This window comes from Aerococcus vaginalis (assembly GCF_053762225.1).
On the sequence record NZ_JBSMYC010000003.1, the window covers coordinates 1 to 57671 of the forward strand.

A 57671-nucleotide genomic window follows, 5' to 3' on the forward strand; every position below is an offset into this window, starting at 1 on the left:
GTGCAAGCACCATGATTGTTCGCACGACTTGCATGTATTAGGCATGCCGCCAGCGTTCGTCCTGAGCCAGGATCAAACTCTCATGAAAGATTAATTTCACGAGTTATCGTATCTGACTCGTAAAGTTCGCTGACAGTTTATAGTCCGTCAAGACTTTTTGAATTATTTGGGAGAATCTTACGATTCATTCCCTGCACATTTTGGTTCGTCTACTTTATTCAGTTTTCAAAGATCTATCGTGTCGTCGTTTTTTTGCGACAACTTCTATATCATACAACAGATTGTTGTATGTGTCAACAACTTTTTTGAATTATTTTTGAAAAAGTTTTGTTAGCGTTGCACTGAGAGGTGTCTCTCAAAAACAACGTGAGTACAATTATACATGGTCTATGGTCGCTGTCAACAACTTTTTGAAAGTTTTTTGAAAAAAGTTCATTCTTTCTTGAAAACAAATCATATATTCAATTGATAATTCACCCCTAAAAGTGTTACACTGACCTGTTAGAAAACGCTTTACAAGGAGGAAGTTGTATGACTCTAACGAATCAAGAAATTGCGAAGAAAATTGATCATACGTTATTAAAGGCGGACGCAACCGCTGACGCGATTAAGAAAGTTTGCCAAGAAGCAATAGACTTCAACACCGCATCCGTCTGTGTCAACAGTGCGCGCGTGAAACTTGCTGCTGATTACTTAAAAGACTCGCCCGTTAACCCTATTGCTGTCGTCGGTTTTCCATTAGGGGCATCGAATACTGAGAGCAAAGTAACTGAAACCGAACAGGCAATCGCAGATGGCGCAGAAGAAATCGATATGGTGATTAACATTGGTGCGCTGATCGATGGTGAAGATGCCATTGTCGAAGCGGATATTAAATCTGTCGCTGATGCTACTCACAAACATGACAAGTTGCTAAAAGTGATTATCGAAGCTTGTTACCTCACTGATGAACAAAAAGTTAAGGCTTGCCAGCTTGCTGAAGCTGCCGGCACTGACTTCGTGAAGACCTCAACCGGTTTCGGTACGGGCGGCGCGACACGCCATGATGTCAAACTCATGCGCGATGCAGTGAGCGACCATATAGGCGTGAAAGCAGCTGGTGGCATTCATACAAAAGAAGAAGCGATCGCAATGATTGAAGCGGGAGCCGACCGCCTCGGTATGAGTGCGACTGTCCAAGCACTCTCGTAAGAAAATGGAGGTCTAATGATGAAACAAATTACAGTTGTCGGCAGCATGTCCGTCGACCATGTGGCAACTGCTGATCATTTTCCTAAAGTTGGCGAAACGTTAATTGGTGATAAAATGACCGACCAATTCGGTGGTAAAGGTGCCAATCAAGCAGTCACTGCTGCTCGTCTTGGTACGTCAGTTAACATGATCGGTGCGCTCGGCGATGATACTATCGGTGAACGTATTCGCGAAAACTTTGAGGCAAACCATGTCAATATTGATGGTATGGCGACCATCGAAGGTGCGACATCCGGTCAGACCTTAATTACTGTCGCCAATGGAGATAATAGTATTATTGTCATTCCGGGAACAAACCACGAGCTAACGATTGATCATGTCAAAGCCTATGAAGACATGTTGTTAGCGAGCGAATTCGTCATTTTACAAAATGAAATTCAATCGGACGTTATCAAATACGTGATTGGTTTTTGTGATAAAAATGATGTCAAAGTGATCTATAATCCCGCGCCGGCTATGCCACTCGAGGATGAATGGATTGCGAAAATCGACTACCTCACCCCAAATGAAACAGAATTCTCTACGATTTTTGGGTCGGATACACCAGAGAATATTCTCAAACAGTATCCCAATCATTTAATGATCACAGTCGGTGAGGAAGGTGTCATCTATCATAATGGTGAAGAACTCGTACGCTGTGAGGCGTTCACTGTCGATCATGTCGTTGATACGACTGGTGCTGGCGACACGTTCAACGGCGCTTTCGCAGTCGGTCTTCTCAGAGGACTCCCATTCGGCGAAGCGATCGCTTTCGGACAATTAGCGTCCTCCCTCTCTATTCAAAAAGAAGGCGCACAGGGCGGTATTCCGACGCTCGACGAACTCAAAGCGAGCCCACACTTCAAAGACGAATGGCGCGATAAATTCTAAGCAAACAAAAAAGCAATGCGTGCTTGCGCATTGCTTTTATTATGCTCTATTTTAATGATCGAGATGCCAAATATCTTCGTTATACTCTGCAATGACACGGTCTGAAGAGAAGAAGCCGGCATTCGCAATATTTAGGAGTGACTTCTTATCCCATGCACCGCGATCTTCGTAGTCCTCATAGACACGTTCCTTAATGTCAATGAACGATTCGAGATCGAGCAAGCCCATGAAATAATCGTGGGATTTAATATCTTGGTATAGGCGTTCGAGACGTTCCCGTACACCATACGCTAATAGTTCATCGCTCACGATAAAGTCAACGAGCGGTTTAATGCTGTCCTTCGCATAATATTCTTCTGGATGGTACGCATCTTCTTGATAGAGACGTTCAACCGTCTCGCTCGATTCGCCAAACGTATAGATGTTTTCACGTCCCACTTGATCGGCAATCTCAATATTCGCACCGTCGAACGTACAGATCGTCAGCGCCCCATTCAACATGAATTTCATATTTCCCGTACCACTCGCTTCTTTTGATGCGAGCGAAATCTGTTCTGAAATATCCGCTGCTGGAATAAGATACTCTGCTTCTGTGACATTATAGTTCTCGACAAAAACGACTTTCAAGTGTGAGCTCACCTCAGGATCATTCGCAATCAATTCTGAGAGTGATAACAGTAAATGAATAATATCCTGCGCGATGATGTATGCAGGCGCCGCTTTACCACCGAAAACAATCGTGATCGGACGTTTCGGAATATGCCCAGCTTTGATCATCATGTATTTCTTAATAATATATAGCGCCAGCATCTGTTGGCGTTTATATTCATGCATGCGTTTGATCTGCACATCGATGATACTGTTTGGATCGATAGCGACACCTTTCGTCGTGCGCAAATGCTCAGCCAAACGCAGTTTCGCCGATTGTTTAATGTCAAAGAGATGTCCAGTCACCGCTTCATCATTTTGATAATCGGCAAGTGGTGTCAAATCACCCGTTGTTTGCCATTCGGTGCCGATCAATTCGTTAAGATAATCGTTCAAGGCCGGGTTGGCAGACATGAGCCAACGTCTGAACGTAATCCCGTTCGTTTTATTATTGAATTTTTCTGGATAGATGGCGTAAAACGGCTGCAATTCCGTACGTCTAAGAATATTTGTGTGTAATTCCGAAACGCCGTTAATACTGAACCCGTAATGAATAGCAAGATGTGCCATGTGCACTGTCTGATTCTCATCGATCACCGCAACTGCAGGATCATCATATTTTGCAGCCACACGCTCTGCCAATTGTTCGATAATCACTGCCAATTTCGGTGCAATCGTACGAATATCTTCGAGTGGCCATTTCTCCAATGCTTCCGCCAAAATCGTATGGTTCGTAAACGCCACGATGTTTGATGTAATCTCGACCGCTTCATCAAATGCAAGATCATATTTCTCCGTCAATAAACGGATCAACTCTGGAATCACCATCGTTGGGTGCGTATCGTTAATCTGAACGACCACATAATCCGCTAAGTCGTGTAAGTTACTGCCACGCTCGATCGCTTCTTCAATCATCAACTGTGCCGCATTTGATACCATGAAATACTGTTGGTACACGCGCAACAAACGTCCGTTATGATCAGAATCATCCGGATAAAGGAAGAGCGTCAAGTTCTTCGCAATTTCAGTCTTATCGAAATCAATTCCACCAGCTTCGATAATGCTTTCGTCGACACTGTCAATATCGAATAGACGAATACGGTTGTGTGACGCCTGTTTGTAGCCAGGTACATCAATCTCGTAAAGCGTCGAGTTCACCGAAAAGTCACCGAAATCAACGGTATAGTGCGTATCAGTTGGACGCAACCAACTATTATCTGACAACCATGCGTCCGGTTTGGTATGTTGTTGATTGGCTTCAAAGCATTGTTGGAATAGGCCAAAGTGATAGTTCAACCCCACACCATCACCGTTCAAGCCGAGTGCGGCGATAGAATCCATGAAGCAAGCAGCGAGGCGTCCGAGTCCCCCATTACCGAGCGACGGTTCATTCTCAACCGCTTCAATTTCGGCTAGCGTTTTACCGTACGCGGCGAGTTCAGCTTCGACTTCTGCTTTAATACCTAAATTAATCAGATTGCTGTCTAACAATTTTCCGAGTAAGAATTCAGCAGAAATGTAGTATAGCTTCTTCTTGCCTTGGTTCAACGGCTGTTCGTTAATGATTTCCTGTGTGGCACCGAGCAATAATGCATAAAGCTGTTCATTCGATAAATCATCTAGATTTTTATTATATGTTTGATTGGCACGTTCATTTAATTTAATCATGAGCCACTCCTTTTTATTCGTGATCTAGTGCTTGGTTCTCGCGGCTGTATATCGTTGTCATATCCAACAGATGATCCGTCAACGTCTCTGTATACTCTGCATCAAGCATACGCCACTGCCAATTACCGCCGATCGTTCCCGGGATATTCATGCGACTTTCCGTCCCTAAATTCAATAAGTTCTGCATGGTATGAATCGCTAAGTCACTGTGTGATGCCGCAATGCCACGATTCAATGCGAGTGCTGGCGCTTCATCGTCACCACGACGCAAATAATGATCCATCCGTTTTTGTTTTTTCAGTTCGAGTGCCTCATACCAACCACGTGCGGTTTCATTGTCGTGGGTACCGACGTATGCGACAGAATTAGCTGGATAGTTATGCGGTAGATCTTCACTATCTGCATCCCCATCGAAACCGAAAATTTCTACTTTCATACCTGGGAAGCCGGTAAATTCACGCAAAGCGATCACCTGGTCATTCATGAAACCGAGGTCCTCTGCAATAATTGCCGTATCGCCTAACTGATCAAAAATCGCTTGGAATAGTGCTTTGCCAGGACCTTTTTGCCAGTGACCGTATGACGCATCCGGCGAACCGAACGGAATTTCCCAGTAGGATTCAAAGCCTTTGAAATGATCGATACGAAGCACGTCGTAGAGCGAGAGATTATATTGTACGCGGTCTACCCACCAGTGATAGTGGTCGTCCGCCATTGCCTGCCAGTCATAGATCGGGTTCCCCCAGTATTGGCCGGTCGCACTGAAATTATCTGGCGGCGTCCCTGCAACAAGTTCAGGATCACCGTTACTATTCACCTTGAACAACTCTGGGAACATCCACATCTCGACACTGTCTCTCGCCACATAGATCGGAATGTCACCGATAATCTGAATGTGGTGGTCGTTCGCATACTGCTTCAATGCCTGCCATTGTTGGGCAAAGAAGAACTGTGTCACGAGATGATAATGATAGGTCTCGCGATGCTCATCGCAGAATTCACGGACGGTTGTTTCATTATATGTGCGATATTCTGTTGGCCATTCGTACCAAGCACGGTGTTCGAACGATTCTTTGACCGTCATGTACTGGCAGAACGGGTCGAGCCAGGCTTTCTGTGTATGATAGAAACGAGTGAACGCCTCAGAATCCATGCCTCCCTGCGCGATAAAGCGCGTGACCGCCTGATCGAGGAGTGCTCGGCGAACGATGAATAAGCGTCCGAAGTCCACATTGCGTGGATCGTCCCCAAATGATTGTTGGTCGAGTGTTGACTGCTCTAATAAACCTTCTGATACCAAAAGATCAAAATCAATTAAATTTGTATTACCCGCATACGCTGAAAATGACTGGTACGGGGAATCCCCATAACTCGTCGTCGTCAGCGGCAGTACCTGCCAATAGGTCTGCTTCGTTTCGACAAGAAAATCGACGAAACGATAGGCTTCTGCTCCCAATGTGCCAATACCGTAAGGACTTGGGAGTGATGTTATGTGCATTAACACGCCACTTGCGCGTTCCATAATCACACCTTCTCTCCATTTGTTACCGCTATTATAGCGTGAATCGCGCGCTTTACGCAAGCGGTTGCGTTAAATTTGCATCTTTTTTTATAAATTCTTTATAATAGGCTTTATACCAGCAAAGGAGGTCACACGATGACCGTAACGATTAAACAAGTTGCTGAGCAAGCAGGGGTGGCGACGTCTACTGTTTCGCGCGTAATTGCTGACCACCCTTCTATCAGCGACAAAACCAAACAAAAAGTACGTCAGGTGATGGCTGACTTGCACTATATTCCGAATTCAAGCGCTCAGAGTCTCGCGCGCAGCCATGCGGAAGCGATCGGCATTATTCTTCCCGAAGCGTCAGATGCTTTTTATCAGAATCCGTTCTTCCCAACGGTGTTGCGCGGTATTAATGAAGCGATCACCGAACATAACTATGCGATGCAGCTCTCTTCCGGCCACGATACCGAGGCGCGTAGGGCGAATCTGCAGAAGATGATTCTCGGTCATCAAGTTGACGGGTTAATCTTTCTCTATGCCAAAGAGGATGACCCACTATTAGATTTCACGATTAAACAAAACTTCCCGGTGGTCGTTATCGGCTCACCGAGCGATATCTCAATTCCAAACGTCGACAATGACAACCGTCAAATTGCTAAGGAATTGACAGAATATCTCATCCAAAACGGCAGTCAGCGTCCGCTCTACATCGGAGGCGACCAGACCCAGCAATTCGTCAAACAGCGTCTCCAAGGATTCAAGGAGGCGTTACTGGAACAGCAACTTGATTTTTCAGATGATCAAGTTTCCTTAGACAATGCCTTCCTACCATCTGCCGGCTATGCACTTGCGGAACATTTACTTCAGACTGAGGCTAATTTTGATAGTTTTATCGTCATCGACCAGTTGATCGCCCGCGGAATGCGCACCTACTACCTGAAGCAACATCACGCCCTGCCACCACTTGCTACTTTCAAAGCGTATGATTCTTCCGATACATTGATGGGATCGAATGAATGCTATATTAATCTTGACAGCCAATCCCTCGGCAGTGAGAGCGTCAATCTGCTCTTCGATATCTTGAACTGTCCAGATAATCAAACGATCGAAAACATTCACCGTATCTTACCGGCGACGCTCATTACACCGGGTACATAACTAAAAACAGCACGTACTAACGTTTGCGATTTTCTCGCTTACGCTGACGTGCTGTTTTTTGTTGTTTTTGTAAATGTTAGCTGTTAATTAGGAGACCGAAATGATCACTTGCGACCGCGTGCTTATTGCCGTCGAAAATCACTTCGTGCGATTGTAGTTGATCGAATCCGCGCGTCCAGACGTAGTCGATACGTTTGCTGTCGGATTGTTTTTCCCACCCATCGATCTGACCTGGGACAGTGAATTGACCACGGACTTCTGCTGCGTGATGATAACTGTCTAGTAGTTCAGGCATGGTGTCCTTAATGTACTGATAGCCTTCACCATCAATATCAGCAAGCTGATTGAAGTCGCCCGCAATCATTAATTTGCCTGCGCTGAACTGTTGCTTGATAGTCTCAACGAGTGTATCCCATTCATAGACAAAGCCTGTACCGTCCGCTTTGTACCAGTCGAAATGCCCGTTCAATACTGCGACATCCTCAAACTGTGCGGCGAGCACGACACGACGGCGATAGTCGCTGTACGGAATCTCTGGGTCACTCACTAAAAATTCTGACGCTCTGAACGGTTGGCGACTCAAAATCGCTAACCCTTCATCATAGACACGATACCCCGTGTGTGCCGGCATCCAGTACCAGTGATAATCCTCACCGAGCAGATGCAACGCTTCAACGAGCAGACGCGCGTAATTGTCGAGCGTCGGCGACATGGCTTCTGTTTCTGGAATCAATACACGTGTCGGTGCGAAATGATCGTCCGCGTAGGTATCATCGATCATCTCTTCAAGTATTAACTCAGCTTCCCCCTCCGACTTACCGCGATAGTTGATCAACCAGTCTGCGAAAAATTCAGCGGGTGAATGCAGAAGTTCTGTTCCATCGTGTGTCTGATTTACCTCTTGTAAAGCAATCGTATCGACACGTTCCGCCATTATTGCACGAACAATCGTATCGAATTTTTGCACCATATGTTCTTCCTGCCACGAATGGGTATTGAGCGTCAAAAGTTTCATCCTGTCATCCTTTACTGTTGGCGTACCACGCCGATAAAGTCACCCTTACCGATATGGTTCGGGTTAGCTAATGTTAATTTTAACTGATTATCGCGCTGATTGGTAATCACAACGATGACGGTTGCTTCTTTCCCGGCAGCTTTCACTGCATCGATATCCATATCAACAATCGGATCACCGATATCGAGGACGTCGCCTTCTTTGACGTGCATGGTGAATGGTTTACCGTCGAGTTCTACCGTATCGATTCCTAAGTGAACGAGTACTTCTACACCGGTATCTGATTTCAAACCGATCGCATGTTTTGTTGGGAAGACGGCTGTGACTTCACCTTTGACTGGTGACACGATATGGCCATCACTCGGTTCAACCGCGTAACCGTCACCCATTGTCTTCTGACTGAAGAGGTCATCGTTCACCTGATCGATCGTGAGATACTGACCGTCAACTGGCAATGCTAATTCTTCATCCATCGCTGCCGCTGCTGTCACATTAGCTGTTTCAGTCGCTGCGTCAGCTTCTTCCTTATCAAAGTTTGCTTCTGGGATGGCTTGTCCGGAATCAATCACGTCTAAGATATCTGATTTCAATACGTCGGCTTTTGGTCCGTAAACAGCTTGGATACCGTTCTGTTTGATCATGAGACGCATAGCACCTGTTTTCTTCCAGAGAGCTTCACTGCCGACTTTGCCTGGATCTGCCACTGTTACACGCAAACGCGTCATACATGCATCAACGTCCTGGATGTTATCCAAACCACCGAGTAAGTGAATCACATTGAAGACGGTTTGATCACCATCTGCCGTTGTTTGTTCACCCTGTTTGCCATTTTCTGGTTTAACCTGTGCTTCTTCGTAGTTACCGTTACGTCCTGGTGTTGCGTAGTTGAACTTCTTGATCATGAAGTTCGCAACGAAGTAACCGACTAATCCGAAGACTAAGCAGGCGATGAAGAAGTTGAAGAGATCACCGATAATACCACCGCTCGCGATCAATGGTATACGCGCACCGAGTTCGATCAGACCGAAGGAGTGAACACGTAAGTTAAAGATGTCAGCGATCCCAAACGCGATCCCTTGCAGTACGGCGTAGACAACGTACAACGGAATGGCTAGGAACATAAACATAAATTCAATCGGTTCGGTTACCCCGGTAAGGAGCACGGATACACCTGTAGAGAGAAACATCCCTTTGTAGAATGCTTTCTTGTCCTGATCAACATTCTTGTACATTGCCACAGCAATACCGATTAATAGCCCCGCAGCACCGATCATCTGTCCGACTTTGAAACGTGCAGGCGTTACCGTAGCGAGTAAGTTTTCATAAGCGGCAGCGTCCGTCCCACGCAAGTTGACTAAGTCCTGAATCCAGGCTAACCAGAGCGGATCCTGTCCTTGAACGATTTGACCGGCTTGCGCGCCTGTCAAGATGGTGTACGTCCCACCGAGTGACGTGTAGTTCATCGGAATCGTCAACATGTGGTGTAACCCAAATGGTAATAAGAGACGTTCCAATGTCCCGTAAAGGAATGGTGCGAGGAATGGCGCACTGTCCTGTGAGGAGGCTAACCAAACCCCAAAGCTGTTGATACCACCCTGAATCACTGGCCATACAACCGATAATACAATGGCTGCAATTACTGAACGCACAATGACTACGAACGGCACAAAACGTTTTCCGTTAAAGAATGACAATACGTCTGGTAAACCGCGATAGTTGTAGTACTTGTTGAAAGCAGTCGCTCCGATAAATCCGGCAATAATACCAACGAACACACCCATGTTAAGGGCTGGTGCTTCCAATACTGAAATAAAGTAACCGTTGACTGGAATAGATTGTCCAAACCATGTCTGTGTCATGGCATTTGGATCAGCGAGCATACCTGCGTTTACACCGAAGAATGCCCCGGTCAAACGGTTAATCAATAGAAAGGCGATCACAGCTGCGAAGGCACCACCTGCACGTTCCTTTGCCCAGCTACCACCGATAGCTACGGCAAATAACAAGTGCAAGTTACCAATAATTGCCCAGCCGATTTCGGCCATGGCGGTTCCAACCGCATTCAGCCAATCCCAATCCGCGATCATCGGAATGGCGTTACCGATACTTAACATTAATCCGGCAGCAGGCATGACGGCAACGACTACCATCAACGCTTTACCGAATTTTTGCCAAAAATCAAAATTAAATATTTTCTTTATGGCACTCATCATTTCCACCTCTTTTTATTGTTATCGTTTTCATAGATTATAACGCAAACGGTTGCATTGTCAATAGCTGATTTTAATATTTGAGTTCTGTCCATTGAATTTCTATATTTCGTCACGCATAATGAATGAGAAATAATGAAATGGGATGTGTGATATGGCGTTTATTGAAGCGAAAAATGTATCAAAAACTTATCAAGCAGCAGAACAGGCCATCGAAGCGAATAAAGGACTAACATTTAACATCGACTCTGGCGAATTAGTGGTGATTACGGGGGCTTCCGGTGCGGGGAAAACGACACTGTTGAATCTGATCGGTGGGATGGATGTTTTAACGGACGGAACACTCATCGTTGACGGCGAACCCGTCTCTGATTTCGATTCCAAACAGCGTACCGATTACCGCCGTCAGTCGATCGGTTTTATTTTCCAATCTTATAATCTCATGCCAAAACTAACGGCGAAGGAGAATGTTGAATTAGCTTCCGATCTGGTGGAAAACCCTATTCCCTCCGATGAGGTACTCGAACGTGTCGGACTGAGAGACCGCGCGAAGAACTATCCGCGCCAGCTCTCTGGTGGTGAACAGCAACGTGTCGCTATCGCGCGTGCCATCTCCAAACGACCGAAACTATTGCTGGCGGATGAACCGACCGGCGCACTCGATGATGAAACGGGTAAAACAGTACTTCGCCTGCTCCAAGAACTGAGTCGTTCAGAAAATATGACCGTCATTTTGGTGACGCATAACGAAGCACTCACGGCTATTGCTGATCGCGTGATTACTCTGGAAGATGGGCAACTCGCAGCATCTGAAACAAACTCTTCGCCAGCTGACATCGATGAGATTCACTGGTAATCAAACAAATAAGGGTATCGCTTAAAATTAAGCGATACCCTTTTGTGATGGTGCTATTTTTTTAATACAGATAATGTTAATTTAACACTCGCTTCATCGAGTTCAAAATGACGTTCAATATCTGGTAGCAGCGTGTAGCCTCGGTCATAACCGAAGATGACGAGACCGAGCTGATGTCCTTTTGGAATGACGGTATCTATTCCAACAAAATCTAATGCGTAATCGTGCTTGTGATCAGTATCGAAGTCGGTTTCCAGTGTGATGCGATGATCCTTGGTATTCAAGAGGTTCATCCAACTGCGTGTCACGATGCGATACGATGTCGTCGTCTGCATCTGATTGAAGCGCGTCTGCTTGATCTCACGCTGCCAAGCCACACGTTCCGTTTCAGATAACGTCTCCATCTTCTGATCAACTGTTATCCCCTCTCCGAAATCGACCAACCAAGCGGATAATGCGCCTGGTGCATGATCGGTTTTGAGATTGAGTTCAAGCGTGCTGATACCGTGAATATGGAGTGCTTCATTCAATGGTTCGCTGAGGTACACTGCTGAAGTATCACTCTCTGGATCCACGATCTCAGCTTCCCATGCGTTGACCGTTGGATAGTCCAATTTATCTTGGAACGATACGATTTCCTGACTTTGATCGCTGTCAGCTGTCGTCAAACGCTGAGCTGCTGCAATCTGCCAGTCGATATTTTTAGTTTGTGTAGTATCAACAAGCGACCAATCGTCCGCGTCCCACTGACTCTGAACGATTCCCTGACCGTCTTGCCAGTCCCACGTGCCGACATTAAGCAACCAGTGATCGAACCAACGATCGAGCACTGCGAGGTAGTCGTAGTTCAATAGACTGTGCAGTGAGATATGTTCGCCGCGATGAATGATAAAGTGACGGTGTGTGTTCGTTCCAGCCGTTGCCTCTAATAACTTGAATGGATGCGATGGTTTCACATTCCAATCGTTCGTCCCGTGCACGAGAAGGTAAGGCACTGTGAGATTAGCGGCATCTTTCAAGTAATTACCACCATCCCAAAAGGCATTGTACTGTCCACTACCGCGATCCATGTCGTGTGTAATATTGTTTAATACCGTCTGCCAGGCTGCTTTGCGTGCTTTCGGTGCATTGGTTGGATTCAACAAGAAACTCTCACAGAACCAGGATAATAGATCGATATCTTCACCGATGAACCCTTCAGGTGCGACCACCAAACCGTTGTAGCGGTAGTAATCATACCAGGAGGCGATTGCCGCTTCCGGCACGATAGTCTTGAGCGCCGGACTCTTTGTCTGTGTGGCCACCCCAATCTGGAGCGTGCCCAAATATGAACGACCAGTCATACCGACTGCACCATTACTCCAATCGCAGGCTACTGCCGTTTCCCCTTCCAAATCGTAAAAGGCGTGCGCATCACCATTCACCCAACGAAGCACGCTATCCACCGCTTCAACTTCAAGTTGTGTCCCTGTTACATTGAACCCTTCAGAATAGTAGGCACCGCGTCCCGCATAGATCACGATCGCATAACCGCGAGATACATAATGTTCATAAAACGTCATACGCTTCGCATCATTCGGCCACTCTGCGGTTTGCGTGGCAGTCGCTGTTTCCTTAATCGGGCGATGTTTTGCCGGTTTTAGCTCAAGCGTTAACTTCACATCGTTGATCGGCTCGCTGTAATCTTCCTTGTTCGGATGCAAATGCTTCGTGAAGGATTCTTCGTTCGCCCCCATCATATAAGGATCGGCAACAAAAACAATCGGTACGCCTTCGCCTTTTGTGATTTCTTTGGGACGGCGGATGTACACTTCCGTCAGATCCCCGTATTCCGCATCCGTCGTCGCATAATCACTCTCGACAAAGATGCGTTCTGTGATCGATTGTCGTTCATCATAAGCCGTAATAGCGCAATCATGAAACACGAGTGGGCCTTCTGGACGATAATTAGCCAAGAATTGCGGCAAGTGTGCGGAATGAATCAGTTCTTCCAATACATTGAACCGACGCGTCACCGTCATGGCAAGAATTTCTTCGAGTAAATCGGTCGGTGTCGTATACTGCTGTGGTAATAAACGTTTGAGTTGATCGTGAACATTTTGTGGAAAGCGCACGCTGTTGAAGTAACCGAGCACCATTTCTGTCGTGTAATCCGCCGTGGCGAATAGTTCTTGACCAATTTCATGAATCAGTTGCTTATCAATAATCTTCATCGTTTTCTCCTTTACGCCTGATTAGGCAGATTGGTGATTTTTGCGGTAGGACAAATATAAACTGGCAGCCGTGTAGATGACGACAATCAAAACGATCCACTGCAAACTATCCGCAGACAGTGAGCTGACAAACAGTGTGCCTGCCAACGCAGCAGGGATACCAAACGCCGTAATTGCGAGAGAGGCTTTGCGGTTGTAGGCACCACTCTTAATAATAGGAAAGCAGGAAACTGCCTGAATGATGGTCGTCCCACAGAACATAATCGGGAAAACGGCTTCCGGATGCATGCCGAGACTGTAGAGGAGGATCATACACGGCGCAAACAAGCCGACACCGAAGTTCACGATGAAACCGAGTGCGGTCATCATAATCATCCCGAAAATTAACGGTCCGCCGCTCAATTCGAACGCTTCACCACCGATAGGAATCAAGTTGAGCTGTCCAAGTAAGACCAATAACGCGACGAAACTCAGTGCGATCGACATCGCGAGTTGGATCATACTTTCCGAAATTTTGGTCAGGAAGGAAGCGCCGATGAACGAGCCAATCCCTGCTGGTATCACCAACAACAATAGCGTTGTCGGCGAAACGTTGATCGTGGTCACATAAACCATCGATACGAGCGGTGCAATCGAGGCCGTGCTGACCATCAAGGTACCTGGAATATCGCGATCACGTACTAAATTAAAACCTTTCATCATGGCCGATAAAGTATTAAAACTGCCGATCCCCATCGCATCGAGAAAAACAGCCAGTGCGCCGGCCAGACCATTCTTCGTTAAATGTGTATCTGTCTGAGATTGGATACTGTGCCAATGTTTGCGGTAATCAGCGATCTCAACCGCAAGCGTCAGCAGAAACGCAATCAATAAACTGCCGAGTACGGGCCATTTGAACATACGCATCCCTCCATTTCATGAGTTATAACCTAAGATATTGTAAGGTAAATTCTGTCAATTCACAACAACAATCTTATTACTTCTCTATAATTATTCTGCTAATGCAGAAACCACGGCATCTAAATTCTCTGCGAGCGTCAGACGTCGAACATCTGTTTCTTGGATAAAGCCTTCTGTCACCATGTGCTGAATCATTCCGTAAAGCGCGTCGTAGTAATGTTTTACGTTGTAGAGAATGCATGGTGCATCGTAGATTCCAACACGCACCCATGAGATGATATCGGCAATTTCTTCAAGCGTCCCCGGACCACCTGGCAAGGCAATAAAGGCATCGCCCATATCTGCCATTTTAGTTTTACGTGTCGCGAAGTCGGGTACTACTTGAAAATCCGTAATTTCTCGGTTTTGCACCTCACGATCCAACAGTACTTCTGGCATAATGCCGACCACTTCACCACCACTCGCCATCACGGCACGGGATACGACGCCCATTAAACCGACATCGCCACCACCGTAAATCAAGCAGTGTCCATGTGAACCGATCCATTCACCGAGCGCCTGTGCAGCTTGTTCATAAACTGGTGAATCCCCGCTATTTGAGCCACAATAAACTGTAATATTCATTGTCCTACCTCCATCTTCTCGTCTTCTGCTCTATTTTAACAGACTGTGTGCGTTTTTTCGGTGATCACATATCTTTAATGTTTTACTAAGATTTATCGGTTGCACTGTTTTTCGATACATTATTCGTTATTATTGATTCAAAGATACAATTTAGGAGGCAATTATGGCAAATTATGAATACAAAGTGATGCAAGTCACGCTAAAAGAAAAACTATTCGGCACGGGCTCTCGCAACTTGAATGGTTTAGAGAATTTATTGAACAAACAGGCAAAGAAAGGCTACCGTCTTCACACCATGTCAACGAGCGAAAGCGAGAGTGAAGGCGTCGGTGGCGGTGACCGCGTGCAGGCGACACTTGTTTTTGAACGTTTAGTCGATTAATACAAAAAACCACCACTTGACCCCCAAGTAGTGGCTCCTAGCAGATCTTAGTGATCTGCTTTTTTATTTGGTTTTATCGAGTGTTTCTGCAAAAGTGACGTGGTCGCTGAGTGCCGCCCAATGATTGACTGGTCCGTGACCGTAGCCGACATGAATACCGTCTTCAATTGCACCTTGAATGAACTGCTTTGCCACTTTAATCGCGGTTTCAACCGTTTCCCCTTTGGAGAGCTCAGCCGCAATCGCACTGGCAAACGTATCACCTGTCCCGTGCGTATTTTCCGTATCGACACGCTGTCCCTGCATCCAGAAGTCCGTCCCATCTTCTAACAGCACGTAATCCGGCGCTTTTTGATCGCCTTTCAAGTGTCCACCTTTGATGACCACATTTTTGGCACCGAGCGCTTGGATCTGTTGACCTGCCGTCTGCATATCGGCTGGCGTTTCGATAGTCATTTCCGTAATTGTTTTAGCTTCTGGCAAATTCGGGGTCACGATCGTCGCCAATGGGATCAATTCTGTTTTGACCGTTTCGACCGCATCCACTTCAAGCAAGGGATGCCCACCTTTTGCGATCATGACGGGATCGACAACGAGTGGCCCGAAGTCGACGTTTTTGAGATTTTCAGCGACGCAGTGGACGTGTTCGGCATCCGCTAACATGCCCGTTTTCGCAGCGGTCAGATGATAATCCTCGGAGAGGGATTGGAACTGCTGGTCGATAAAGTCAGTCGGTACAGGCAAGGCCGCTTGTACGTCAAGGGTATTCTGTGCGGTCAGCGCGACAACGATATTCATGCCGAACGCCTGACGCGCTTGAAATGTTTTCAAATCGGCTTGAATCCCGGCACAACCCCCGGAATCCACACCTGCGATGGTGACGACTTGCGGTGTGCTGTTCGTTTCAGTCATCTAATCCTCTCCCTTCAAGAGTGTGTCTAACTTCTGATCGAATGATTGCACTTTCGCTGTCACGTCATCGGCCAGCATAATGTCACTGATAATGGCGACGCCGGCGATACCCGTATTAGCTAATTCCAGTACATTGTCGTCCTTCACACCACCGATTGCGACAGACGGTATCGCTGTCGCTGCATTAATGGTGGTGAGGGTCGCTTTAGAGACATCATCGGCGTCAGCTTTCGTCGCGGTTGGGAAAATAGCACCGATACCGAAGTAATCTGCACCATCCGACGCCGCCTGCTCAGCCTGTTCGATGGATTTTACGGAGACGCCGACAATTTTATTGGGACCGACGAGCTGACGCGTTACAGCGACTGGCAACTCATCATCACCGATATGCACACCGTCCGCATCGAGCGCGAGACAGAGATCAGCGCGATCATCGATCACTAACGGGACGTGATATTTATCGGTCAATTGTTTTACTTGTTGCCCAAGCGTATAAAATTCCCGTGTCGAAGCGGTCTTTTCCCGCAACTGGACCATCGTGACACCAGCTTTGAGTGCTGATTCGATACGTTCGAGAAATTCAGCATCACTGAAATCGAAGCGATCGGTCACAAGATAGAGTTTCAGATCTTCCTTATGAAATAGTTTTGACATATCATCCCTCCTAGACGTCTCAGCGTGCCAAATAAACAAAAAAAGACCGCCTCTGATGAGACAGCCTACTCAAGACAATGTGCGCCAACACTATTGTTCCATTTCCTACGGCAGCATTGTCTGCATCAGGTTTGCGGGTATCATCTCAGCCTATTACAGCACCCCGAGAACGATTCGTATGTCTAATGGCAGTATAGCATATTTCTGATGATCACGCGTATGAAAAGGGTTCAGAAGTTGTCGATGATATTTATTACCTTTTTGTTAAAAGCGTTTGCAATTTCTTTCGAGTTATATTAGACTAGTAAACAACTCAATAACATGTATATACAGGAAAGGAGATATACATATGGGCAAGTATGAACAAGATGCCAAGACGCTGTTTGAAGCGATCGGTGGCGAAGCGAATATTCACTCCGTCACCCACTGTGCGACACGTATGCGTTTTGTGCTAAATGATGACGACGCTGCGGAGCGCGATACGATCGATGATATTCCGAGCGTTAAAGGGATGTTCACGAACGCCGGACAGTTCCAGGTCATTATCGGAAACGATGTCGCTAATTTCTATAACGATTTCGTTGCGGTGACTGGTATCGACGGTGTCTCTGAAGGCGAAAGTAAACGCCAAGCCGCCAAAAATCAAAACTGGTTACAAAAGATCGTCGGCGTTCTCGCTGAAATCTTCACCCCTATTATTCCAGCGATTATTGTCGGTGGTTTGATTCTCGGTTTTAGAAATATTCTCGGCGAAGTTCAGTTCGGCGGTGCAACGATCGCTGAACAATCCGTCTTCTGGAAAGGTGTCTACGATTTCCTCTGGCTACCGGGTGAAGCGATTTTCCACTTCTTACCGGTCGGCATCACCTGGAGTGTGACGAAGAAGATGGGTACCACCCAGATCTTGGGGATTATCTTGGGGATCACGCTCGTCTCACCTCAGCTATTGAATGCGTATGACGTGGTGAAGGTCGCCGCTTCCGATATTCCAGTTTGGGACTTTGGTTTCGCGCAAGTCTCCATGGTCGGTTACCAAGCGCAGGTTATTCCCGCTATGATGGCCGGTTTCCTGCTCGCCTATCTCGAAAAAGGTTGGCGTAAGGTCATTCCAGAATCCGTGTCGATGATTTTCGTGCCGTTATTCTCACTACTGCCGACATTGATTATCGCACATGCTTTCCTCGGTCCGATCGGATGGACAATCGGGACTTGGATTTCTAAGATCGTTAACCTCGGTCTCACTTCCTCCATCTCCTGGTTGTTCGGTGGTCTCTTCGGCTTCGCCTACGCACCACTCGTGGTGACCGGATTACACCATACGACCCTTGCGATCGACACCCAATTGATCGCCGACTTCCAATCGACCAATCTCTGGCCAATCATCGCCCTCTCTAACATTGCACAAGGCGCGGCCGTGCTCGGGGTTATCGTCGCACATCGCGACAACAAAAAAGAACAATCCGTCGCCGTCCCATCATTCATCTCTGCATGGCTTGGGGTCACCGAACCGGCCATGTTTGGGATTAACTTGAAATTCCTCTACCCATTCGTTGCTGGGATGATCGGTGGTGGTGCTGCCGGAACCATCAGCACCATCCTCGGTGTCCGCGCCCTCAGTATCGGTGTCGGTGGTATCCCAGGGATCTTAGCGATTCGTCCTGGCGATTACATCAGTTTCATTATCAGTACCGCTGTTGCGATTGTTGTTCCGTTCATCCTCACGCTCGTGATGGAAAAACGCGGCATCATGGTCAAAGAAGGTGCCAAAGTGGCTGACATTGAAAAAGCCGATGAACCTGAAGCAGAAACTTTAGCTGTTGCTGCGGCGACACCAGAAACCGCGGATGAACTCGTTGAAGAAGTGATCTTTGCACCCGTTAACGGTGAATTCATTCCGATCACTGACGTCGATGATCCGGTTTTCTCCCAGAAATTAATGGGTGACGGTTTTGCGGTGAAACCTACCGATGGAGAGGTCTATGCGCCCGTCTTCGGTAAGGTGACCAACATCTTTGACACCAAACACGCGATCGGCCTACTAACAGAAGGCGGCGTTGAAGTCCTCGTTCATATGGGACTCGATACCGTCGCGCTCAATGGTGAATCGTTCGATATTAAGATTAAGGAAGGCGACGAGATCACACCAGATACACTTATCGCTGAGGTGGATCTCGATCAGATCAAAGCGAGTGATAAAGCGACCGACATTATCGTTGCCTTTACTAATATGAGAGAGACCTCTGAATGGGCAATCACTGCTGATAATGAGGTGACTGCCAAAGCCACAGTTGGTGACTTGAAATTCTAAACTAACAACGACTAAACACCATATAACAACTAAACCACTCAAAAAGACCGACAGCATGTAAACTGTCGGTCTTTGTTTTGCTTATTTTTTGATACGCCTCGCGAAATCTGTAAAGCGGAATTTGTCCATGCGATGCGCGGATTCAGAGTACTGGAAGCAGCGATTGTCATCGAGATAGACGAGACTCTTCACCAGCACGACATGTTTATCGCCGGGATTAAAGTCGATGAGATCTTGGAAGTTCGCAGAGATTGCCTCGACGGTGACATCCTTCTGCGCATAGGCAATATTCAAACCGAGAATATCTTCAAGATAGTGATAAATTGAATTTTCCGCATGTTCTATCGGCATATCTTCGACAACACTCGCTAATAGATAGTCGATATCCAAAATCACGAATTCACCATCGATCTGGCGTTGACGCACGACTTTCCAGGCGAGCGCGCCGGCTTCCCAACCTGTAATCTGACTGAGTTCATCGGAGACGGTGATCTTGTCGCAATAATGCACGACGGTATGCTCATCGAGTCCAAGCTCGCTCTGTAATTCACGGAAACTCGTTAAGTGTGAGAGTGGAAAGTTGAAACGTTCGAGGTCAACCACGATCGAGCCTTTGCCCTGCTTCTTCGTGATATATCCCGTTTCCTGCAAGAGATTGAGCGCTTTTCGGATCGTTTCTCTCGAGGTTTCATAACTCTTGGCGAGTGCGTTCTCACTCGGCAACAGTGAATCGGCTGGATATTCCTTATTCAAAATTTGCTGTTTCAAATCCGCGTAAATCGCCTTGAATTTGTTCATGATATACGTTCTCCTCTTAGTAAGTCCGGTACACAGTATATCGAACTCTCGGCGATTCGACTACAAAAATCACCGATTAAATGTGTTCAAGTAGCGCTTTGGGGGATATTTCTGACCAATCATGCACCGTAAGATCTGCTTTTGGTAGTGGATGGTTCGATTCAAACCCAACCGCAAACATGCTGGCAGCTTTGATCCCCTCGATCCCCGCTTCCGCATCTTCAAAACCGATCGCATGCGCTGGTTCGGTATCGACACTTGCTGCCGCCTTTAAGAAAATTTCAGGATCCGGTTTCCCTTTCGTCAATGTGGCTGGATCCACAATGCCATCGAAATAATCCGCAATCTCTAATTTTTCTAAAATGAGCGGCGCATTCTTCGATGCGGAGGCGATCACACAGTGAATACCGAGTGCTTTCGCTTCAGTGAGAAAATCAATCAAACCATCGAAAACATCGACTGGCGTGAGCTGCTGCAGTAGGGCAACATATTCCGTGTTCTTCTCAGCAGCGAGCTTCTCTTTCTCTTCGTCAGATAATTTATCCGCCATGTCACCGTGCACGAGGATACGTTCCAGTGATTCCATACGGCTGATTCCTTTGAGACGTTCGTTAAATTTGCGATCGATACTGATCCCGATGCGGTCGGCGAGATTTTTCCAAGCGACGTAGTGGAATTCGGCGGTATCGACAATGACACCATCTAAGTCAAAAATAAATGCTTTTTCAGTCATAAAATGCTCCTTATTTGATTGCAATCGTCTGTGTTTGGTCTGCAGTGAGGCTAACGGTCTGATCGCCAATCACGACATCACTGTCCTGATCAGCGGTAATCGTCACTGCGTCGTGTGCTAGCGTGATATCGTAATTGACCTGTTGTTTCTGAATATTGAATGAGACGGCACGCCACTGTTCAGGGAGTTCTGGGTTCAGAACGAGTTGTTCATTCATTAATTCGATCCCTGCGAATACAGTCAGTGGGAACGTGACGGTCGTCGCCATGACACCGAGGTGAATCCCTTCCGCGGTGGTGCCTCCTTGGATATCATCATAATCGGAACCGAGCGCTTCTCGATAGAGTGTCCACATCTGATCCACATCATCTAAGCGACCCGCGAGCGCGGCGTAAACGACACGCGATAATGTCGAACCGTGCGATGTGTGATTAATGTAGTAGTCGAAGTTCTTCGCCATGTAGTCTTCTGGCATTTCATAACCCATTTCCGTCAATAGCGTCGTGACTTGTGACGTAGCAAAATTAAAGAACAACATCATCGTATCCGCCTGTTTTGCGACCTTGTAGGCGTTGATATCCTTACCTTCCGCCGACAAAATGCGATCCATACGTTGAATGTTCTGATATTTCTCACGGTAAGCATCCAAGTCAATATCTGCGAGGTCAAAGAAGCCTTTGTACTGCGCTAAAAGTCCGTCCGTTGTCAGTTCGAGATTGAGATGTGTGCGAATGTCAGCGAGCTGTTGAAGCATTGCCTCACCATCTGATGTGAGTTCATCAAACGTGTCTGGGAAAATTTTCGCCATTTTTGCCATCGTATCGAACAACCAGGAAACCATCACATTGGTATATGTATTGTTGGTGAGTCCCGGTGTCTTGCCATCTGGGTATTCTTCGTGGAATTCATCCGGCCCCATCACGCCTTTAATGTCGTAACGCTCGCCTGTTTCGTCACGAGACGTCGTACTCTGCCAGAATTTCGTAATTTCGACTAGGAGTTCGAGCCCTTCTGCCTGCATATAGTCCTCATCGTGCGTATTCGTCCAGTACAACCACACATTATAGGCAATCGCTAATGACACGTGGCGTTGCAGGCGACTGTTGTCCGGCGTCCACTCTTGGCTGAGCGGATTGAGATGGCTCGACTGTGATTGTTCGGAACCATCCTCACCTGACTGCCATGGGAACATCGCCCCAGCATAGCGAGCTTCCTCGGCAGCTTTTTTCGATTCGTCGAGACGTAAATAGCGGTAGCGCAAGAGTTCGCGTGCGGTTTCTGGGAAATGCGCGATGTAAAACGGCAAGATGAATAATTCATCCCAGAACACATGGCCGCGGTACGCTTCCCCATGTAAACCACGCGCGGTTAAGCCGTGACCTGGCGATTCCTGATAAGCGTTTGGAGATGCCGAAACGAGCACGTGGAACGTATTCAAGTTCATCAAGCGTTGCGCGTAATCATCACCGACAATTTGTACATGGCTCTCTTTCCAGAGTTCCTGCCAAGCTTCTTCTGATTGTTGATAACTCGTCTCAAAATCAGGCAATATCTCCGGTACTTGCGCTTCATCATCCATACTCGTGGAAACGTGAACCGTCTTTTCGAAGGTGTAGGTGTCCCCTTCTCTGGCATCGAAGGTTAATTGCTGGGTGATCGTTTCATCACCGAATACCGTCTCTAGTGCCGAGTCATCGATACGTTCTGGGAAAAACAACTGCGCTGTCTGTGAGACTTGAATCTTCGACGTCAATGTTTCCGCAACCAAGGTCATTCGTGACTGATCAGCGCTCAAATCAACGACGTGCAAGTGCTTCTGATTGAGATCGCGATAGCGTGCGACATTGTAATTGAAAACATCACCGCACGCCTCACTCATTAACGTCATTTCACCAGAGAAATTTTTCGGCGTGACACTGTATTGAATGCTGTATTCGTGCACGTTTTGCATATTCGCGATACGCTTCGATGCTAAAGTGAGTTGCTTACCATCTGTCAGCTGAACCGTCGCTGCTGAGCGAAATAATCCTGTTTTCAGATCGAGGGATCGCGAAAAATCGATAATCTTCTGTGTCGTTAAATCGACCACTTCGTCACCATTCTTGACGTACATGCGCTGCATATTCGGTGCATTCACGAAGTCCTCATTCGTAATCGCATTGCCATTAATATCAGACGTCGCTTCGTCATATAATCCTGCAAGGTATAAGGCGGGATAGGTATCGTCTGAGATCGTCATTTCAGGTGTCGCCCCGCGCAAACCGAGATAACCATTCCCTACTGTCAACAGGGATTCACTCGCATAAGCGTCGTTGCCTGATTTCAAGTATTCATCCCTGATGGTCCACAACCAATCCGCCTTATCTGCCATATAATTATCGAGCGTACTGTAGATGAATGGTTGTTGGTGCTTTTTGGAGAGATAATCGGCGAAATCTACCGTTTTATCCTCTAACGCAACCATTGTAGGTGTCGTGATCGCACCACCTGTGATGTGATATTCATCGATGAACTGGTCAATCGCTGCTAGACGTTCTACATCACTTCCAGCCACTGTCGCTTCCTCACCGTGGATTCCACGAATCGTCCATTCCGTGTCGTTTGGTCTGATTTCAATAACTGTCATGTCGCCCTCCTATTTAGGTGCATGTTTGATGTTTTATTTTCTCGTTTTCTTGTATATACATGTTCATCTATAAGTGTAATCAAAAAAGCGGTTTAGTTCAAGGAAAAATCAATAGTCTTTTTGATTCCCTTTTGTGATTGTTTTAGGATAAAATTTTTGATACTTAGTAGAAAGCAGGTCACTATCATAGACGAAACCACACTAACGATGGAATTGGACGAAGCGCTCAAAGCTGAAGCTACGAAAGTATTCAATGAATATGGCATGGACTTTGAAGACGGCATTTTAGTATTTCTAGAATCTGTCGTTAAAAATCAGGGATTGCCTTTCAATCAATAACCACACATAAAAAACGGACTCCCCCAATACAACTGAGGCAGTCCGTTTTCTCTTTATTCTTTATTATTTAATTTCTTCAATTTTAGCTTTTTCATCGAGTAATTCCGGTGTCATGTTGAAAACTGCGTCGATGATCGCCGTGCGGTATGAGGCGTTACCTGCATAGTCTGGCAGATGTGTTTTACCAATTTCACCAGCGACACCCATCATGTTGACGGCTGCTGCAGCGGCTTTGAGCGGTTCGTCTTGGTTGGCTGCGATAAAGGTTGAAACGAGCGCGCTTAGTTGGCACCCCGTTCCCGTAATGGTGGACATCATCGCGTCCCCATTTCGGATCGCGTAGGCGGTATTCGCATCAGCGACAATATCGATCGCTCCAGTAACCGCAATGACCGCATCAATTTCCTTAGCGTAGTCTTTGATAAACGCAGCTGTCTCAGCTAAATTCTCATCCGTAACCACGTCGGATTCTAAAGCATCGACACCGCTCGCCCCACTCTGATTGCCGGCGAGTGATTTAATCTCTGATATATTACCGCGAATCGCAGTCAGGTGAATATCCTCTGGTAAGACGAGATCTCGTGCTGTTCGCATACGCAATTCTGAAGCGCCGACACCAACCGGATCGAGCACGATCGGATGATTGACCTTCGTGGCTTCTCTCGCCGCAACATTCATCGCTTCGATCGTCCCCGGGTTGAGCGTGCCGATATTGATCGTTAACGCAGTACTTCCTGCGGTAATCTCTGCCATTTCTTCAGGTGTATCGGCCATCGTTGGCGCACCACCCGCGGCATAGATCACATTCGCAACATCGTTCACCGTTACATTATTCGTGATGTTATGGATTAAAGGTTCTTGTTCTCTAACATTCTTAAGCATTTCTCCTAACATACTATACCTCCACTTATAAGCTACGCTTCATATGATTGAGTGTGCCCGTCTTTTCCATCGCAATAACGACGATCCCGGCGAGAATCGCACCGGCAAATGTCGATAGGAAGAATGGAAAGACATAGGCAAAAATAGTGATTTTAGCTGCATCGACGCCCATCAAATAAATTGCGATCGGGTAGGCACCGATACCACCGAGGACGGCTGTCCCAAACACTTCACCGACCAATGTGGCGGGCAAATTCTTCGTCTTCCAGTACACGATGCCACAGAGAAAGGCTCCGAACATACTACCCGGAAAAGCCATCAGTCCACCGATTCCCAAGAGATTGCGAATCAGAGAGGCGAGAAAGGCGCTCCCTAGTCCATACCACGGGCCGAGCATGACGTGACGGCACACATGACATTAATAAAGTGCTGTGCAGGTGCCATCTTACTTCCGAGCACTGGAATCTGGAAGAGACTGCCGACCACTGCCACTGCGGTAAATAGTGCAGCCATAGCGAGCTTACGTGTGTCTTTATTATTCATTATTTCGGGTTTCCCCTTTCAGGATACAGTTGGCACACATTATCCTACGTTGAGTATAGCGTTATCATCGCTCAAATTAAACTAAAAAGCACGACAACTTTGTCGTGCTTTCTAGAATGATTCGTTATTTCTGTAACGCAATCCTGAACCGCTGTGTGATCCGACCGTTACTTTCTTCTAACTCATCGATCAATACGCCACCATTATTTTGAATGGTTTTTCGGGAGGCAATATTTCGTTTATCACAGGTCAGCAGGATCTCTGACTCTCCAATTGCTCGGCAAATAGCTAGGATATGTTGAAGTATCTCGGTAGCGTAGCCTTTTTGACGTTCATCAGGATGCACACTGTAGCCAATATGGCCGCCGTGTTTTTATAAAAACGGCGTCAGTGGCGAACGATATTGTACGATGCCGACCAACTGATCATCCGCTTCACGTACAGCGAGGTATACCGTTGATGGGGTGACGTGCTCGCCATAACGTTCACTCAAACGCCGATCAAAAGCCACCCATTCTTCAAAACTTGTCGTATCTTCTAGACCTGCACAGCCATCGAGTGAATCACCATTCCTAAGCATCGCTTCGCGGTAAGCCATCACTTGCTCTGCATAGTGTTCACTGGGTAATTTTAATTGTAGTGCCATACGACATCCTCCTTCACAGCGATTAGCGGTAAGGCTCAAGACTTTGAATGACCGTCTCGCAGAACAAATCCCCATCTTCCAAAAAAGCAGAGTGCCCGACACCGTGCAGCTCGATGTAAGCCTTCGCTGGTGCGGTCACCTTTTCGACATATGCTTTCACCAGTGTATAGGGAGTTTCATAATCTTCATCGCCGGCGAGCCAAATCACCGGTAGTTGAAACGTATAATGCGTATTTTGATATTTCATCATGAATTTCGTGAGCGGTGCTTGTATCTGATGGTAACGTTTCTCATCAAACACTTCGAGGAGTAACCACTGCAGATCGCGCATCGTTAGAAGCGGCGACGTGATACTGTACCAGGCGACTTTGAGCTTTGTCTGAATCGTTTTTTGATCCAGATACTCCGTCTTCTTCGCATCGAACTTCGCCATCGTCTTCGGTGAGTGTCTCGCTTGTTTTAATTTCTTAGTCAGCAGATGGAAGCTGTGCCGTAACTCAGCGAGATAGTCGGTATCGTCAGCGTATGCTGCGAGGTTATAGGCGTGTTGATAGGCGATTTCTGCTTCCTTCGCATAATCGACCATCTGCCCAACCCCAATATAGCCGGCAATTTTTTTGGGATGACGACTGATATATTCAACAGCGATCGCTGTTCCCCAGGAATGCCCCATCAAAAAAATCGGCCGATCAAACTGCCACGACAGCTTATCCACTAATTCATCGAGATCGGTAACTAACGTCTCAAATGACACCTGAAACTCGCGTTTGCGGTTCGCAAAATACGTGCGTCCCGATTGTCGCTGATTCCAGTGCACTACGGTGTATTCCTCCTCCAACCGTAATTGCCACGCATAGGAGAGGAACGCAAACGGCTCACCCGGCCCACCGTGTATCAAAACGAGCAGCGGATTATCTTTGTGTTGTCCGCGGATCTGTACGTACTGCGATAAATCGCCAATGCACACATAGCCGTCCGCTTCGATCCCGATATTGGGGTCAATCTTAATCTGGCAACGATGTTTGAAACGAGTGATGAGAGTCAGAGCGATAATCCCCAACAAAAACAGTAATAGACCGAGCCCAATAATCTTCCACATTTTAATTCACACTATCTATTGATTTGATGCCCCTTAGAAACTTTAACGGTTCGACCGGTCGCCAGTAGTAAGGCGATGATGGAATAGAGTCGCCAGGAGCCGTGACTGAAACTGATATATTTGGATATCCAGAGACGCGCAAATTTTTCTTTGTAGCTGCGGAGTCCTTGGAATGAATAGATGCGTGTACCAAACAGATAGACGTAGTATGCTAGGCGTTCGAGCGTGAAGCTGTGCGGATCGTGCCCCACTTTGGAGAGGGGCGCCATACCAAGATCAAACGTCTGATACCCTGATTCCTTCGCATGGAGAAACAGGTTGATGAACAGATAATCCATCAAACTGTTCGGCGCATTATCTGGATTATAACGCATTAAGTCGATCGACATCATGCCTTTTTCGTAGACGGGCATGATATTTGCGAAAGCGATCGGTTCATCGTTGGTGTCGTAAACGACGGCAATATCGCCCATTTGCAGATACTCACGATCGAAGAAGCCCATGGAGAATCCTTTTTCATCGCGACCGTTGAGCCATTCATCAGAAATCGTTTCGAGTTTATCGAGTAGTACCTCGCTGTGCGGCGCATGGACGATTTCAAAGCGATAACCGTCCCCGCTAAATTTATTGATGACGTAGCGCAGTGGGCGTTTCTTCTTACCGGAGAGCGTGAACGCATCGAGATCAACCACACCGCTCTCACCTACTTTCATAAAGTGATAGCCATATTCGTGGAGTTTCAAGGTGAGTCGTTCTGAAATTTCGTAGAAGACGACCGCATAACCGTAGCGATCGCAGCGACGCACGAAATCATCGAGCGCTTCTTCCAAATAGTCATCATCTCCAAATGGTTCGCCCATGCCGATGACTTTATTGTTGACGGTCATGAGTTGGAAAGCGACGCGGTCTTCACCGTTTTGGTCCTTGACCCAGAAGAGTTCTTTATCCTTGAGAAAAACAAGTCCGGAGTCATCGTGGCCGCCGTAATGTTCGAGCAGTTGGCGGGCGCGTTCGGTATCAGCCTCTTCTTCGATAGTGACGTGGCCACGTTTCATAAATTCCAAAAGCCCCCACCAGACAATCGCAATGATCGTAATGAGGAAGACAAGCAATCCGACCGTATGCTGATCGTGGAAAACACTCATCAACTGCGTGAATTGTTTCTGTCCGGTAATCGGTGAATTGTACCAATAGAAGAAGATAAATAAGAGTGTGAGTCCCGTAACGGTGATCATGTCGATCGTTCCTGCTTCCCACGAATAGATAAACTGTTGACGGTAGAGGAGCGAACGGCTGAGCCAGATCAGCATCATAATGATCACAATATAGATCGACGTCGCTAAACTGAAGCCGGTCACGTTCCCGTATAAGAGTGTCAATGTGAGTAACACCATCGAAAAATTGAAGGCGAGGTGCTGTTTATTGATTAATAATCGGGAAATCAAGACTAAAAGATACCCGATCAAGAGGCTTGGGAACTGCCAGATCAAATTCGCGTACACGGGATTCAATGTGTTCAGCCACGCGACATTGCGTAACTGATCGGGAATGGTCGCAGAGACAATCAATACCACCGCAAACAAAAGCATCATCCCGATCGCTACAAGGTGGAACACATTTTCCAAGAAGAACTTGGTCTGTTCTTTGGTTTTCGTGGTGTATTTTTTCAAAAAGTGATCGAGGAAAATCACACTCGCGATGATGAACGGTACGACATAGTAGGCGATGCGGAAGAGCAGCACCCAGATCATGCTCTGTTCATAGGTGAATCCATCGAGCGTGAGGAAACCGATCATGACTAAATCAAACGACCCGATTGACCCTGGAATGAAGGAGAAGTAACCTGCAATTTCGGCGAGAATGACCCCCACAAAGATGGTAATCCATGAAAAATGATAGCCTAAAAATTGTCCGATGAGCAGGAAACACGTCACGTAGGCTGCCCATTCAAACGTCGATGTGATCGTATATTTAATCTGAATCGGTACGGGAACGTCGCCGACATAGCCAGTATTTAACTTATTAAATCCAATCAAAACGGTCGGAATACCGATCGCCATCATGAGTAGGATCAGCTGATTAAATAAGGAATATGCCTGTGTATCAAACCAGGTCAGGATGAACGCGATCAAACTCATGGCACCCATCCCAGAGATCAAGAACGGTACGGTATTCGTACAGAGCTGAATAAAGCGCCGTTTATCCTCCTCGCTCTCATCGCTGTAGTAACTCGTCCGCAGTGTCACGCTGACGAGTCCACCGAAACCGACGAAGTTATCGATCCCATTGATGCCGTAGCTGGTACGCAAGAGCTCCCTAAACGAGATTTTCTTTCCGGCACTCTCCAAAAAGAGATGGTCATAACCGAGTGACGGTAATACCGCGAGTATCCCGGCCACTAACATACCGAGCACCTGCCACCATTTCAGGACAGCGAGTCCTTCTGAGATTCCATCTAGTGACGTCTGCGCTAATAATTGCTTAAATTCCACACCAACAATGATCACGATCGTAAAGAAGAAAATCACCTTTATCCACTTGAACAATTGCCGTAGTCTTGCCATCGCATTCTCCCCCTCTGTACACGATAAACGTGTTAATATACGCCATTATTATAATCGTCAAACAACTCAAACGAGGATTTTTAGGCAAATCTAAAGAAAATCCTAAACAAAAAAGAGCGTAACGCCTATTGACGTTACACTCTTCCTCTGAATTGGTGTGCCATAAACACACGGTATGTTTTTATTTAACGATTAGTCACGTTTTTTGAATGCAAAGGCGGAACCGATACCACTCATCAACAGACCGATACCTAAACCTGCTGTGGCTAAGCCTGTCTGCGGTAAGCGCGCTGTCTGAGCATCGGCTGCTTCTGGTTGTGTCGTTGCTTCAGTCTGCGCCGTTGATGCCAACGTCTCAGCTTTGACTGTCGCATGACCTAGCGTACCAGCTGTCGCCTGCGTGTGCGTATCTGTGGGGTATGAGGTTTCTGCATCCGTACCCGGTAATACGCCGGCACCAGGTAAGGTGTCATCCGTTGTGGTATCTCCAGATTCCGTACCATCTCCAGTATCAGTCGGCTGATCAATCGTGCTCTGCGATCCTTGATCGATGTGAGTATTATCATCGTCGCCACCCTCAGAAGGATTGTCTTCGTCATCCTCTTGAGCTTTTAAGCTATCCAGATAAGCGAGTTGCGATTTCGTAGCTAGATGTGCCAGTTCGGATACTTCACCATCCGTGAATGCGTGCCCTTCGTACGGTGCTTTATCGCGCGGTTGTGGGACACGATAGAACGAAACTTCCTGACCAGAAACGAAGTCACCGACTGCGCCTGTGACGTTAAAGCGAACAAATTTCGCATTGATGCCAGCTAAATCAACGGATTTCACTTTGTTGTCGCCAGCCCAGGTAATTGCATCACCGATCGATTGCCAGTTTTCGCCATCCTCACTGTATTCAACCGTCAGCTCGGTAATCGTCCCGTTACCACCGTCAGGACGTGGCACGTAATCAAATTTATCGAGCGATTCTACGTCACCAAATTCGAAAGTAATCGTTTCTGGCGTTGCTTGAACCCCGTATTGGGAGTGATAACGCGTATTCGTATCACCGTCTGCCAAGTTCGCAATCTCTTCGCCCGGCTGCTCGGCCTTGTCTGCGCTAACTTTTACATTTTGAATGATATTAACGCGCGGATCCTCCGCTGTACGCAGAGTCACAAGTTGACTCCACGGTGTCGTAGTGTTGTCCGCACGAACAGCGCGTACGCGATAAGTGTGTTCTGAATCATAACTCAAGTTTTCGTGGGTAAAGTCCGTTGTAGTCAGTTGCGTGTAGCGAACACCATCCGCTTCCAATTCGTAATGATCAGCATCTTCAACCGCATTCCAAGCCACCTGCAACGTTGTTGGGGTTGCGACGTTATCAGTGATCGCTGGGGCTTCGCCAGTTTCTTCACCGTACGCCTCGAATTTGTCATTGTCGTAAGTGTAACCTGTTAATTCCAAACGAACATCATTGCTAGTAGTATCAAACGCTTCCGATTTCACACGGAGCACTGGATTCTTAATTAGTTCCTTACCATAGTAATCCCCATCTTCAGAAGAGAATTGGTTGAGGTTCGGCTTCTCATCATAGAAGACCACATTCTCTCCTTTATTGAAGTCCTCTAAATTGTCCACTACACTCAATTGGACTTCTCGGTCACCAATGAATAATTTGACACTGTCTGGTTTAGCGGTAAGGTTCACGTTGAATTGTGCTTGCTTGTCTTTAATGTACCCCTCGTACTCACCCGTGGTCTTACCGATTGTTAAGGTAACATTTCCTGCGTCATCAGCATGTGAGGTGATCTCTGTCTTCGCAACAGCACCATCACGATAAGCCGTTGTCCGCCCATCATCCTCAGTTAATGTGAATGAAGTATCACCGGTCGGATAGAATTCGACAATGCGTTTCGTGCGATCAATCTCTTGAACACTGTTATTCGGTTCATTCACTGGCACGATTGCTCCTTGACGTACGAAGACTGGTAATTTCCAAAGTGGTGCAGCGAAGTTATTAAGCACTTGCCCACCCTCATAGACCTCGCCAGTGAATAGGTCAATCCAGTTCTCACCCGCCGGGAGCACAATACCATTACGAATATCGTTACCCTTCTCATCACTAGCAGTGTTCTGATAGATTGGTGCAACCAAGAAACTATCCCCGTACATGAATTGGTACTTCACATCATCAGTGTAATTGATCTTCTCATCAGGGAAGTCCAAGAACATTGCACGAACTGGTGGTAATCCTTCCGTCGCATCATGATGGATGCTGTAAGCATACGGCAACAATGCGGATTTCAGTTTCAAGTAGCTACGATTAATATCCGTGGTGGTCGCATTAAAGTTAAATGGGTTCTTCGGTGAGGTTCCCCATCCATCCATGTTCATCTGGAAGAGTGTGAATGTTTTCCATTGGTAATCGCGCGTGTTCACAATTGGGTTGGAACCACCATGGATTCCATCGACATCCGAACCGATATTCGGTTGACCAGATAGACCAGTCCCAATGTATGTTGGAATGTGAAAACGAATGAATTCCCAATTTCCACCCGCTTGGTCACCGGTCCAAACACCAGCATTGCGCTGCGTACCGCCCCAACCATCAACGGTAATAATAAATGGACGTGCGCCTTGGCTAAATTCTTCCATGATTTGCTTGGATATTTCCGTTCCATTCAATCCGAAGTTATAGCCGGAACCGACCCAAGCGACGTCAGTCTTGAGGATACGGACACCTGCTTCACCGACTTCAGCAGCTAAATCGCGCTGTAAAACGGCAGGTAGGCTTTCATCTGGTGTCAAATCGGACTGTGTCCATAGACCAGTTTCAACTCCCATTTTTTCTGCCCATTCTTGGAATTCTTTCAGGTTTTGAATATTACCCGCTAAGGTATCCTCTTGCCCGTAACCAGCAGCGTAACCATCATTAACCAAAATCCAACCTAGAGGCATATCATAGTCGCCATAGCGTTCAATTAAAGCCCGCGCTGTAAACTCGTAATCGTCGTCTCCTGGTTCGCCGTTGAGTTTCTCTAGAATACCTCCAAATTCACTGATAAATGCTTCGAATTCTTCGGTAGCTTGTGAAGTTGCTTTTTCTTCCGCCTCCGCTTTCTCTTCATCGGACAATTCTTCATAATTGTCTGGAAGCAGATTCTTCGCAGCATTTTCAATCGCTGTTCGTGGGTTCAATTCACGGTAGTACTTACCGGTTTTCTCTGAATAGAAATCCGTATCCTTCGGTTGCTCGCCTTCCGGTAACGGAATCCAGTAATCACGCTGTAAGCCATTTAAATGGCCTTCATAGTGCGCAAATTCAGGATAGACGACTGGCGTGCCAGTGATTTCATAATAACCATCCAGGATATCTGCAGGTTTATCAGCGATGATATAGAAGGCATCGAAGCGCCCCTCTTTGTGATTGGTTTTGATCGCTTCGGGATCAGTATCCTCAAAATCGTATGTGCCTTCTTGGAAGGTATTACGCACTACGCCGTAACCATCTGTCGACCAGTAGAATGGTGCCGGTGAAGAAACCCCACCATCATTCCAGCTATTCTCATTTTTAATATTGATTGTATGGCCTTTGTGGGTGAAACGCCCGTTCTGCATCCCACCACCGAAGTACTGACTGTCAGCGTGTGATTTCAGTGTTTGCGTCGTATCGGTCTTTGAAATTTTAAGTGCTTCGAGCTCTTCAACAACAACCTCGCCTGCGCTGTTCAAGAGTTTCAGTGTCCCTTTTTTCTTATCCAATTGCACTGCCATTGCATCGGTTGCGAGTGTGGCTTGTTCTTTAGTATCTTTTAATGAAACTTTAACTTTATCAATCGCATCAAAGTCGGCAATCACAATATCAGCGGGACGCTCAGGGTCACGCGGTTCAGGATCTTCAAATTTGCCCTCTGGATCGACGTAATAGCGAATAATATTATCGTCGTAGAAATAGAGACGCCCTTGTTGACCGGTCTCATAATCCACCTCAAAAAGACCTTCATCAATTTGTTGTACACCACTGATTGCTCCTAGTGATTCCTGTTTCTCAGAAGGCCCTTTATCTTGTTCTTGTTTATTAAAATCATCAATTGCTTCTTCCGCGTTTTGTGGTCCAGAAGATGCCCGTACTTTAGATGTGGATTGCGTATCCGTCGTTTCGTTAACTTCAGTATCAGCCTCCGATTCACTATCTTCCACTGTTTCAGAAGGGTCGTTCGATGTGTCTTCCGTTGGCACTTCCCCATCCGTTATGGATTCTTCAACGTCATCTGCCAATTCTGCATCATCAGCAACACCATCATCTGTCGTAACGTCATCCTGAACCTCTTCGGATAATGAGGCGGATAATAGTGTTTCTGCCGGTGCATTGGCTGTTTCGGTGGTTGCTAAGACAGGCTGCGCGCCTGAAAAGCCGATAAAGGCGCTCACTGCAACTGACGCAACACCGATTGATAACTTGCGTATACCATAAGTGTAATTCTTATCAGCATGTTTTTGATGTAACATGTGCTGATTATTTTTTCCTACCATGTATCCAAAACATCTCCATTCACTTTAAATACAAGCATTATGACCGTCTGATTACTTTAATGTTGAACATCCCCCAATGATTGCGTATTAATGTTCTCCTTTTAAATGAAAGGGTAATCATTGAACAAGATAAGTATAACGCTTTCAAATAGTCTTTGCAAGCAAAAAAGGACGTACGAGCGTACGTCCTTTCATTTAATAAATAATCAACAAATTATTTGGTACCGATACGGTCTGTCCAAGGTACAGCCGTTTCTTCCAATACATCGTTCAATGATTGGATGTTAGCTTTACCAGTTTCTTCTAACCAAGCACGTGCAGCTTCGTCACCTTTTTGTGCAAATTCTGGGATAGAGTCTTTCCAAGTTGCACGGCCACAAAGTACACCGTTGAATTCAGAACCAGCTTCTTTAGCGAAACGTAAAGTGTCTTGGAACAATTGTGTAGACACACCTGCACTCAAGAAGATGAATGGCAAGTCAGTGATTTCGCTTTGTTGTTTGAAGTAAGCTTTAGCTTCTTCTTGGGTGTAAAGAACTTCACCGTCATCGAAGCCTTCAACGTATTTCATGTTAACTGGAACTTCCAATTTCAACACGTCAACGTTGTAACGGTCTTCAGAGAACAATTTCACTGAGTCTAAAACTTTTTGAGGTTTTAACTTAGCGTATTCTTTAGATTTTTCGTCGTTGAGTTCTGCATCGTAAGTTACGATTTCGAGGAAGAATGGAATCTCTTCAGCTTCACATTCAGCACCGATACGTTCAACGAAGGCTTTCTTACGGTCGTTAACTTCGTCGCCTTCATCTGGGTCGTAGTAAAGTAAGAATTTAACAGCGTTCCCGCCTTCTTCTTTAATACGTTTAGCAGATTGGTCCTCGATTAAGTCTGGGAAACGACCTGGTTCGTCAGCATCGTAACCTGTTTTTTCGTAAGAAAGTAACAAACCACTGTTGCTGTCACGGTGTTCAGCAGCTGGAATACCGTATTCAGGGTCCAACAAGATGGAAGAAGCGAAAGGTGTTAATTCTTCAGAAACAGCTACTTTGAACTGTTCAACTAAAGATTGGATGTCAGCACCTTCGTCAGCATCTGCAGCAATCATTTTACGTAAAGAACCACGTTGGTCGATTGCCAATGCTGAGATAACCTTTTTGTCATTTGACAAAGCTTCTAAGTGTTTTAACTTCGCTTCAGAAATATATTTCATTATCTGTCCTCCTAAAAACTATATACGAAATTCTACAAACATTATAGCCTATTTTTCATATTTTCAAAAGCCCATTTCATACTTTATGAAAATGACTTTGAAAACTAAGCTTCAAATTTCTTTTCACCGTCTTGGAATGTCGCGATTAATTCACCGTTAGCTTCCAATACGTTGAAGTCAGCGTCAAAGCCTTCTGCTAATTTACCACATTCGTCGTCAATACCGACAGATTTGGCAGGGTTCAAGCTGGCCATACGTACGGCTTCTTCCAATGTCGCAACGCCCCAAGAAACGACGTTCTTCACGGCGTCTTTTAATTGTAAGACGGAACCAGCTAAGCTACCGCTGTCAACTAAGCGAGCGGCACCGTCTTTAACCATTACGTCAAATTCACCTAATTTAGATGGACCGTCGCCCATACCACCGGCACGCATGGAGTCGGTAACGAGAACGACGCGGTCAACGCCACGTGCTTTAATCGCAACTTTAGCAGCTGCTGGGTGTACGTGGTACCCGTCACAGATCAACTCAGCCCAAACGTTGTCGAGGGACAATGCGGCACCGACCATACCTGGTTCGCGGTGGTGTAAACCGCTCATCCCGTTGTATGTATGACAGAAACCGTCAGCCCCTGCGTTGTAGGCTTTTTCAGCGTCTTCGTAACCAGCGTTACTGTGGCCCAATGTCACGTGTACGCCCAACGTGTTTGCGAAGGCGATGTAGTCTTCCACGTTGTCACGTTCTGGTGCGATAGCGATCTTGTTGAGCAAGCCGTGTGAGCTCTCAACCCAAGTCTTTAAGTGTTCGATGGAAGGATCTTCCATGTATTTAGGGTTCTGTGCCCCTTTGTGTTCTTCAGTGAAGGCAGGACCTTCGAAGAAGATACCTTTGATCTTGGCACCGCCGATTTCGTCCTGGTGGTCACCGATCATATGACAAACAGCGTCCAAGTTTTCGAAGGAATCGGTCAACGTGGTTGGTAGCCAGGAAGTTACCCCAGCTTCGAACAAACCTTCAGACATGATCTTCATACCTTCGAGGTCAATGTCCATCACGTCGTAAGATTTCAAACCGTGGATGTGCGTGTCCACGTAACCCGGTGCGATCACTTTGTCGCTGTAGTCTTCAATGATTTCAGCATCTGCTGGTAAAGATTTCGCAATGCTTACGATCTTACCGTCTTTGACACCCAAATAACCATTTTCTACAGTAGTGTCTTCTAAAATGATTTCTTTTGCTTTGTAGAATTTAGTCATGATTATTTCTCCTCGAAGTCGTGGATAATAACACCTTTAACGACACGGTTTACCGTACCTGTTGGGGATGGCGTGTCAGGTTTGTTGCCGATCTTGATGGCAGTCATCACAGCGAATGTCTGAGCGTACAAGATGTATGGGAAGCTCAAGAAGACATCTGGCAAGCTTTCTGTACCATGTTCAACAACGAACTGGTCAGCGTCGATGCCGTCTTCTTTGTCAGCTGTTAATGCGATCGTTGCTTCAGCGATTTCATCATGGAAGACTTCGTTGATCAAATCTTCATCGTATTGTTCGGTGTAGTCCTCGTTAGAAACGAATGTCACAACAACCGTCTTGTCGTTAACTAATGACTTAGGACCGTGACGGAAACCGATTGCTGTTTCGTACTGTGTAGCGATCTTACCAGCTGTCAATTCCAAGATTTTCAATTGACTTTCGCGAGCCAATCCGAAGAAACCACCGGAACCGAGGTAGATCACGCGGTCGAAGTCGCGGTCAACGACAGCTTGAATTTCGTCTTCGCGATCCAAGACAGCTTTACCGGCTTCAACGATGGTGTTGACGTAAGCTTTTTTGTCTTCCGTAGATGCTGGGTCAAAGACTAACAATGCGGTCAATGCCATACATGTGTAGCTACCTGTCATCGCGAAACCTTTATCGTTAGAAAGTTCAGGTTGCAATAATAACAAGTTGTCTGCTTCTTTTTCAGCTTTCTGAGCCAATTTACCATCTGGCGCACAGGTGATGGTGATTTGGTAAAGGTCGTCAACAATCTTCTCAGCGATTTCAACAGTCGCTACAGATTCTGGAGAGTTACCAGAACGTGCGAAGGAAACTAAGATGGTTGGTACGTCGTGTTGTAAGAAACGTTTTGGTGTACCAACGATGTCTGTGGTAGGAATCGCACGGAATTCCCATTTGTTTTGGTCGTTCACTTCAGACAAGTGTGGAACGATGGTGTCACCGACAAATGCAGAAGTACCTGCACCAGCGAATACGACACGCACGCGGTTATGTTTGTCAGCAATTTCTTTCAAGAATGCTTTGATGTCTGCTTGTTTTTCCAAGTAATTTTCCAAAACTTCTGCCCAAAGTTCCGGTTGTTGGTGAACTTCGCGGACAGTGATGTCAGCGCCTAAAGATTTTAATTTTTCTTCTGATTCTTTGTACATAATTTCCTCCTTTTGACTCGACATGTCGACAAATAAAGGGGCGAAAATTACTCCCGCCCCTTCATTGACACAATGTCATTTACTATTCGTCATCATCGTCAGCGGCTGCCGCACGCAATAATTCGTTGACATGACTGATGTTAGAAGTTGTCTCTTCGACAATGTCTACAGGGGTTCCCAATAATTCGCCGTTAATAAATGCAATTACCATTGGTACGTTCATACCTGCATACAAATCAATATCTTCGCCTTCAATGATCTTCTTAGATACAACGTTGCTTGGTGTTCCACCTTGTAAATCACAGAACACGACAAAGTCATCCAAGTCTTTAGCAATGTCGTCAAATTTCTTTTCGAAATCTTCGCGACCTTCTTCTGGGTGCAAGGAAACCGTATAGATGTTTTCTTGTGGTCCCATGATCATTTCAGTCGTTTCTTTCAACCCTTCACACAATGATCCGTGGCTGACTAAAATTAAAGATTTTGTCATTACAAACTCCTATTCCAAATAAATCAATATTATCGAATTACCGCCTTAATCATACGTCAGTGATTAAGGTTTTGCAAGAACACCTAAAGCGGACAAGATAACGCTCAAGATAACCATGATCCAGATAACTTTAGTAGAAGTCATGTTCTTGCGACCGAGCAACCAGTATGCGAGACCAACGATCAAGGCTGGGAGCATACGTGGCATGATCATGTCGAGGTAGTTCTGGAAGTCAACGGTTACTTCACCGATTTGTGGTGCGTAAGGAATGGTTACGTTAATCATAGTAGCAACCAAGGCACCAACCATGAACACACCGACTAATGTTGCAGCGTCTGTCAATGCGATCAAGCGTTGTTGCAAGTTCGTAACGATGTTAACCCCTTCACGGTAAGCAACTTTCAATGTTGCCCAACGGAAAGCAACGATAGCCATCTGAGCAGCAACCCAGATGAAGATACCGATTGGGTTACCTTCAGCAGCCATAGAAGCTGCGATGGCCCCGAAGATAGCTGGGATCAAAGCAGCGAACACGGAGTCCCCGATAGCTGCCAATGAACCCATCAAACCGGTCTTCAAACCAGCAACAGTGTCTTCACCGTCGATACCTTGTTGTTCTTCGATCGCGATGTCCACACCAGTAACGATGGTGTTGAAGAAGTTAGAAGTGTTGAAGAACTGGTTGTGTGTCTTCATCATTTGTTTCAATTCAGGTGTGTTATCACCGTACATCTTACGCAACTGTGGCAAGATGTGGTACAAGTAACCGGAACCCTGCATACGTTCGTAGTTCCAACCTAACTGGAAGCCGAATAAGCTACGACGGTTAATCTGAGCAAAGTCTTTGTCAGTTAATTTGTATTGTTTTGGGTTTCCTGGAACGTTTGGATTAGAGTTCGTCATCTTCAATTTCTCCTTCCTGTTCTTCTACGTTAGCGCTAGCTTGTTGAACAGGTTGTGCAGTCTTCTGTTGTGAAGATTGCATGAAGCGGATAGCACCTAATGCGAAACCGAGCATAGCGATTGCGAACATTGGTAATCCGTTGAATCCCATTGCGAAGCCTTCAACGCTCTCTGACAAAGCTCCACCCAAACCGGTGAAGTAGTCAAATAATGTTTTGAGCATAGCAGTGATAGTGAAACCTAAGATCAAGTAAGGGAAATGTTTTGCTACTGGCAAGTAACGGAGCAAGATAGCGAAACCGACACCTGGTAATACGGCACCAGCTAAACCTAAACCTTCACCCAACCAAGCTAATGGCCCGTTCAAGTATTCCACGATCTTACTTACTAAAGGTGCACCGAATGACAATGCCAAACCAACTGGTACAGCACGGGATAATGCCCATGGTAAAGCACCCATTAAGAAGTTACGTTCGATACCTTTGTAGTCGTGATTTTCGATCGCAGCGTCGATACGGTGTTGGAAGAATGTGTTGGCCATACGAGCCAAGATGTCTAACTGTACCAAGATTGTTGCAACGGCAACCCCGATACTACCTACAGCCTGCTCTGGTGACATACCGAGAGCGATAGAGAATACAGTTGCGATGATCGCACCTGTGTTTGCGTCGATCTTAGATGCCCCACCGAAAGTACCAACACCTAAAACCATCAATTGCATGGACGCACCGATTTGTAAACCGGTAGTCATATCGCCCATTACTAACCCAGTGAACATACCAGCGAATACTGGTGAGTTAAGGGCTGAGAAGAGCTGTAACTCGTCCAAGATTTGGTAGCCAGCGTATAGTGTTAACACTAAGATCTGCCACCATTGAATTGAGAGTGACATGTTTCTGAACCTCCTATAAAAATAACAACTAACACAACAATTAAATTTTCACTAAAATTCATCTCCGGGCTTCCCGCTACCGTATAACGAAATTAAAATGGCTCTGGTAGCAAATCTTTGATTGCTACCAGTTTTGGGAGAGTCCCGGAATTGAATTTCAATGTTTACACATTAATAAGGGATGCCTCTTAGAATTTTTCGTCTAATAAAGGCATGAATTTCTTAGGCGTATCTGCTGGTACCATTTGTTGAACCAAGTTAACGCCGTGTTCTTCTAATTTCTTGAAGTTGTCAACGTCTTCTTGAACAACGTTGATGCTCTTCGTGATAGAAGTGGTGTCGTCAGTACGTGACATGTTACCAACGTTGATTTCTTCGATGTTAACGCCAGCTTCAACTAAACGTAATAATGGTTCTGGACGTTTTGCAACGATGAAGAGACGTTGTGAATCATATTTACCAGCTTTGATGTTTGCTGCTGCTTTTTCAACAGGCAATACACTCAATTTAGAACCAGCTGGTGTTGCTAACTTCAAACCACTCTTTTCGATGTCGCTCTGTGCGACTTGGTCGTCAACAACCATGAAACGTCCAACGTTTAATTTACTTCCCCACAAGTTTGCAACCTGTCCGTGAATTAAACGACCATCAATACGTACACCAATAATTGCCATAATTCTTCAACTCTCCTTGTAAATAATGACTAGTGATACTAAACAACTAACAACAAACTATTTCGCTTTGTACTCCCCGTTCACGTCACTGAATACTGGCTGTTCCACCAAGTGGATCTCTTCAGCATGTTCACCTTCTGTTTCGAAGACGACGATACTGTTTTCACCTTTATTCAGGAAGGCACCAGGGATGTAGAGGGATTGCGCTGGGCCGACATTCCAGTAACGACCGATATTGAACCCGTTCACGAAGACCATACCCTTGCCGAACGCGTGCGTGTCGATAAATGTATCCTTCGCTTCATCGAGCGTAAAGTCGTACTTGTAGAACGCCGGTTGACCTTCGTGCCATGCTTGGCTGAAGTCCACCCCAGACACATCCTCCATTGTCAAGCGATACTGTTTCCAGTATAGCATAAAATGTAGATCCGCAATGACTCCCTGACGGAAACCTTTGCGTTGGGTGTCAGCGGCTAATTTCGCGCCGTAGTTGACACGTCCCATGTTCTCTACCAAGACATCGAGTTGATTGTCTTTCTGTGTTAATGGGGTCTTAATCTTCTCACCGATTTCGAATTGATACTGTGTGGCAAGATGTTCCTCGTTCAAGTAAACCGATGCACGGTCTCTCGCATCGACGAGACGGAACGTTTCTTCGTCGTCGCCTTTGGTATCTTTTTCGAATTCAGTACGGTACAAGGTGTAACCGTAGTTCTGACCGAGTGCTTCCATAGTTTTTGGATACTTGGAAACAACGGGTTCAGTGATTTGATCGAGCGTTTCGAAGAGGCTCACCTTGTCTGTCAACGCTACTGTCGTTTCTGGCAAGGTCTCCTTAATCAACGGTTCAGCCTGTTCAACGTCAGGGAATTCTTCATGAACCATACGCTGCAATGCGTAGTAGGCTTCAGTCGGATTACCCTGTTCGTTCAACGGTGCTCCGTAATCGTAGGATGTGATCTGCGGCAGATCTTCATCGCCACGTGAGGAACAACCGTTCATCGGACCGAAGTTTGTCCCGCCGTGGAACATGTAGAGGTTGATGCTTCCCAAACGCAAGCAGTCGCGCACGGATTCAACCAATTCATCCACTTCACGGGTAATAATCGGTTCGTTGTAGCGATTGAACCAACCATCCCAGAATTCCATACACATGAGTGGGAAGGAAACGCCCTTCTCATCGAAGTAGGATTGTAGATCATCGAAGTTTTCTTTGGCTTTGGAACCGAAGTTACCCGTTTCCAAAATACCATCTTCGACCAAGCTACCGGCACGAACCGTACCACGCCACGGACCATCTGAAGTGAAGAATGGCATGGTCAGTCCATGGGCACGCATTAATTTCGCAACGGCACGCAAGTATTCCTTATCTTCGCCGTATGACCCGTATTCGTTCTCCACCTGGAACATCAGGACGTTACCGCCACGATCGAACTGGTGAGGGATCAAACGTGGCAAGAGTTCAGCGTAGTACTTATCAACCGCAGTTAAGTAGTTAGTGTCGTACGCACGCAAGCGAACATCTTTCTCCAAAAGCCATGCCGGGAAGCCACCGAATTCCCACTCTGCACAGATATAAGGGGTTGGACGCACGATCGCGTAGAGTCCCAATTCCTGCGCAGTGTCGAGAAAGGCTTCGAGGTCGTTATTCCCTTCGAAATCAAACACGCCTTCCTTTGGTTCATGCATATTCCAAGGCACATAAGTTTCAACCGTGTTGAAACCTAACGCCTTGAGGTTGTACAACGAGTGATACCAGTCTGCTTTCGGTACACGGAAGTAGTGGATCGCACCGGACATAATCTTGAACGATTTGCCATCCAATAGAAAATCCTTCTCACCGATTTCAAAAGCTGTCATCGAACGCCTCCTATAACATAAAAGACAACATTGTATCTGAAATAAGATACGAAACTCCACTCAATATACTAAATCGTTTACAATTCATTGTCAATATACTTCAGGACAAATTCTTAAATTTTTATAAAAATTTCACTAACCGCTTTGTGACGGTCTTGAGGAAATTTTTTCAAAAACGAAAAGAAAGCGCTATTATTATATTAATAGATGTGCTAAAATGAAAACCAATAGAAAATGATTTGTGAAGGAGGTGCGCAACTCATGGGAATTCCCAAATACCAAAAAATTAAAGATGCGTTGAAATCACGCATTTGTGACGGTGAATTCCAGGCGGGTGATCGCTTCTATACGGAAGCAGAACTGAGTGATGCCTTTAGCGTCAGTTCTATCACCGCCATTCGAGCGCTCAATGAGTTAGAAAACGAAGGCTTCCTCGTCCGCATTCAGGGAAAAGGCACCTTCGTCGAAAACACACAGAAAGATACGCGTGTCCACTTTATGGATATTGAGGCAGTCCCAATAGACGAACCCGAAAACGAAATCCTCTCCGCTGTGCGAGAAGATGATCCCTACTTCCTCAATAAGTTGGGACTCTGTCAGGATGACTTCTATTATCGTGTAGAAACGATACTCAAAAGTGATAATGAACCGTACAGCTTTGAGACTCACTATATTCGGCCGGACGCGGTGAATGAGGACATCCGCCATGCGGTATTAGATGATCCTAACCAGGTTATTTCATTATTCAAAGAGCGCATTCCCTTGCAAGAGGAAATCTGCTTTGAAGAAACCGATGAGGTCGTCTTCCCATTGCCGGAGCGCATTGCGCACTACTTGCACGTCTCGAATGCAGAGCCTGCCATCCTACAGCAGCGCATGACCTATACGAATGACCAGAAACAACCGATTCGCTATATGGAATCGTATAAAAAATGGTATTACTACAAAATTAAAATTGCGAATGATCAGGGGTAAAAGGCGTGTCACGGTATTTCGTGACGCCTTTTTATTTACGATTATTTGTTATAATCAGACTAATTATTCGTATTAAAGGGGTTAATTATGAAAGTTTTACACGTTTGTTCTTACTACTCGACGTCACCGATATTTAAACAAATTTTTGATCGTCAAATTGAAAATGATGTTGATATCGACGTCTACGTGCCGATTGCACACGAATATCCAGAAGAACGCATTGCGTCGAGCGGCGACTATACCACAACAGTCAGAACGCATCATCAAAATGATCGTTTTTCTTTCCACTATAAGCACCACAAAATTTTAAAAGATATTCTAACGCGTTATGATTTCGAGGAATATGACCTGATCCACGCCCATTCTCTATTTTCGAACGGTTGGATTGCTTATCAACTCCACAAGCGCTTTGGTACACCGTACATGGTTGCGGTACGTAGTGCAGATATTGATACTTTCTTCAAGAAAGCAAAATGGCTCTGGCATGTGGGGATCGACATCTTAGCGCATGCTGAAAAAATCATCTTTATTGCTGAGAACCACTACAATGATGTATTCAGCAAATATATACCTAGTCGTCGCCGCGCGTCATTCAAAGCAAAATCTGAAATTATTTATAACGGTGTCGATAACTTCTGGCATGAACATCGCTATACCGATAAAAAAGCCGAGTTACACGAACCATTGCAAATTGTTGCTACGGGCAAAGTGATCGGTGTGAAACATCTCGATACTCTTGCTAAAAATATCGAGAAATTGAATGAAACGCGCCCTACGCAACTGAATATTGTTGGACAGGATTGGGATAAAAACTTACTTCAGAAATTACAAGCTTATCCATTCGTAAACTACTTAGGTACGAAAAAAAAAGATGAAATGGTAGATATCTACCGCCAGATGGATATCTTCGCACTCCTGTCATTCCCTGAGACGTTCGGCCTCGTCTATGTGGAGGCGATGAGTCAGGGGCTTCCTGTCATGTATACCACGAACGAAGGATTCGATAGCTTCTTCGATAACTATACAGTCGGTGCGAGTGTTAGACGCAATAATCAAGATGATTTCCTTACAGGTATTGAAAGGATCACTGCTGACTATCTAGCATTCGTCAATCGTGCTTTGGATAACAGTCAACAGTTCAAGTGGGATGATATCGTGGCGAGCTACCTCGATATCTATCATGCGATTACTAAATAGCACAATATCCATCACATAAGAAAAACCTACAGAGATAAGCTCTAAAACTTATCTCTGTAGGTTTTTTCATTAGTTAGCAACGAGATACTGAATGACTTTAGTGAGTTCTTTACGCAACAACCACAACAAAAGTACGAGATATAACGCATAAACGAGCATCCCTACAAAAGTTGGTAAGAGATTCGCCGTAATGTAAAACACGATGATATGACTAATGATTAAGACAAATTCTTTCATGTTGCTCTTCATAAATACGAACTGATAGCGCGAAGCATAAAGATACCATAATAAGTAGCAGAGTGTCGTTCCCCAGGCAATCGCTGGTACACTATGCGTCACGAAGTAAACACCACCGACAAATAGTAAGGACAAACCGGCATACAGGATACTATCGCGGAAATACTCCATTTCTGTGCGCTGCGTCTTATACAAGTTAGCAATCAAAATTCGGGAAATCACGATGTATGGAATCGCAACGAATGTGATCGATAGCAGTTCAATAGACGGTATGTATTTATTAATGAACAGAATAATGATGACCTTGAATACGAAGAAAGCTAAGCCACTCATAATCCCAACGAGTAAGCTCAGTTTCTTGATCATGGCAATCATTTTTTTATTCTGATTTTTAGCAAGTAAATTATAGAACACCATGCCGACCGCATTGACTACCAATAAAATGACATTGAGGATAGAATTCTGGAAAGAATACTGCGCAAAAGTCTCATTACTGAAACCAAATTTAACGACCCAGTTACCAATCAATCCGACGAATGTTAGCGACATGTTAGCGATCAATATCAGAAAACCAACACGGAAGAGAACAAATTTATTTTCTAAATTGAATTTAAAATTCAATCCTTCATTGCGATAGAAGTAGTATTCATAGTAAGCAAACAGTACAAATGCACTGAACACGTTCAGCGCAATATAGACGAGGTAGTTATCCGAACGCAAACCGAAGATTGCTAGCATCAGCATAATGACATAGGTAACACTCTTGACGATGCTTCCCGTCGAATAAACCTTAAAATTTCCCGTCGCCTGTAGAAAATTCTGATGATAGGTATTCATCGTGGTAAAGAAAGTCACAACTGAAAAGAGTACCAGAATTGGATTTTTCTGTATGAGACTATAGCCGAGCATTAATACAAACATCAACAGTTGCAATAAAAGTGAGAAGGTATGCTCACTGTGTACGACCGAGCGATCGAGTTCATCATTCTCTTTCCCACCGTATTTGATGTAAATACCATCTGCAAAACCAAAATTAAATAAATACACCATACTTAAGTAGAGGGTATAAGTTCGATAATTCCCATAGTCATTAACCGATAAAATCGTCGGTAATATAAATCCAATGATGAAGCTCGTCCCGAAATTAACAATATTCGAGAGCGCAACACTGATAATATTTTTAAGAAGTTTCATCTTATCTCCTTACTCATAAAAAACAGTCCCATAGATGTGTTGGAGGATTCAAACTCGGTTTAGGCAACGAGTTGTCCATACACTGAGTCATGGGACTGAATGATATTCATTTTCGATATTTATTAACGTAATGTTTAATAAAGCTACCGTAATAATACGCCCACTGATTCAAGGACACTTTACTGAGCTTACTTCCCCCTGGATTGACCGGAATTTCTAAAAGTTCTGGCCAATTCTTCGCAATAATCCCCTGATGGATTTGCTTCTCCACACGATATTTTCGTGGCACGCTCAACCATAAATTAATGAGATAACGTGAATTAAAAATATACAGTGGATTTGAGAACATATCGTAATTTACCGCATTCTTCGTAAACCAGCGTCCCAAACGATTCTCCCAGAAGAAAAGATCATAAGTCGACACATCCGAGTCTTTATCACGATTGAGATCCTCCAACCATTCAGCAATAAGTTGACGATTTTCTTTTGAGTAGTTGTGACTCTTCGTGACGAAATACGATGTTGTAGCCTTTTTCTCTGGTAGGTTTTGTCCAAATTTACTCTTCGCCAACGGAATAATGTCGCCCGTGATGAACGAACGATCTTTCAGTTCGCTAGTACTGAACGTAAAACTGTTTTCAAGAATACGTTGATTCATATGACCGGGTAGATACGATTCAATATCTTTTAGGTCCTCGTCTGATAACTGTTTACGAATTAACGTATAGTAATCGAGGCCAAATTTTTCACTGATCTGCTTCGGCACATAAACATCTGGCGTCTCTTCGGTGAAATTCTCATGAATATACGTATACAACTTGATGTCTTTTTTGCCTTTAAAGAATGACAAAACTACCCGACTGTCTAGTCCTGACGTCATCGCAATAGCGATATCGTGCGCATCGTACACTTTGTTAACGACTTTATCCATTACGCGAATCGTCTCATCAACAACTTCGTCGACTGTGCGTTCTGGTAAATCGACTAGTGGATAATAACGTACGCTCTCCCCTTTAGATAAGTCTAAATAGTGATTAGGCAACAATACCTTCACATATGAAATCGTCGTAAAATCATACGGCATTGGTTGCTGCTGTTCCATCGCTTGCGCTCTGATCTGTTTAGACACGTCAGATTTAGGCAAATCGTATAACTGGCTCATTAAGTAAACATGCGAGGAACACGCTTCTTGGCCCGCTCTTGTTGGATAATAGACCGGAATTGTGCCAGTCGCATCACCGAACAAACGTATACCTTCCTCGTCAGTATGCGAAATAATTAAATAACGTCCAACGAGATATTCGGCTTCCGCGAGCAAACCCTCATACGTTTTACACGCTGCTAATGCTTCAGCAAGTTGTTCAATGTTTCGTTCTGCATGTCTAAAATCGAATACTTCCCCATAGAGGATCACAGATCGCTCTGAGTTCTCCGTCTTGTGGAAAGAATCAAGATTGGTTTGGAAAACCTTATCTCGAAAAGATACACGATGATCAAATTGTGGATCCTCAGTATTCGATAATAGATATGTCATATTCATATAATCTCTCCCTTTACTTCTGGTAAACGGCTTTAGATTCTACGTTTAATGGCATTCAAAATGTAATTAATAAAATAATAGCTGGCTTTTAAAAACGGCAATTCTTCTAAATAGTAGTACGTAAACCATGTCCGTTTTAAGGCAGCAAACTTATTACTTGAAATCGAACCGCTCACTTGTCGATAATAATTCAATACACGATCAACACCGTATGATTTCACATGTGTTTCACGCATAATCTGAAGCCATGTCGCGGTATCCTGTCCTTTTCGAACGAGCGGCATTCTAAAATCGCCAACTTTTTCTTTATCGAGAATAACTGTAGAACAAGCAATCGCCGTATTCTTCAATAAATCAGTATAACCTAAAGAAGATGGAACACCCGCTTTATCTTTAATTAATTCACCAGCTTCATTGATAAAGGTGAAATCCGTATACGTAAATGCGAGGTCATTCTCTAACATAAACGTCATTTGTGTCTCTAACTTATCGCTTGCCCACATATCATCGCTGTCGATAAACGCGACGAAACGTCCTCTTGCATTGTACAATCCGACATTACGTGCCACAGCCGCTCCTAAATTCTCACGAAGCGTAAATACACGGATGCGGTCGTCCTGATTCGCATAATCATCAAGAATCGCTAAAGAGCTATCGGTTGAGCAGTCATTGACAAGAATATGTTCCCAATTCTCGTAAGTCTGATCTAAAACGCTCTGAATTGTATCATCAATAAAACGTTCTGCATTATAGACTGGTGTAATGATAGATACTAATGGTTGCATCACCTACGAACCTTCTTTCTAAATCAAGTGAATAATCTTAACTGGCAGTTTATAAAGTTTTGCTAATCCGTACTGTTGTTTGTACCATTTTTTGCTGGTTTCACCTGATTGAATCACGATAATCACTTCACTGCCAGGTGCAAATGTGCCTTCAAGATTATTTGCGTCAATCGTTAAATCATCAATCGCATGTTCCGCAATGACCATATGCTGACTTTTCCCAGAGAAGGAGATAAAACGATTTGCTTCTGCAACGCCTTCCATTGTATGCGCAAAACGTTCGTGGTAATCCTCAACATCCCAGCCATAATCAAAGGCATAGCGGATACTGCGCTTCGTCAACTGGGTAACGAATAAGACACCCGTAGAGAGGAACATTCCCATGATAAATCCTGCAACGCCTAAGATAACGAGATCGAATGCTGAATTAAAGAGTTGTTCCCCAGCTAAGGTCGCTTCAGTCGGCACCATGGTTTGATATTCAACAGGTAGGTTTTCACCCATAACAGTATCCGATAACATCATTACCGTTTGATACTCAAAGAATGGTAAATCTTCATTTGAAATGATTTCCTGATACGCTTTGGCGACTTTTTCATTCTCTTCAGCCGTCTTACCCACCATGACACGCAAGATCATTTTGTTCGTTGAAGCATCGCGAATGGCAGCAACCGCGCCACGAAAGTCAGATGTTTTCTCAAAACCTAATTTCTTTTCAGCATCTAATGTATCACTAATTTCTACATTCGTTTCTCGCTCAACTTCATTAACGATTTCATCAGTCGTTAAGTATTCATCAATAATGAATGAGTTACTATGTAAACTACCATCAATATCGTTGATAACGACAAATTGAAATTCAGCAGGTTCTTGTGCATAAACTTCCGATAGATAATTATGGCTATCATCAATATCTTGTTGCGTGATTTCTTCCGTTGCTTGGAATTTTGCATCTTGAACTTTCTGATTGAGATAAATTCTCGCCCCAATAGTCAATGCGGCTACAATTACTGCGCCTACAAGAATTTTGATAATATTGTCTTTAATAAAACGCCAAAATTCCGACAATATGGTCGCTAAACTCATTCTTTTAACTCCTCTTTCAATAACTTATCTTCCATGATGGAAATATAACTAATAATCATACCAAAAAACACCCAGTGCCATTCGATCAACATATTATTTGCGCTCGTAATACTTGCAAAAATAAAAATAATCATAAACGTAATTAGGGCATTCGTCACATAATAATAACGGCGATTGAGCTGTCTTCTGATCTGGAATAATCGAAAAATACTCAATAAATATCCAGCAACATAAGCAATAAATACAAAGATACCGTATCCTGCCAAGATTTCTAGCCACCAGTTATGCAGATTGTATACGTGGTTAATCGGTAGTTGACTAAACAATTCCATCCATATCTGAGTATTTCCGGCACCGACACCTAAACCAAATGTTTCACCAATAAAATTCATGGCGATACGGCCCATATTTACACGTGCGATGTCCCCCGAAACTGTTTGGTTAGGATCTAATACTAACAACTGCTCCAAATTATTCAGTGGTCCTGGCTGGAACATGATGAGCAAGATGGCCAATCCACCAACTGCAGCCACTGCGATGCCGAGTTGTACCTTGGTCAGATGAATCTTGAAATGCAACAATCCAAATAACAAAATAAATAATATCAGCATTAATAGCGATAATCTGGAACTCGTTTGAAAAATTAATAACGCTGTTAATACTGACATACCGATTAGAAAGACACGTTTCAATAGATGATTCGACTTAACAAACAAGATGATATTGATTGTAAAGTACGCTAATAGCATCGTGGCATAGTCATTCTGATTACTAAAGACGGTAACTGGTATTCGTGTCAGCGGCTGACTCGCAAATGTTCCATATTTATCAATCACACTGACATCCGCAAACAGATATGTATTCGTTAGAATTTCAAATAATCCTAAGAATGCCAACCCCGTCATCATCAACCATATTCCTTTGAGCAGTATTTCCCATACGGATAATTTCTTGACGCCAAAGAATAGCGCCAAAACGCTTGAAATACCGATCGTCAAAAGGGACATACCGCGTATCCAGCCAACGGTATTGACTGACCAAATTACAGACACGAATCCCCATAACCACCAGAAAACCAGTGCACCGATAAATATCATCGAGTACTTGTGGCGATTAATCGCCACAGCGCGATTGTTTTGCCACACCATGAATAATAAACTCGGTATCACTAAGATAGCCAAAATACGGTATATCGTTACCTGAAAAACGGGTGTTGAAATCGCTAGGAACTCTGAACCAAGGAAAACGCTCATCACGAGACCTAATAAATAGATAATCATGTTGTGGCGAATCCCTCCTTACCCAATTCTTTGAGAAAATAATTAACGTATAACTTTCCGGCCGCACGATTGGTATAACCTGTATCATCAAGCACTTTCAATCGTGTATTTAAATCTGGATAGGAGCCTTTAGATAGCTCGACAAGTTTTGTTGCCCAAGTATCTGCTGATTCATCGAGAGCTAATGTTGCTACCAGTCCTAATCCCAGATCTACCTCATCAGTAATAGTATCTGACATCAGCATTGGCAACCCAGCTGCTTGCGATTCGATCACAGTTGTCGGTAGCCCCTCAGTGAATGATGGCAAAATCATCGCATCTAAAGCCGGATAAAGCTCTGAAATTGGCGAGATCCTGCCTGTAAGCATCGCATAGTCTGTTAATTTTTCATCTTGAATTTGCTGTTCAAGCTTTTCAGCAAGTTGGCCAGCGCCGATAATCAATATTTTTGCGTTAACATGTTGTTCTTTTAACGCTTTAGCAATTTCAATCGTTTTTTGATGATTTTTAATCGGATTTAAGCGACCGACATGACCGATTAATAATGTATCATTTGAGATTTGATACTTCTGTCTATATTGATTTCTCAGCGTCTGCCATTGTTCGTCTGTTAACTGAAAAGCATTCTGATCAATACTATTCGGCAAGACATCTTCGGCATGTGCTTCTCCAAAAACAGATTCAATTGCTCGAAGACCACATCCCACTGGTTTTTCACTCGCACGACGATTGAGACGCACATTAAACGCATGGCGCGATTTAACGAATCGTTCGCCTTTTTCACGATGAACCGTGTGCGCATGAATGTAAAATTTTGCGTTACTGTATCGCTTGCAAAGCCGGTATAATGGAAACATGCGATACCCTTCCACATGGCAATGGATAATATCGTATTGATGTGCATTCAGTGGTGCTAGCACGCTCTGCTTAAACGCCTGCCAACCCTTCTTCTTCGGATTCTGTAATTGATAAATCTGACCACCCGTACTGTGAATTGCTTCCGCGAATTCTTCGTTCACATCATCGTATAATGCAACGTCAAATACAGTATGGTATTGCGCCATTTCTCTGGCTTTATTCATCACAAAGGATGAAATACCACCACCGAAGCCACTCATCAAATGTAATATGCGTAAAGGTTGCCCAGAAGTATACATATGTTGACTCTCTTCTCCATAAAATATTCCACGTGATTATAACATAATCACTACACAAATAGAATTTAAGAAAGCATTAAAGCATGTTTATACCCTATCATTAAAATGAAGAAATCGTTTTCTATACATTCTACAAAAAAAGCTACTCAACCTGAGTAGCTTTCATCAATTGATTATTGATTAGTTATTGCGGTAAATATCACGCGTGTAAACTTGATCTTGGACATCCTCAATATCTTCAGTGAGACGGTTAGCCACAATAACATCTGACATCGCTTTGAATTGTTGCAAATCATTTTGAATTACTGCACCGTCAAACGTTTCATCTGACAGAGTTGGTTCATAAATAACCACATCTGCACCTTTTGCTTTAAGGCCATCCATGATATCAATGATTGCTGCTTGACGGAAGTTATCTGAACCTGATTTCATCGTCAAACGATAAATACCTACCGTCTGCGGTTTGCGAGACATAATATCATCGACCACGAAGTCTTTACGCGTCTGGTTCGCTGCTACAATCGCAGAAATAACGTCATTTGGTACGCCATTATAGTTAGCCTTCAACTGTTTACTATCTTTTGGCAAGCAGTAGCCACCATAACCAAATGATGGGTTGTTGTAGTGATTACCGATACGTGGGTCTAAACTAATACCATCAATAATTTGTTGAGTGTTTAAGCCCTTCATGGATGCATAAGTATCTAATTCATTGAAGTAAGCTACACGCATTGCTAGATAAGTATTTGCAAACAGCTTAACTGCTTCTGCCTCCTGTGCATCCATCAGTAAGACTTCTGTATCTGTATCTTCTGCACCTTCTTTTAATAAGTTTGCAAAGATTTCAGCACGTTCAGAACGTTCACCAACGATAATACGACTAGGGTGTAAGTTATCGTACAATGCACGTCCCTCACGTAAGAATTCTGGTGAGAAGATGATATTATCTGCATTGAATTTTTCACGCACAGAATCAATAAATCCGACCGGAATTGTTGACTTCACAACAATTGTTGCTTGCGGTGCCAATTCTAACGCATCCTTGATAACTGCTTCTACAGATGATGTATCAAAGTAGTTCGTTTCATCATTGTAATCAGTCGGTGTGGCAACAACGACATAGTCAAGCTGATCGCTATATGCTTCCGCTTTATCCATTGTTACCATCAAATCTAATTCACGATTAGCCAGATAATCAATGATTTCTTTGTCGTCGAGCGGTGATTTTTTGTTATTAATCATTTCAACTTTTTCAGCGACAGTGTCTACACCAATGACATGGTTGTGCTGCGCCAATAAAATCGCATTAGCTAAACCGACATAGCCTAAGCCCACAACTGCAATATTCATAGTAAGTGATACTTCCTTCCTGATTGCTTAAGCTTTATCACGCAATGAGGGATAGAGCTTTGTATACAACGTTGGTGATTGACAGTATAGAACATACGCTGCACGCTTCTGCCATGCAATGTGATCTCCTGTCAATAATTTCTTATGCGCATCGTGATAGATACGCAACTGTTTATCATAATTCTTAAAGTTCTTATCGAGTTTACCTTTAGCTAATGCTAATTGATAACCTGCCTCAAGCAAACCATCTAATAAGTAATCTGCCGTGTCATCAACAAGTGTGGCGAAATCCTGTTTCACTTGATCTAACAACTCGAGTCGATCTTCCACACGATCCATCACTTCAATAGTGAAGCGTTGACGTAATGGATGTAGATGTTCATCAATAATGACACCCACTGTGTCTATAATCATTACGGTCTTCGCAGCTTTCAGTAAGTTATAAGTCATATTGTGCGCATCGTCAACTTTTGCGTCTTTTGGCTGTACATACTTCAATAGATCACGATGGAACAATTTATTCGCAAGCGCTAATCCAACGCCAGAATAATGGAACAATGCTTCCATCCACTTTTCAGGTTGGTGAAAAATAGCATTCATGCCTTCTAATTGTTCAAAGGATTCACCCTTTTGATGCCCCTGATTGAAGATGAAGGTATCCGGTTTGACATCGGCATAAGCACGAATGAATTCACTAAAGATATTTTTGGTAAAGCGATGTCCACCTTCTAAAAACGCAAAATACTCTCCAGTTGCCTGATGAAGACCGGCATAGCGTGCAGATGATATACCCCCATGTGGTTGGTGAATCACCTGGATACGTGAATCGGTTTCGGATAGACGGTCAGCTAACGCACCACTTCCATCTGTTGAGCCGTCATCGACTAATACAATTTCAATATCTTTGTAGTCTTGAGAGGTTAAACTTTTGACGGTTTGTTCAAGTGTGTCAAACACATTGAAGACCGGCACAATCACTGAAATTAGCACGATTAAACTCCTTTTTTAAGATCTATCTAACGACTCCGGGGAGAATTGAACTCCCGACACCTCGTTTAGGAAACGAGTGCTCTATCCGCTGAGCTACGGAGCCATGCTGAGCGCTTCTCTCTATTCTACCACGCTTCACAATTAATGGTATGATACAGGTTTTCACCTTAAATCCATCACCTTATCGTAAGCGAAGACGCCTGAATATGCAACTCAGCACGTATTTTTTAACGTTATTTTAAATTATCAACGTCGGCATGGAAGATGGAGCCAGGGTGAACGGAACGGAGCTGGCTGTCATCTGATTTTTCGATGGAGACGAGTGATTGGTATGGGAAGGTGACGTTGTCTTTGTTGTGGTCGAGTTCACCGAAGACGACACCGCCGACACATTCCGCATCAAATTCGTTGATGAGATCAAGCATGCCGTTGAATGTTCCCCCACCGCTCATGAAGTCGTCGACGATAAGAACTTTGTCGTTAGGACTTAGGCTACGTTTGGTGAGCGCCATAGTTTCTACAGTCGCATTCTGATTGTGTCCGGTGACGTAGTTGACCGATACGGTTGAACCTTCTGTGAGATCGGTTTTACGTTGCGCGGTCACGAATGGAATGTTTAGGAATGCGGATGTTGCGGCAGCGAGTGAGATGCCTTTGCTGGCGATAGTCATGATGACGGTCGCACCGCTGTCTTTGTATTTAGAAGCGATAATCGCACCGAAAAGACGAAGCCACTGCGGTTGACCGAGGATATCGGTAAGGTAGAAGTAGCCTCCTGGAAGGATACGCTGCTTGTCGATGAGCTGTTGACAGAGATCTTCGATATCCTGCTCTGCTTTTGCCATGTTAATGTCCGGTACGAAGCGAATGCCACCTTTTGCACCTGCTGTTGTTTCGACATAGCCGACGCCTGAATCTTGCAATTGTTCGTTCAAGATCGCCATGTCTTCAGAGAGTGATGACTTCGCCGATTGGTATTTGTCAACGAAGTATGGCAGCGAAATAGATTCGTGTGGATGTTTGAATAATGTGTATGTGAGATCGATCAAGCGATGGCTACGTTTAACCTTCATAATCGGTGTATTCCCTTCTGTTATTGTTTTCGTACCATAATATACGAATTACCGAAGAAAGACAATAGATTTTAGATAAAACATTCGGATATTACACAGAAAAAGCGATCAACCCCTGCGGATTGATCGCTAAATTTTAAATTTATTTAAAGATTTTCAAATATAAGCTCTCGACAATGAAGACGAGTAGGAAAATCCCAGCAATCGTCGCTCCTGGCGGTGTGTCGAAACTGTAGGAGATGAATAATCCCCCGACCATTCCGAACAAACCGAGGATACCAGCGGCGATAATGACGGTATTGAATCGTTTAAACAATCGCAATGAAATGGCGGCCGGCATGATCATGATAGCGGATACGAGCAAGGCACCGGCAATTGGCATCATGATCGCGATTGCTGCTCCTGTCACGATTGAGATCGCCATAGAAATCATCTCGGTCGGTAAACCTGCTGTCTTCGCAGTATCTTCATCGAATGCGAGCACGAATAGTACACGCTGGAAGATGATATAGACGGTGACAATAAGCGCAGCAAGAATCAGCAATAAGATGACTTGTAGTCTGGTGATCGTCACAATCGATCCGAACAGCACGGATTCGATGTTCCCTGCGGTCGGTACGCGCGATAGTAGGAGTAAGGCGACTGCCATCCCCCCAGACATCAACATCGCCACCGAAATATCGGAGTAGTTGATGTAGACGCGTCGGAGATATTCGAGAAGTATCGCGGCGAGAATCACGGTGAACATCGTGGTTAGCGTCGGATTGACACCGAGTAAGTATCCGAGTGCCACCCCAGCGAGTGAGACGTGCGATAAGGTATCTGCCATCAACGACTGACGCCGCATGATTAAGAACAATCCTAAGATTGGTGAGAAGAGTGCAATGGCTGCGCATGCAACGAGCGCCCGTTGCATGAACTCATACTGAAGCATCTCCATGGCGAGTCCTCCTTTCTCACGAGGTGAATCTGTTTGTCGAAGTAATTCTCGAGTTGGATATCTTCATGCGTCACCATGAGGATCGCCTTGCCGTGTTCACGGGCGTTATGCTTCAACAATTGGTAGAAGCGATCACGTGAGCTCTTATCCATCCCAGTTGTCGGTTCGTCAAAGACAAACAGATCTGGATCGGTCGCAAAAACACGCGCGAGTGCGACACGCTGCTTCTGCCCACCGGAGAGTTCACCAATACGTTTATCGCGTTGTTCCCACATGCCGACCGAATCCAAGGCGCGGCGAATGTGCGTTTCGTCTTCGTCATCGAGACGCTTGAACCAGCGATTCTGTTGGTAGCGTCCGGATTGTACGAATTGGTAGACGAGTGATGGGAATCCTGCGTTGAAGTTCGTTACCGTCTGCGGTAAATAGCCAATCTGTAGTTTATCGCCAGCGATATTCTTGTCACTGACTGTGATATCTCCTGTCGTTGGGTGTAACAATCCCAAAATATTCTTGATTAATGTGGATTTCGCCGCCCCGTTTTCACCGGTGAGTATGACAAACTCACCCGGATCGACCGTGAACGAAATCTCTGAAAGTACCGGCTCATCATCGTATGAGAAACCGACATCTTGAACATCAATATAGTGCATGATGATCTCCTTTTTGATAAATTAAAACGTAAAGATTTCGATTTGTTAGTGATTAAAAAATTATCATAGTGCACACAAAAAGACAACCCTAACTATGATAAAATACATGAAAACTCAATGAAAGGTGATCACTGTGGCAAAATCGTCCGTTAAATTGAACGCTACCGCTAAAGCTATCCTAGTTGCACTATTCCTAGTAACTGTTAGTACGCTGTTATTTGCTGTATTGTCCGTCATTCTCGCTGTCCAAAATAGAGCGAAGACGGAACAATTAGAAATGTTAAACACGAGAGTGGCACAGCTCGAACAGACGATCGAACGCCCATTACAAGCGTATGGCGATCGCGTACGCTCCAAACTCGAGCATGCAGGGTTGAACGCAAACCTCATGCTGCAAAAAGATGAGCGCTGGAACGATCTCCCCTACGGCTGGGGCGAGTGGGAGAATTACGGTCGCAACGCCTGTGCCCTCGCCGTACTCACCATGGTTCACGCCAGCTACAATAACGGTGACTTGACGCCTGACGAAATCTTGGACTGGGCCGGTAACGATTATTTCACGAATAGTGGTACCTCCTGGTCGATCTTCCCTGCTTTTGCGAAAGACTTCAATTACAAGATCGACAATCTCGGTGATGACTTGAAAAAAGCCGATGACTATCTCAGAGACGGCACAACCGTCATCGCCAGCGTAAAACCGGGACGCTTCACCTATGTCGGCCACATCATTCTGTTGACGCATCTGGATGCGGACGGCTATCATCTACTCGATCCAAACGATGATCCATTCAAGGAACACTCCCTCATCGACTGGGAACACGATGAACTGC

At 45.0% G+C, this 57671-nt stretch carries 49 protein-coding genes, 1 tRNA gene and 1 rRNA gene (1 of these 51 running past the window's edge); 10 read left to right on the top strand and 41 right to left on the bottom strand.

What is annotated here, in order from left to right:
* Positions 1–88 (bottom strand): 16S ribosomal RNA (locus tag ACWOEX_RS03995); the annotation flags it as partial.
* A 443-nt stretch (positions 89–531) separates the two neighbouring features.
* Between ACWOEX_RS03995 and deoC the strand changes: the two genes are divergently transcribed.
* Both deoC and rbsK read left to right on the top strand, forming a co-directional pair.
* Positions 532–1191, top strand: coding sequence for a deoxyribose-phosphate aldolase (deoC, locus tag ACWOEX_RS04000; RefSeq protein ID WP_455298180.1), 660 nt, complete (start codon positions 532–534; stop codon positions 1189–1191).
* Between the two features lie 15 nt (positions 1192–1206).
* Complete coding sequence (gene rbsK, locus ACWOEX_RS04005; protein WP_455298182.1) at positions 1207–2121, top strand: ribokinase; 915 nt, start codon at positions 1207–1209, stop codon at positions 2119–2121.
* 51 nt (positions 2122–2172) lie between these two features.
* Here rbsK and ACWOEX_RS04010 read toward each other — a convergent pair whose 3' ends face one another.
* Positions 2173–4437, bottom strand: coding sequence for a glycogen/starch/alpha-glucan phosphorylase (locus ACWOEX_RS04010; protein WP_455298184.1), 2265 nt, complete (start codon positions 4435–4437; stop codon positions 2173–2175).
* A 13-nt stretch (positions 4438–4450) separates the two neighbouring features.
* Positions 4451–5959 (bottom strand): 4-alpha-glucanotransferase, encoded by a 1509-nt coding sequence (malQ, locus tag ACWOEX_RS04015; protein WP_455298186.1) that lies wholly within the window; start codon positions 5957–5959, stop codon positions 4451–4453.
* Between the two features lie 135 nt (positions 5960–6094).
* Here malQ and ACWOEX_RS04020 point away from each other — a divergent pair, with 135 nt between their 5' ends.
* On the top strand, positions 6095–7102 hold the full coding sequence (locus ACWOEX_RS04020; RefSeq protein WP_455298188.1) for a LacI family DNA-binding transcriptional regulator: 1008 nt from the start codon (positions 6095–6097) through the stop codon (positions 7100–7102).
* Positions 7103–7178: 76 nt separating this feature from the next.
* Here ACWOEX_RS04020 and ACWOEX_RS04025 read toward each other — a convergent pair whose 3' ends face one another.
* Positions 7179–8117, bottom strand: coding sequence for an endonuclease/exonuclease/phosphatase family protein (locus ACWOEX_RS04025; protein ID WP_455298190.1), 939 nt, complete (start codon positions 8115–8117; stop codon positions 7179–7181).
* Positions 8118–8128: 11 nt separating this feature from the next.
* A complete protein-coding gene (locus ACWOEX_RS04030) occupies positions 8129–10330 on the bottom strand; it encodes a PTS transporter subunit IIBC (RefSeq protein WP_455298191.1) in 2202 nt (733 codons plus the stop codon).
* 151 nt (positions 10331–10481) lie between these two features.
* Here ACWOEX_RS04030 and ACWOEX_RS04035 point away from each other — a divergent pair, with 151 nt between their 5' ends.
* Positions 10482–11183 carry an ABC transporter ATP-binding protein gene (locus ACWOEX_RS04035; protein ID WP_455298193.1) on the top strand — a complete coding sequence of 234 codons (702 nt, stop codon included), beginning with the start codon at positions 10482–10484 and terminating at the stop codon, positions 11181–11183.
* A gap of 53 nt (positions 11184–11236) precedes the next feature.
* Here the strand turns inward: ACWOEX_RS04035 and ACWOEX_RS04040 are convergent, their stop codons facing one another.
* The 3 genes from ACWOEX_RS04040 to ACWOEX_RS04050 form a co-directional block, all read right to left on the bottom strand.
* Positions 11237–13396, bottom strand: coding sequence for a CocE/NonD family hydrolase (locus ACWOEX_RS04040; protein WP_455298195.1), 2160 nt, complete (start codon positions 13394–13396; stop codon positions 11237–11239).
* Positions 13397–13417: 21 nt separating this feature from the next.
* The gene (locus tag ACWOEX_RS04045; RefSeq protein WP_455298197.1) at positions 13418–14296 is read right to left on the bottom strand and encodes a hypothetical protein; all 879 of its coding nucleotides are present in this window, start codon (positions 14294–14296) and stop codon (positions 13418–13420) included.
* Between the two features lie 90 nt (positions 14297–14386).
* Positions 14387–14920 carry an LOG family protein gene (locus ACWOEX_RS04050; RefSeq protein ID WP_455298198.1) on the bottom strand — a complete coding sequence of 178 codons (534 nt, stop codon included), beginning with the start codon at positions 14918–14920 and terminating at the stop codon, positions 14387–14389.
* 163 nt (positions 14921–15083) lie between these two features.
* Here ACWOEX_RS04050 and ACWOEX_RS04055 point away from each other — a divergent pair, with 163 nt between their 5' ends.
* Positions 15084–15302 (top strand): DUF4177 domain-containing protein, encoded by a 219-nt coding sequence (locus ACWOEX_RS04055; protein ID WP_455298199.1) that lies wholly within the window; start codon positions 15084–15086, stop codon positions 15300–15302.
* A 63-nt stretch (positions 15303–15365) separates the two neighbouring features.
* Here ACWOEX_RS04055 and thiD read toward each other — a convergent pair whose 3' ends face one another.
* Together thiD and thiE are read right to left on the bottom strand one after the other, a co-directional pair.
* Positions 15366–16214, bottom strand: coding sequence for a bifunctional hydroxymethylpyrimidine kinase/phosphomethylpyrimidine kinase (thiD, locus tag ACWOEX_RS04060; RefSeq protein WP_455298200.1), 849 nt, complete (start codon positions 16212–16214; stop codon positions 15366–15368).
* Complete coding sequence (thiE, locus tag ACWOEX_RS04065; protein WP_455298201.1) at positions 16215–16868, bottom strand: thiamine phosphate synthase; 654 nt, start codon at positions 16866–16868, stop codon at positions 16215–16217.
* A gap of 349 nt (positions 16869–17217) precedes the next feature.
* On the opposite strand from thiE, the gene treP reads away from it, so the two are divergent.
* Complete coding sequence (treP, locus tag ACWOEX_RS04070) at positions 17218–19176, top strand: PTS system trehalose-specific EIIBC component (RefSeq protein ID WP_455298202.1); 1959 nt, start codon at positions 17218–17220, stop codon at positions 19174–19176.
* Positions 19177–19257: 81 nt separating this feature from the next.
* On the opposite strand, the gene treR is transcribed toward treP, so the two are convergent.
* From treR to ACWOEX_RS04085, 3 genes are all read right to left on the bottom strand, one after another.
* Positions 19258–19974, bottom strand: a complete 717-nt coding sequence (gene treR, locus ACWOEX_RS04075) for a trehalose operon repressor (RefSeq protein WP_455298203.1) — start codon at positions 19972–19974, stop codon at positions 19258–19260.
* A gap of 76 nt (positions 19975–20050) precedes the next feature.
* Complete coding sequence (gene pgmB / locus ACWOEX_RS04080) at positions 20051–20707, bottom strand: beta-phosphoglucomutase (RefSeq protein WP_455298204.1); 657 nt, start codon at positions 20705–20707, stop codon at positions 20051–20053.
* Positions 20708–20717: 10 nt separating this feature from the next.
* Positions 20718–23333: a glycoside hydrolase family 65 protein gene (locus ACWOEX_RS04085; protein ID WP_455298205.1), complete on the bottom strand. Its 2616-nt coding sequence runs from the start codon at positions 23331–23333 to the stop codon at positions 20718–20720.
* A gap of 156 nt (positions 23334–23489) precedes the next feature.
* On the opposite strand from ACWOEX_RS04085, the gene ACWOEX_RS04090 reads away from it, so the two are divergent.
* A complete protein-coding gene (locus tag ACWOEX_RS04090) occupies positions 23490–23672 on the top strand; it encodes a type II toxin-antitoxin system RelB/DinJ family antitoxin (RefSeq protein WP_455298206.1) in 183 nt (60 codons plus the stop codon).
* 63 nt (positions 23673–23735) lie between these two features.
* On the opposite strand, the gene thiM is transcribed toward ACWOEX_RS04090, so the two are convergent.
* From thiM to ACWOEX_RS04170, 16 genes are all read right to left on the bottom strand, one after another.
* Complete coding sequence (gene thiM, locus ACWOEX_RS04095) at positions 23736–24566, bottom strand: hydroxyethylthiazole kinase (protein WP_455298207.1); 831 nt, start codon at positions 24564–24566, stop codon at positions 23736–23738.
* 13 nt (positions 24567–24579) lie between these two features.
* Entirely contained in the window at positions 24580–24951 is a 372-nt protein-coding gene (gene thiW / locus ACWOEX_RS04100) for an energy coupling factor transporter S component ThiW (RefSeq protein ID WP_455298208.1), read from the bottom strand.
* The gene (locus tag ACWOEX_RS04105; protein ID WP_455298209.1) at positions 24927–25097 is read right to left on the bottom strand and encodes an energy coupling factor transporter S component ThiW; all 171 of its coding nucleotides are present in this window, start codon (positions 25095–25097) and stop codon (positions 24927–24929) included. Before ACWOEX_RS04105 ends, thiW begins: the two co-directional genes overlap by 25 nt.
* Before the next feature lie 124 nt (positions 25098–25221).
* Entirely contained in the window at positions 25222–25455 is a 234-nt protein-coding gene (locus ACWOEX_RS04110; RefSeq protein WP_455298484.1) for a GNAT family N-acetyltransferase, read from the bottom strand.
* A gap of 15 nt (positions 25456–25470) precedes the next feature.
* Positions 25471–25743, bottom strand: coding sequence for a hypothetical protein (locus ACWOEX_RS04115; RefSeq protein ID WP_455298210.1), 273 nt, complete (start codon positions 25741–25743; stop codon positions 25471–25473).
* Positions 25744–25765: 22 nt separating this feature from the next.
* Positions 25766–26842, bottom strand: coding sequence for an alpha/beta fold hydrolase (locus ACWOEX_RS04120; protein WP_455298211.1), 1077 nt, complete (start codon positions 26840–26842; stop codon positions 25766–25768).
* 11 nt (positions 26843–26853) lie between these two features.
* A complete protein-coding gene (gene mprF, locus ACWOEX_RS04125) occupies positions 26854–29406 on the bottom strand; it encodes a bifunctional lysylphosphatidylglycerol flippase/synthetase MprF (protein WP_455298212.1) in 2553 nt (850 codons plus the stop codon).
* Positions 29407–29598: 192 nt separating this feature from the next.
* Positions 29599–33900 carry a TIM-barrel domain-containing protein gene (locus tag ACWOEX_RS04130; RefSeq protein WP_455298213.1) on the bottom strand — a complete coding sequence of 1434 codons (4302 nt, stop codon included), beginning with the start codon at positions 33898–33900 and terminating at the stop codon, positions 29599–29601.
* Between the two features lie 238 nt (positions 33901–34138).
* Positions 34139–35134, bottom strand: a complete 996-nt coding sequence (gene lacD, locus ACWOEX_RS04135) for a tagatose-bisphosphate aldolase (protein ID WP_455298214.1) — start codon at positions 35132–35134, stop codon at positions 34139–34141.
* A 104-nt stretch (positions 35135–35238) separates the two neighbouring features.
* On the bottom strand, positions 35239–36390 hold the full coding sequence (nagA, locus tag ACWOEX_RS04140; protein ID WP_455298216.1) for an N-acetylglucosamine-6-phosphate deacetylase: 1152 nt from the start codon (positions 36388–36390) through the stop codon (positions 35239–35241).
* 2 nt (positions 36391–36392) lie between these two features.
* Positions 36393–37565 carry an SIS domain-containing protein gene (locus ACWOEX_RS04145; protein ID WP_455298217.1) on the bottom strand — a complete coding sequence of 391 codons (1173 nt, stop codon included), beginning with the start codon at positions 37563–37565 and terminating at the stop codon, positions 36393–36395.
* Between the two features lie 82 nt (positions 37566–37647).
* Positions 37648–38055: a PTS sugar transporter subunit IIA gene (locus tag ACWOEX_RS04150; RefSeq protein WP_455298219.1), complete on the bottom strand. Its 408-nt coding sequence runs from the start codon at positions 38053–38055 to the stop codon at positions 37648–37650.
* Between the two features lie 63 nt (positions 38056–38118).
* Entirely contained in the window at positions 38119–38958 is an 840-nt protein-coding gene (locus ACWOEX_RS04155; RefSeq protein ID WP_455298220.1) for a PTS system mannose/fructose/sorbose family transporter subunit IID, read from the bottom strand.
* A complete protein-coding gene (locus ACWOEX_RS04160) occupies positions 38945–39850 on the bottom strand; it encodes a PTS mannose/fructose/sorbose/N-acetylgalactosamine transporter subunit IIC (protein WP_455298221.1) in 906 nt (301 codons plus the stop codon). The genes ACWOEX_RS04155 and ACWOEX_RS04160 overlap by 14 nt, the downstream gene beginning before the upstream one ends.
* A 188-nt stretch (positions 39851–40038) precedes the next feature.
* Positions 40039–40524: a PTS system mannose/fructose/N-acetylgalactosamine-transporter subunit IIB gene (locus ACWOEX_RS04165; RefSeq protein ID WP_455298222.1), complete on the bottom strand. Its 486-nt coding sequence runs from the start codon at positions 40522–40524 to the stop codon at positions 40039–40041.
* A 57-nt stretch (positions 40525–40581) separates the two neighbouring features.
* The gene (locus ACWOEX_RS04170) at positions 40582–42384 is read right to left on the bottom strand and encodes a glycoside hydrolase family 35 protein (RefSeq protein ID WP_455298224.1); all 1803 of its coding nucleotides are present in this window, start codon (positions 42382–42384) and stop codon (positions 40582–40584) included.
* 261 nt (positions 42385–42645) lie between these two features.
* On the opposite strand from ACWOEX_RS04170, the gene ACWOEX_RS04175 reads away from it, so the two are divergent.
* Both ACWOEX_RS04175 and ACWOEX_RS04180 read left to right on the top strand, forming a co-directional pair.
* Positions 42646–43359 carry a GntR family transcriptional regulator gene (locus ACWOEX_RS04175; protein WP_455298226.1) on the top strand — a complete coding sequence of 238 codons (714 nt, stop codon included), beginning with the start codon at positions 42646–42648 and terminating at the stop codon, positions 43357–43359.
* Between the two features lie 87 nt (positions 43360–43446).
* Positions 43447–44556, top strand: coding sequence for a glycosyltransferase family 4 protein (locus ACWOEX_RS04180; protein ID WP_455298228.1), 1110 nt, complete (start codon positions 43447–43449; stop codon positions 44554–44556).
* A 69-nt stretch (positions 44557–44625) separates the two neighbouring features.
* On the opposite strand, the gene ACWOEX_RS04185 is transcribed toward ACWOEX_RS04180, so the two are convergent.
* The 12 genes from ACWOEX_RS04185 to ACWOEX_RS04240 form a co-directional block, all read right to left on the bottom strand.
* Positions 44626–45987, bottom strand: coding sequence for an oligosaccharide flippase family protein (locus ACWOEX_RS04185; protein WP_455298230.1), 1362 nt, complete (start codon positions 45985–45987; stop codon positions 44626–44628).
* Positions 45988–46093: 106 nt separating this feature from the next.
* Positions 46094–47527 carry a hypothetical protein gene (locus ACWOEX_RS04190; protein ID WP_455298232.1) on the bottom strand — a complete coding sequence of 478 codons (1434 nt, stop codon included), beginning with the start codon at positions 47525–47527 and terminating at the stop codon, positions 46094–46096.
* Between the two features lie 32 nt (positions 47528–47559).
* Complete coding sequence (locus ACWOEX_RS04195; protein WP_455298486.1) at positions 47560–48312, bottom strand: glycosyltransferase family 2 protein; 753 nt, start codon at positions 48310–48312, stop codon at positions 47560–47562.
* An 18-nt stretch (positions 48313–48330) separates the two neighbouring features.
* The gene (locus tag ACWOEX_RS04200; RefSeq protein WP_455298234.1) at positions 48331–49398 is read right to left on the bottom strand and encodes a hypothetical protein; all 1068 of its coding nucleotides are present in this window, start codon (positions 49396–49398) and stop codon (positions 48331–48333) included.
* Entirely contained in the window at positions 49395–50678 is a 1284-nt protein-coding gene (locus ACWOEX_RS04205; protein ID WP_455298235.1) for an O-antigen ligase family protein, read from the bottom strand. The genes ACWOEX_RS04200 and ACWOEX_RS04205 overlap by 4 nt, the downstream gene beginning before the upstream one ends.
* Complete coding sequence (locus tag ACWOEX_RS04210) at positions 50675–51835, bottom strand: glycosyltransferase (protein WP_455298236.1); 1161 nt, start codon at positions 51833–51835, stop codon at positions 50675–50677. The genes ACWOEX_RS04205 and ACWOEX_RS04210 overlap by 4 nt, the downstream gene beginning before the upstream one ends.
* Positions 51836–52015: 180 nt before the next feature.
* On the bottom strand, positions 52016–53185 hold the full coding sequence (locus ACWOEX_RS04215; protein ID WP_455298237.1) for a nucleotide sugar dehydrogenase: 1170 nt from the start codon (positions 53183–53185) through the stop codon (positions 52016–52018).
* Positions 53186–53212: 27 nt separating this feature from the next.
* Complete coding sequence (locus tag ACWOEX_RS04220) at positions 53213–54175, bottom strand: glycosyltransferase family 2 protein (RefSeq protein WP_455298238.1); 963 nt, start codon at positions 54173–54175, stop codon at positions 53213–53215.
* A gap of 30 nt (positions 54176–54205) precedes the next feature.
* Positions 54206–54278, bottom strand: a tRNA-Arg gene (locus ACWOEX_RS04225).
* Between the two features lie 130 nt (positions 54279–54408).
* Positions 54409–55248, bottom strand: a complete 840-nt coding sequence (gene purR / locus ACWOEX_RS04230; RefSeq protein WP_455298239.1) for a pur operon repressor — start codon at positions 55246–55248, stop codon at positions 54409–54411.
* Positions 55249–55390: 142 nt separating this feature from the next.
* The gene (locus ACWOEX_RS04235) at positions 55391–56188 is read right to left on the bottom strand and encodes a metal ABC transporter permease (protein ID WP_455298240.1); all 798 of its coding nucleotides are present in this window, start codon (positions 56186–56188) and stop codon (positions 55391–55393) included.
* A complete protein-coding gene (locus tag ACWOEX_RS04240) occupies positions 56110–56841 on the bottom strand; it encodes a metal ABC transporter ATP-binding protein (protein ID WP_455298241.1) in 732 nt (243 codons plus the stop codon). Before ACWOEX_RS04240 ends, ACWOEX_RS04235 begins: the two co-directional genes overlap by 79 nt.
* Positions 56842–56974: 133 nt before the next feature.
* On the opposite strand from ACWOEX_RS04240, the gene ACWOEX_RS04245 reads away from it, so the two are divergent.
* A protein-coding gene (locus ACWOEX_RS04245; RefSeq protein WP_455298243.1) for a C39 family peptidase crosses the window boundary here: on the top strand, positions 56975–57671 show its 5' portion. 41 nt of this gene lie beyond the right edge of the window; only the first 697 of its 738 coding nucleotides appear in the window; its start codon is at positions 56975–56977; its stop codon lies off the right edge, out of view.

What these genes read in the sequence shown, in the direction of transcription:
- treP (WP_455298202.1), top strand. Translation starts at nt 17,218, where the DNA reads ATGGGCAAGTATGAACAAGATGCCAAGACGCTGTTTGAAGCGATCGGT.
- nagA (WP_455298216.1), bottom strand. Translation starts at nt 36,390, where the DNA reads ATGACTAAATTCTACAAAGCAAAAGAAATCATTTTAGAAGACACTACT.
- ACWOEX_RS04010 (WP_455298184.1), bottom strand. Translation starts at nt 4,437, where the DNA reads ATGATTAAATTAAATGAACGTGCCAATCAAACATATAATAAAAATCTA.
- ACWOEX_RS04130 (WP_455298213.1), bottom strand. Translation starts at nt 33,900, where the DNA reads ATGTTACATCAAAAACATGCTGATAAGAATTACACTTATGGTATACGC.
- deoC (WP_455298180.1), top strand. Translation starts at nt 532, where the DNA reads ATGACTCTAACGAATCAAGAAATTGCGAAGAAAATTGATCATACGTTA.
- ACWOEX_RS04085 (WP_455298205.1), bottom strand. Translation starts at nt 23,333, where the DNA reads ATGACAGTTATTGAAATCAGACCAAACGACACGGAATGGACGATTCGT.
- purR (WP_455298239.1), bottom strand. Translation starts at nt 55,248, where the DNA reads ATGAAGGTTAAACGTAGCCATCGCTTGATCGATCTCACATACACATTA.
- pgmB (WP_455298204.1), bottom strand. Translation starts at nt 20,707, where the DNA reads ATGACTGAAAAAGCATTTATTTTTGACTTAGATGGTGTCATTGTCGAT.
- ACWOEX_RS04195 (WP_455298486.1), bottom strand. Translation starts at nt 48,312, where the DNA reads ATGCAACCATTAGTATCTATCATTACACCAGTCTATAATGCAGAACGT.
- ACWOEX_RS04185 (WP_455298230.1), bottom strand. Translation starts at nt 45,987, where the DNA reads ATGAAACTTCTTAAAAATATTATCAGTGTTGCGCTCTCGAATATTGTT.
- mprF (WP_455298212.1), bottom strand. Translation starts at nt 29,406, where the DNA reads ATGGCAAGACTACGGCAATTGTTCAAGTGGATAAAGGTGATTTTCTTC.
- ACWOEX_RS04155 (WP_455298220.1), bottom strand. Translation starts at nt 38,958, where the DNA reads ATGACGAACTCTAATCCAAACGTTCCAGGAAACCCAAAACAATACAAA.
- ACWOEX_RS04215 (WP_455298237.1), bottom strand. Translation starts at nt 53,185, where the DNA reads ATGAATATTGCAGTTGTGGGCTTAGGCTATGTCGGTTTAGCTAATGCG.
- ACWOEX_RS04235 (WP_455298240.1), bottom strand. Translation starts at nt 56,188, where the DNA reads ATGGAGATGCTTCAGTATGAGTTCATGCAACGGGCGCTCGTTGCATGC.
- ACWOEX_RS04200 (WP_455298234.1), bottom strand. Translation starts at nt 49,398, where the DNA reads ATGAGTTTAGCGACCATATTGTCGGAATTTTGGCGTTTTATTAAAGAC.
- ACWOEX_RS04205 (WP_455298235.1), bottom strand. Translation starts at nt 50,678, where the DNA reads ATGATTATCTATTTATTAGGTCTCGTGATGAGCGTTTTCCTTGGTTCA.
- ACWOEX_RS04040 (WP_455298195.1), bottom strand. Translation starts at nt 13,396, where the DNA reads ATGAAGATTATTGATAAGCAACTGATTCATGAAATTGGTCAAGAACTA.
- ACWOEX_RS04055 (WP_455298199.1), top strand. Translation starts at nt 15,084, where the DNA reads ATGGCAAATTATGAATACAAAGTGATGCAAGTCACGCTAAAAGAAAAA.
- ACWOEX_RS04180 (WP_455298228.1), top strand. Translation starts at nt 43,447, where the DNA reads ATGAAAGTTTTACACGTTTGTTCTTACTACTCGACGTCACCGATATTT.
- ACWOEX_RS04115 (WP_455298210.1), bottom strand. Translation starts at nt 25,743, where the DNA reads ATGGCACTACAATTAAAATTACCCAGTGAACACTATGCAGAGCAAGTG.
- ACWOEX_RS04190 (WP_455298232.1), bottom strand. Translation starts at nt 47,527, where the DNA reads ATGAATATGACATATCTATTATCGAATACTGAGGATCCACAATTTGAT.
- ACWOEX_RS04175 (WP_455298226.1), top strand. Translation starts at nt 42,646, where the DNA reads ATGGGAATTCCCAAATACCAAAAAATTAAAGATGCGTTGAAATCACGC.
- treR (WP_455298203.1), bottom strand. Translation starts at nt 19,974, where the DNA reads ATGAACAAATTCAAGGCGATTTACGCGGATTTGAAACAGCAAATTTTG.
- ACWOEX_RS04120 (WP_455298211.1), bottom strand. Translation starts at nt 26,842, where the DNA reads ATGTGGAAGATTATTGGGCTCGGTCTATTACTGTTTTTGTTGGGGATT.
- malQ (WP_455298186.1), bottom strand. Translation starts at nt 5,959, where the DNA reads ATGGAACGCGCAAGTGGCGTGTTAATGCACATAACATCACTCCCAAGT.
- thiM (WP_455298207.1), bottom strand. Translation starts at nt 24,566, where the DNA reads ATGTTAGGAGAAATGCTTAAGAATGTTAGAGAACAAGAACCTTTAATC.
- lacD (WP_455298214.1), bottom strand. Translation starts at nt 35,134, where the DNA reads ATGAAATATATTTCTGAAGCGAAGTTAAAACACTTAGAAGCTTTGTCA.
- ACWOEX_RS04165 (WP_455298222.1), bottom strand. Translation starts at nt 40,524, where the DNA reads ATGGCAATTATTGGTGTACGTATTGATGGTCGTTTAATTCACGGACAG.
- ACWOEX_RS04050 (WP_455298198.1), bottom strand. Translation starts at nt 14,920, where the DNA reads ATGAATATTACAGTTTATTGTGGCTCAAATAGCGGGGATTCACCAGTT.
- ACWOEX_RS04145 (WP_455298217.1), bottom strand. Translation starts at nt 37,565, where the DNA reads ATGTACAAAGAATCAGAAGAAAAATTAAAATCTTTAGGCGCTGACATC.
- ACWOEX_RS04045 (WP_455298197.1), bottom strand. Translation starts at nt 14,296, where the DNA reads ATGTTCAAATGGCCCGTACTCGGCAGTTTATTGATTGCGTTTCTGCTG.
- ACWOEX_RS04210 (WP_455298236.1), bottom strand. Translation starts at nt 51,835, where the DNA reads ATGTATACTTCTGGGCAACCTTTACGCATATTACATTTGATGAGTGGC.
- thiE (WP_455298201.1), bottom strand. Translation starts at nt 16,868, where the DNA reads ATGTCAAAACTATTTCATAAGGAAGATCTGAAACTCTATCTTGTGACC.
- ACWOEX_RS04025 (WP_455298190.1), bottom strand. Translation starts at nt 8,117, where the DNA reads ATGAAACTTTTGACGCTCAATACCCATTCGTGGCAGGAAGAACATATG.
- ACWOEX_RS04030 (WP_455298191.1), bottom strand. Translation starts at nt 10,330, where the DNA reads ATGATGAGTGCCATAAAGAAAATATTTAATTTTGATTTTTGGCAAAAA.
- ACWOEX_RS04160 (WP_455298221.1), bottom strand. Translation starts at nt 39,850, where the DNA reads ATGTCACTCTCAATTCAATGGTGGCAGATCTTAGTGTTAACACTATAC.
- ACWOEX_RS04240 (WP_455298241.1), bottom strand. Translation starts at nt 56,841, where the DNA reads ATGCACTATATTGATGTTCAAGATGTCGGTTTCTCATACGATGATGAG.
- ACWOEX_RS04035 (WP_455298193.1), top strand. Translation starts at nt 10,482, where the DNA reads ATGGCGTTTATTGAAGCGAAAAATGTATCAAAAACTTATCAAGCAGCA.
- rbsK (WP_455298182.1), top strand. Translation starts at nt 1,207, where the DNA reads ATGATGAAACAAATTACAGTTGTCGGCAGCATGTCCGTCGACCATGTG.
- thiD (WP_455298200.1), bottom strand. Translation starts at nt 16,214, where the DNA reads ATGACTGAAACGAACAGCACACCGCAAGTCGTCACCATCGCAGGTGTG.
- thiW (WP_455298208.1), bottom strand. Translation starts at nt 24,951, where the DNA reads ATGCTCGGCCCGTGGTATGGACTAGGGAGCGCCTTTCTCGCCTCTCTG.
- ACWOEX_RS04150 (WP_455298219.1), bottom strand. Translation starts at nt 38,055, where the DNA reads ATGACAAAATCTTTAATTTTAGTCAGCCACGGATCATTGTGTGAAGGG.
- ACWOEX_RS04170 (WP_455298224.1), bottom strand. Translation starts at nt 42,384, where the DNA reads ATGACAGCTTTTGAAATCGGTGAGAAGGATTTTCTATTGGATGGCAAA.
- ACWOEX_RS04105 (WP_455298209.1), bottom strand. Translation starts at nt 25,097, where the DNA reads ATGAATAATAAAGACACACGTAAGCTCGCTATGGCTGCACTATTTACC.
- ACWOEX_RS04020 (WP_455298188.1), top strand. Translation starts at nt 6,095, where the DNA reads ATGACCGTAACGATTAAACAAGTTGCTGAGCAAGCAGGGGTGGCGACG.